Here is a 54,881-nt window from a genome sequence, read left to right as displayed (position 1 = left end):
CCACCATTCGCCACGCGCAGGCGGCTCCAGGGCAGTACCCGACCCACCATGTCACGGTCAAAGCCGGCTCGCAGCTGGCCAAACTGGTGGGCGAACACGCTTACGTTAACTCGCGCCACCACGAGGCGATCAAACAGGTAGCGCCCGGCCTCCAGATTGTTGCGACCGCCCCGGACGGTGTGGTCGAGGCGGTCGCCGATACCCGTGACAGCCAGATCATGGCCGTGCAGTGGCACCCGGAGAACCTGTGGCAGCAGGACGCCGCCCAACTGCGGCCTTTCGTCTTACTGGTGCAACGCGCCGCGGCAGCGAAAAACGCGCAGAATCCGGCCGTTCAGGCTAAAGTCAGCTAATATTTTCACGGCCAGTCGCCAGAACGGCTGGCTTTTTAAGTTGGCGCAGTTCCTTTCTTTGGGCAGTAAGCGTACAATGCCCGTGAAAAGACAAAGGAGATGGCATTCATGCACGAAATTCCCGAAACAATGGCGCAAGTTGCCGCACTCGTAGCAAAAAGTCAGCAAAATGGTGAGCCGATGAACGAGGATCAGGTGGTACAAGGCGGACTGCAAAACTGGATTCAGGAGCTCCTGGATGAGGGCATTGAAGGCGGCTACCTCACCGCCCGGCTGCGCAATACGGACTTGATCGTTCTGGACATCACGGGTAAGCAACTGCTGCAAACTGACGCTCTGAACGCCGCCAAACTAGTCCCCGCCTTCAAGCGAGACCCGCACATGACCCTGATGGCCGTGCAAACTGCGATGCGAAAAATCATCGATAGCGGTCAGCTATGACTGCCGATGAGGTAAAGCGTCAGAGCAAGCCATTGGTATTGGCTAATGGAAAACCGTCTGAATAGACCTGAGATTGTGAAAATTGACTTTTCATCTTGAAAATTCTATCATTCGGGGCCCCATGATAGGCACCGGCTGCAAGCCTGTGAAGCGGAGGTGTCGACATGGTTAGCAAGATGTACAAAGCTCCAATAGTGATGATTGGCGGACCAGCAAATTGGTTATGAATAAATATTTTGGCCAATTCTGAATTTTTTAGTTATCAAATCTGATAAGATGTGATACTCTAAAGAGGTCCAAAGGCAGAACCAACATTAGCTGCCAGAGGAATGGCAACACTCCCAAAAAGTTCCCCCAAACTTTTCCACCAGCAATGGTGGTTTTTTTAATTCGCTCACCAAGAAGAGCCAAAGTCAGACAAAATTGCCTAGCCGCGAAACATAAAACAACGCCTTAGCACACAACTGCCCCTGCACCGCGATTTTAAAACCAAATCGTGGTGCAGGGGCAGTTGCATTTTGGACTAAAACCGCTTTATGTCTCAGCCTCGTTTGAATTCCTGGTCGCAGCCAGCTTGCTGTGTCAACTCGCTCACCCGCCGCGCAATGTCGTCTCTCACGGTGCGAAAAACCTGAAGCACTTCATCGTCGGTGCCCGTGGCCGCGGCCGGATCCGGCAGTGGCCAATGCAGCCGTCGAACCGTTGCTGGCACTGCTGGGCAGCGATCACGCGCATCCCCGCATAATGTGACCACCAAATCAGATGACCGCAGATACTGCGGGTCGATCAGCTTCGAGTACTGCTCGCTGATGTCCACGCCGCGCTCGGCCATCACTTTGACCGCCAGCGGATTCAGCCCGTCGATTTGTAGACCGGCGCTGGCCACTCGCCACTGTTTGCCCATAATCTGCTTGGCAAATCCTTCGGCCATTTGACTGCGGCACGAGTTGCCCGTACACAGAAAGTAAATTTGCGGCATTACCCCACCACCTTTCGCACTCACCTTATTTCTATTATACCCGGCCTGCGACTGACCAACCATCTCTGCCCTGAATCAACCTCCACCGCTTGCTTGCCGTCTAGGTGAGACTTCGCCCAAACGGTGCGGGTTGCTGCTGTCTACCGATATGCTTTTTGCCAGCTGTCGTCTTTGTAAAAGAGGTTGCAAGCGCGCCGCCATTGAAGCATAATGATGTCCCATTTGTTCGGTCAATTAAAGGGGGATTCTTAATGACCAAAAAGGTAACTTTTCTCGCCCTGCTTCCAGAGACTCACGATGTGCTTGCCAACGACGATAATCTGGACGATTTTGTCAACTCTGTCTGGGACCTGTTCGATACTTCGACTTTTGAATTGGATGGCGAGATTATCCCTTCGCTGCGCGGCTTTTATGACGACACGACCGGGGAGTTGAAGATTTGGCTCTCCGAACGTGGCACCCTCAGCAACCACACCCCGGACGTCAACGCCTTTCTCCTGGCCGACGACACCTCACATGGCGTTCATTTCAAGCCCATCGAGGAAATGCTGGGAATCGAATTTAAAGTGTTGCGCGACGACTCAGTCGCGTAACAACGGCCGTCAATTTACTGTGACCTTCTCGAGTGATCAGAGAAGGCTTTTTTGATGCCTAACGCCAGAAAATTGACCCATCCTCACGGCGCTTGGTGCTATGCTATTAGCAACTAGGTTGGCACTTTGGATGGGGGAAATCGGCATGGGGCAGACTTTGGGTGAACTATTTCGGGCGTTTCGCACGCAGCGGCACATCTCGATGAAGCAGGCCGCCAATGGGCTTAACACAGCAACCATTTCGCGCTTTGAACGCGGCCAGGGTGATATCAGTCTCAAAATTGCCGGCCAGCTGATGTTTAACATCGGGATGGGTGTAGACGACCTCGGCGAAATGCTAGGCGCTCAGACCCAAGGCTTCCCCAATGGCCTTCAGGAGATCATCAAGGGCCAGCGGACGGCCTTGGCTACAAAGGTGGACACTTTTCTTCAGCAGCAAACCTGCGCCGAACCATTAGCCGCGCTGATCCGCCAGATTCAGCCATTTTTGCGCCTGCCTGAGACTGAAGACCGACACCTGCCCCTGACGTTGGAACAGACCCTGGCGGATCGTCTCGCCTACCCGAGCAAGTGGAGCAATTTCGAACTTTATCTCATTTCGAGCGCAGTGCCCTTTGCCAGTCATGAACTGACGACGTTGTTATGGCAGCGGCTAACCGCCTTAACGGGCCAAACGCTAGGCTATCAGCGGCAGGCCCTGTGGCGCCTAGCCCTAGTGGCACTGCTGCACAACGACAAGCCATTGTACGCGCAGATTGCCGCCGACATGCAGCGCATCAGCCCAATCCCGGCACTGCAGATTCATTTCAATAGCGTGATGCCGCAGTTTTTGGCCATAAGCGCGATTGCCGAACACCGCGACCCCGCCCCGATTCTTGGCGCACTACGCCGAGTCGGCGCAACGCAGCTGGCAGCTTTTCTTGACCACTCAGTACAAACAGCTGGCGCTAAACATGCTTGGCACAACCAGGTAATCGAGGACCATTACGATTCCGCACTGGCCATTGACCCAGATGCGAAGTTAATGTTCGGCCCCACCCTGGCACGACTTCGCAAGCAGCGGGGGCTGACCGTCAAAGACGTGATTGGGGACTGGTCCGCAGCAGCGCAATCCCGGTTTGAAAATGGCAAGACGACGCTAGGCTTTCACAGCACGCTGACGTTGATGCAGCGACTTCTTGTGCCAACCAGCCAAATGCAAGCGGCAACCGACGCGACCAGCACCTTCCGCCGTTATCGCCTGAAGGCCTACACCATGGCCAGCAACTTCCAGCAAGCCCATTACACGCGAGATGACTTGGTCAACCTGCTTGAGGAGTTCCGCCGAACCACGCCCAACTTTCCCGAGGGCCTGCGTGTCATGTACCAAGCCGGGTTGACCACCGCGTTCCATTGGGCCGCACCAGGCGCGCTGCCTGACCACGATCCGCTGTACGCGGATGCGACGCCAAGCGAGCAGAAGGCGATAGTCGATTACTTCCGCTCCCTGACCACACTCAGTTCGCAGGACATGGAGCTGCTCAACTTGAACATCAACCGCATCGATCAAACCTACTACGACGAGCTGGTTACGGTGGTGTTAGCCCGCATTAAGCCGCAAAGTAACGTGGCGGCCCAGCTCTTCGATAACTGTGATAACTTCATATACGGCGCCGTGTACTTTCACGTCGACAGCGTGATCCCCAAGCTCACCGCTGCCTTTACGCATGAATCTTGGCTACTGTCCTGGTGGCCCATCTGCGAGGTCACCGAGCTGCAGACGCTCGCCCAAGTCTATCAGCACGACACCGAAGCCACCCGGCAGGCGGCGGCGCAACTGATCGCCGATACCCGCACCCTCTGTCCATTTGATAATACGGCGAATTATTCTGAGCACTGGCTGACGGCTTACCGCGGCCAGTGCCGTCAGCAGTAGCGAGTTAACAATCGGGTCAAAAATAGCGCGCCATCAAAACAGATGCGCGCTATTTTGCTCAGCTTGGATTGGCGTCAAGCAACAGCTTAAACACCGGAGCCAAACGGACCACCCGCTCCTGCAGGTCAGCCCACAGCTCATCGGGCTCCGCAAACAGCGGATCGGCCCGCAGATAGGTCTTCCCCACCAAAAATTCTCCGGCCTGCGTAGTCAGATACCGTTTGCTGACCCGGTCAAAATTCGACAGGGTCAACGGCAGCACGGCCTTTTTGGTGTGGTCGGCCCCAATTTCCATGTCGGTTGGCAGCAACACCATCTGCGGCCGCAGCGAGTCAAACGGCACGCGAACCGGCACCTTTTTGGCTTCCTGCAGCAAGGCCAGCCAGAGGAACAGACGGTCATCCCACAAGCCCAGCTCAAGGTGCGGCGTCATTTTGTAGCCGCGCTGGCTGGTTGAAAGCGCCAGCCAGGTGTCCGGCGGCGGATTCTTGTGGCGCCGCAAATGTTTGGCTACGTGCAGCGTCAGCTTCGGCAGCCCTGCCTCCTCGAGCAATTCGGCCAACTGATTGCCAGCAGTTTCGAACTTCGGATCGATCACGCGCCGAATTAAGTCCAACCGGCCTTCCAGTGTCGGCTCATCAAAAACAGTAAAATCCTGATCGGTGAACATGGCACGCCCCCTTCTGCTATACTGAATGTACATGCGCTGCAAGCGCCACCAAGGAGGAATTGACCATGGCTGACGATGATCTGCAACAACACCTTAATAGTAGCATTTATGGGCCGCCTCAGACTAACCCAGATGAGCGGCGCCACTATTTAGGGTCCCTGCGCGAGCGGGTCGCCATCCGGGTCTTCAACCAGGACGTCGAAGCGCCAACCGCGCTTTCGGCAGTGACTGCCGCCTTGGCCAAAACAGCCGGCGAGTCGGGATACAAACTGCTGATCAACGGCAAGCTCGATCCTGAAATGACGGCGCCTTACATGCAAGCAGCCAGTACCAAGAACGTCCAATTCACGCTGGTCAACGACGGCACAGCCACCCTCGCGCCTACGGGGGCTGGAATTTTGCTGGTGGCCCGCAGCGCCATCAACATTCAGGACATCGACCTGCCCAAAACAGAATCCAAGTCACAAGACACACCACAACCGAAACAGAAACCCGGCTTTTTCGGCCGGCTGTTCAAGTGACCTCAAAAGTACCGTCACGACCTCACCCTTGGCTGGATGAGGCCGTTTTTGGCTGCTTCAAGAAGTTGCACTGTGCTTCGATTAACTTTAAAATACGGTGAACAATTCGGGAGGTCGCTATGGAAAAATTAAAAAACCGACTTGATGCCTTTTCGGATGGCATCATGGCCGTCATTATTACCATCATGGTACTGGACATCTCCCCTATCTTGCACGATAGCTGGCCAAACTATCTCAGTATGGGTAAACACATCGGAATCTATCTGATCACCTTCGTGTTTGTCTTCAACATGTGGTATCAGCACAGCACCGCCTTCGCGGAAATCGACACCATGACCTACCGCATTCTGATTTGGGAAGTGGCGTTTCTGGCCGTGCTGTCCCTGATGCCCGTGTTCACCTCAATGATGGCGGAAAACACCACACGCATAACCGTCATCTTATACGGCATCATGCAGGCCATCATCAATCTGGTATTTCGAGAGTTGGCCAAATCGATTATTCACCTTCAGTACACGACCAAAGCCGACATGCAGCAGGTCTATCGAAAAATTTACGGCAACGCCAACCACTGGCTGGACGGCTTGTCGATCGTCGCGATTGTGACCGGGTACTTTTTCCCGCATGCCACTCTGGTCTTTTACCTGGCCTACCCGATCCTCAGCTTCTTGATCAACGCTGACGCACGGCAACAGATGTATGACGCAACCGCGCTGCCCGCTGACGAGCAAGAAGACTTAGCCAAGCTGCCTGCTTCTGACTATGTCGACTGGCGTAAAACTGCTCGCCGAATCTGGCACGAGCAGTCCACCTCAAACGAGTCAGCCGACCGCGGCCAAACCCCAACATCAGCGGCCCCTTCACCTGAAAGCAAAACACCGGACGCGACCTCACCACTGCCACCTTGGGCTGCTTGGCTTGATCAAATCCCGGAAGGCCAGCGTAAGCGCCGGCTTCACGACCGGCTTGACGACGCTTCGCCGGAGCAAAAAGCCCAGATGGCTGCCTGGTTTGACCAGCACCGCCAAGTCCTGCAACGGCGCAAGCAGCAAGGGCCAAACGAGCACCGTTAACGCGGTGCTTTTTTGCACACCCGGTTTGGCATCCCCACCCGAGCCTGCTAGACTAAAGCAATAGAAAGAAGGATGGATATGCAACAGCCACTCGCTTACCGCATGCGGCCGCGTAATTTGGATGAGGTCGTCGGCCAGCAGCACCTGGTGGGCGAAGGCCAGATCATCCGCCGCATGGTCGTGGCCAAACGCCTCAGCTCCATGATTTTGTATGGTCCGCCCGGCACGGGCAAGACCAGCATCGCCAGCGCGATTGCCGGCACTACCAAGTACGCCTTTCGCATGCTGAACGCAGCCACCGACACCAAAAAAGATCTCCAGATTGTCGCCGAAGAAGCGAAAATGAGCGGGACGGTCATCCTGCTGCTCGACGAGATTCACCGCCTCGACAAAACGAAGCAGGACTTTCTGCTCCCGCTCCTGGAGTCTGGGCGGATTGTGATGATTGGCGCCACCACCGAGAATCCCTACATGAGCATCCAGCCTGCCATCCGCAGCCGCACCCAGATTTTTCAGGTGCATCCGCTGACCCCGGAAGACATTGGCACCGCCGTCGACCGGGCGTTGGCAGACGACGAACGCGGCTTGGGCAAGTATCCGGTCGTACTTGATGACAAGGCCCGCGACTACTTGACCACGGCAACCAACGGCGACTTGCGCTCAGCCCTGAATGCACTGGAGCTGGCGACCCTGTCAACCCCCGAAAAGGCGGGCAAGATCCGCCTCACAACTGAGGTCATGCACCAGTCCCTGCAGCAGCGTGCCTTAGACGGCGACGCTGACGGCGACGCGCACTACGACCTGATCTCGGCTTTTCAAAAATCAATCCGCGGCTCGGACGTCGATGCCGCCCTGCACTACCTGGCCCGCCTCATCGTCATTGGTGATTTGCCCAGCATTTTAAGGCGGCTGCTGGTGATTGCCTACGAGGATATTGGGCTGGCCAATCCGCAGACGGTCAGTCGCACGCTGACGGCGATTCAGGCCGCCGAGCGCCTCGGACTGCCTGAAGGCCGCATCCCGCTGGCCAATGCGGTGATTGACCTGTGTTTGGCGCCCAAATCCAACTCGGCGATCAGCGCGATCGACGCGGCTATCGCAGACGTCAATGCGGGCAAGGCGGGGGCAATCCCCGACGATCTGCGCGATGCCCACTACAAAGGCGCCAAGGCGCTCGGCCACGGTGTCGGCTACAAGCTGCCCCACAACTACCCAGGCGGCTGGGTGAAACAGACCTACATGCCGGCTAACCTCAAAAACACCCATTACTACCAGCCGAAAACCACCGGCAAGTACGAGCAGGCCTTAAGTCAGCAACTCGCACGCCTGCAGGCACTGGCGCGTGGCAAGAAGGCGTGACCGCAAGCGCTCACAACCGTGCTGCAGCGCATTTTACAGCGCTTTCCTTAGGCTAGATTCTTGCAAGTTTTGGCTGTCAGTGATAGAGTAAAAGCATGGAAGTACCTAAGGTGTTCGCGGTCCCCATCTATTAGTTGACCGAACAGTCTCAATACCTTGGGACCAGAAGTGGCAGGTGCCGTGCTGTTCTCTCACTGAATGGCTAACGCACTTGTCGTCCGGGCCCACTTGCCTAATCGCGGGTTTCAACAATTCGGGTACTCGACGGCACCATTTAGCCTTTCACAAAAGTCTCCGGACTTTGGCCGACGCAAATGTCGGTCTTTTTTTTCGTACCAAGGGGCGATGAACTGGCGGTTTGAGCGGAATCAGTGGCCTTGCTTCGGCCATTGCCGGGACATCACTGGCGCGACTCTAAGCGTGGATCGGCTGGTTCAAGCATCGAAAGCGACAAGTTGGCACGCGTGCAGCTAGCCGCCCTGCAGTGCTCGCCTGGCGCCCTGTGAGGCCAGGCTGTGAAAAGTCAACGCGCGGCCCCCGGTCAGATATGCTAGGATAGTACCATCAACAAGCAGAGGAGTAACGTCATGTTCAGAATCATCTTCATCATCTTTGCCGTGATCTTATTCACCCTCGCCTATTACATCCGGACCCATCAGCGCCGAGGTTTTCTAGGCATCCCCAAGCTGGCTGAAGCCGCCCAGCGCGAACTGGGTCGATTTGCGGTGCTGTTTGTCATCGCCGGGGTGTTGGCCGTGGCGGCGGCAATTTTCCTCACCGGCTGGCTGGAAGCCCTGGCCCTGATCATCGGCGCGCTGGCGGCAGGAATTTTGGGCTTGCGCGTACCACATTATTTGGCCGACTAGCCCAGCGCTTTGCCGGCGTGTGAAATCGTTTCACTTTGCCCCAGCATTCGGCTACAATGAAGTTAGAGGTGATGGGCATGTTACAACAATACAAGCACGTTCTAGTGGCGATCGATGGCTCCTATGAATCCGAGCTCGCCTTTCAAAAGGCGGTCGCTGTGACCAAACGCAATGGTGGCGAATTGTTCCTGATCCATATCGTGGATACCAGAGCCTTCAACAACGTCTCAAGCTTTGATTCTGCCATGGTCCAGCAAGTCGCAGACACGGCCAAGGAAACCATGGAGGGCTACATTGAGCAGGCGCACAAAGCGGGCCTCGACAAAGTCTCCTACTCCATCGAGTACGGCGCCCCGAAAACAATCATTGCGCGGGATATTCCAAAGCAGAAAAATATCGATTTGATCATGATTGGCGCCACCGGGCTGAATGCGGTGGAGCGCCTGCTGATCGGCAGTGTCACTGAGTACGTGACAAGAAACGCAAAGTGCGACGTACTCGTCGTGCGGACGGATCTGAACAATCAACCGGCGCTGTCTTCCACGAAGCGGCCAAAGGATAAACCAGCAAATTAGATAAAGGAACAGCGCCCAGCGATTCAATCGCCGGGCGCTGTTTTCGTCTGTCTTTGATCGGACTTAAGCCGAAACCGCCGGATCAAGGTCACCCAAACTGGCGATGAGTTCGCTTTGATGGGTCACCCGCGCCAAGGCCAGCGCGATTGCCTGCGACTGGGCAGCCTGCGCATCGGCCTGCCTAGTTTGGACGCGCGCCTGCAGCATGTAAAACTCCGCCAGCAAGAACAAACTGTCGTTGCGAACGGCCAGTCCGATCCCGAGCTGGGTGTTTTTCAGGGCGGCCGCGTCTTCGCCCAGCTCATAATAAATGCGACTGATGTGCCAATACACAGTGAGTTCTACATCCAAATACCGCTTTTCATTTAGCGGCCCGTCCTTCAGACGCGCGACGGCTTGATCCAGGTAAACTCGCGCCCGCTCGGCGCTGCCCTGTTCGGCATAGGCCAGGGCCAGACCCAAAGTCGCCATGATTCCTGGCACGTCACCGGCTGCCGCCCCGGTCCCATTAAGGACGCGACCAAAGTAATACACCGCTTCGTCCAGATTATGACTGACGAACAATTCGATCATGCCCGCAAAGTAAAAATAGTTGCGCTGATCCTCGGCGCGGGTCACCCGTTTCTCATTGACCTTCTTTAATAGCGCCGCCGCCCCCTGGTAATCCCCGCGGCGAATTGTTTTCGAAACGGCACTGAGGGCCTGCTGAATGCGATCTTGATTTTCTACCACGACGTCGTCAAGCGTGATGCCCAGCCGGTTGACCAACCGGATCAGGATGTTCATGCTGGGTACCTTGTTGCGTTTCTCAATCAGGCTAATGGTGGCCTGCGTGCAAATACCTTCCGCTAGCTCGGCCTGACTCAGTCCGCGCAACTTGCGGATATGCCGGACGTTCTCCCCTTTGATACGTAATGCCGGCTGCAGCTTACTCATGTTTCCACTCCTTTGCTTGTTCCAGCGAGCAGCCCGTGCCGCTCCCCTGCAATGCCTTGATTATACTTGAAATTATGTTTTTTGACTACTTTTTACTGTTAGTGACCATTCAATTTATCTAATGTAACGAATGTAATGATTATAACAGTGTGAACATCTTCTCAATCGCTTAAATATATTTATTAAAAAACCTGTCGGGAATCCCGACAGGCCAGAGTTTTGCTTGCGTTCAGATGAATGAGAAAATCGTAACTATCATTAAATTAATCAATAAGCGTCAATGATTTTTTGCAGATAATCGACCACCACTTTGGGCAGATCAGCCCGCATCAGAAGGGCTTCAAGCAGCCGGGACCGATTGTACCAGCGCGTCCAAAAGGCCAAATCCTCCTGCGGTTTCAAGTTGCGCAGGCGCTGCTGCCAGGCGGTGAGGCACATCACCAAGGCATCCGCATAAAACTGGTTTTTGGTGGCCAAGTTCACCAGATAGGACGACACCCGCTGATCCTCGCCAAACACCAGCGAGTCGGCCACGGTTTGCCAGCCCTCAACCACCGTTGCCATCAACAGCAGTTTGTCGCCGCGGGTGAGGCTGGGCACCTGGCTAAGCTCATCTGCCAAGTTGCCGATATGCGTATACGCATGAGCCCAGCCCTTCTCTGCAACGTACCCGCGACCATCTTTTTCCAGGGTAATGTAGGCGCAGAGGTTGACCAACAAGTTTTCAAACTGCCGCGGCGTCAGCAGGTGATACCGGTTCAGATCGGCGTACACCAGACCGGACAGCAGCATGACTGCGAAACTGCGCAGGAACACGGCATCATTTTGCGGTTCGGTGATGTGAGCAAACAGGATGTCCTTGCGCTGCAATGTCGTGAACAGCCAGGCCACCTGCTTTTCCGTGAACGCGTCGGCTTGAAATAAGTCGGACAACAGAAAAAACACGCCTTTGTCGCGCACTGCTGGCGAAGTCGAGGCGAGGTGGCCGATCAGGTACCGCAGCTCGCTATCGCTGACCTGCATGGCCTTTTCGGCTTTCAGCCGCTCCTCGATCTCACCGATTTTGGCCAAGGCGGCCGCGTCGTCGTTGGGTAGCGTCACCGGTGTTGGGGCGGCAGGTTCAACGGCGGTGATGATTTGCCGCAGATCATTCGGCAAACTGCGAAACACCTTACCTTGATGCAACTGCCTGCGCAGGTCTCTAATTTTCTTAATGGTTGTTTCTACTTGCGAATCCACGAATCGCCCTCCTTAAAGTAGGATCGGCCGGCCAATTTTGTTTTTCGGGTCGGCCAGCACCCAGCCGAAATCATCGGCACTCGGGTCTTTTTTCACGCGCATGCCCGGCTGCGCCATGATCGTGAACGGGATGTCATGGGCCAGGGCCTGCTTCATGTAGTAAGCCACCATATCCTGCGGCATGCGGCCGTTGAGATACACCCGGTACTGCGGATAGCGCGTCAGCACCTCATCCAGCAGGCTTGCAATGTGTTCATCGTGCAGCTGGCGAATGGTCACCGCCATGGCGACCCGTTCACGAAAATTACCCAAAAACGCCCGCTTTTCGTCCGGCTTGATGGTCGAAAGGCCCAGTGCTTTGGCTTTGATGAAGTCGTTTAAGTCTTCGCTCATGGCGCCGCCTCCTGCGGTCATTATACCATTGCGACCTGCTTGCGAAACCCTTCGCCAGCCGATGACGCACCGCGCGGCCAAGAAAAAAGGCCGACCGCAGTCAGCCTGATTGGTGCGCGAGCCGGTCAGAATCACCCGACTGAGCCATCCATTTCCATCGAAATCAACCGGTTCAGCTCCACGGCGTACTCCATTGGCAGTTCCTTGGTGAACGGCTCCACAAAGCCCATAATGATCATTTCAGTGGCCTTGGCCTCGGGAATGCCGCGACTTTCTAGGTAATACAACTGCTCCTCAGAGACCTTGGACACTTTTGCCTCGTGCTCCATCGCGACATTGGAATTTTTGATCTCCGTAAACGGAATTGTGTCCGATGTCGACTTTTCGTCCATTAGGATCGTGTCACACTCCACATGGCAAAACGAGTTGTCTGCCTTTTTGGTGAAGCGCACGGTCCCACGGTAATCCACCGCGCCGCCGTCCTTGGCGATGGACTTGGACACAATATTTGAGGACGTGTTTGGCGCGTTGTGGATCATACGTGCCCCGTTATCCTGGTCGACCCCGGCGCCAGCCACGGCGATGGACAGCATCGTCCCCCGCGCGCCTTCGCCGTCCAGGTAAACCGATGGATACTTCATCGTGGTCTTGCTGCCGAGGTTGCCGTCGACCCACTCCATGGTCGCATTTTTCATCGCCTGCGCCCGCTTGGTTTCAAGTGAGAAAACGTTCTTGGACCAGTTCTGAATCGTCGTGTAGCGGCAGTACGCGTCGTCTTGAACAAACACCTCGACCACCGCCGCGTGCAGCGAATCGCTAGAGTAGTTCGGCGCGGTGCAGCCCTCCACGTAATTGATGTGCGCGCCTGGTTCCACAATAATCAACGTGCGTTCGAACTGGCCGGAATTTTCCGCGTTGATCCGGAAGTACGCCTGAATCGGCACGTCGGTTTGCACGCCTTTAGGTACGTAAATAAACGAGCCGCCTGACCATACCGCGCCGTTCAGTGCCGCAAACTTGTTGTCAGACGGGTGAACCAGCGTGCCGAAATATTGGTGCACCAAGTCCGGGTACTGCTTCAACGCCGAGTCCATGTCCATGAAAATGATGCCAAGCTTATCAAACTCTTTTTTGATGTTGTGGTAGACGACTTCTGACTCGTACTGCGCCGAGGCGCCGGCGAGGTACTTGCGCTCAGCCTGAGGCACGCCCAGCCGATCGAAGGTGCGTTTAATGTCATCCGGGACGTCAGCCCAATCGCGGTAGGTCTTGTCGGTCGCCTTTTGGAAGTACAGCATTTTGTCCAGATCAAGATCCGACAGATCAGGACCGTAATCGGGGAATGGCAGCTTCTTGTAGGTCTTATACGCCGCCAGCCGGTAATCCAGCATCCACTGCGGCTCACCTTTTTCCGCGGAGATCTCCCGCACTTTCTGCTCGGTCAGCCCGCGGCCGGTCGAGTAAACCAGCTTGATGTCGTCCTTGAAGTCACCGGGGTTCTCATCGTCGAGAAAATCGACCTGTGACGCCACGGCTTCATTATTCTTGGTGTTTTTAGTTTCAGTCATGTTGTTCACCTTCCGTTAGGGCTTGAGCAGCCGCCTTCCACGCCAGCGTGGCGCACTTGATGCGCGCCGGGAACTGATGGACGCCCTTGAGAATCGAGGCCGACCCCAGCACTTTTTCATCCGGCACGCTGCCGTTGATCACCAGGTCGGAAAAAGTCTCGACCATGGTCTCGACTTCGGCAGGCGTTTTGCCGATGATTTGATCGGTCATCAGGCTGCCGGAGGCCTGAGAAATGGTGCAGCCAGAACCGGAAAACGCCGCGTCTGCGACCTTGCCATCCTTGAGCTCCAGCTGAAGTTTCAGCACATCCCCGCAGCTCGGATTACGCAGGGTCACCTGACTGGTCGGGTTGACCAACACGCCATGGTGCCGCGGGTGGTTGGCTTCGTCCAAAATCACCTGACGATATAGTTGATCCAGCTTAGTCAGACTCATGGAAAAACCGCCTCCCCTCGTCAACCGCCGCAATCAGCGCCTCGACGTCTTGAGGCGTATTATACACCCCAAAACTGGCACGCACCGTTGCCGGCACGCCCAGCCGCGCCATCAGCGGCTGGGCGCAGTGATGCCCCGCCCGCACCGCGATGTTGGCTTCATCGAGCACGGTTGCCAGGTCATGCGGGTGCACCGCGGCTAAATTAAAGGACACGATGCCAATGCTCTGGTCATCCCCGTACAGCGTGATGCCGGGAACCTTAGCCAGGCCGGCCCGCAGCTGCTGGACCAGCGCGTGGTCATGGGCTGACACGTTTGCCATGTTCAGGTGCGAGATGTAATCCAGTGCCGCTTTCAGGCCGAAGACGCCGGCGATGTTCGGCGTGCCGGCCTCAAACTTGAGCGGCACTGCCGCCCAAGTCGAAACCGCATCCTGCACCTCGTCGATCATCTCGCCGCCAAACTGCACCGGCGGCATGGCCGCCAGCAGGTCCGCGCGCCCATACAGCACGCCAATCCCTGTGGGCCCGTACATCTTATGCCCGGAAAACGCGTAAAAATCCGCGCCGAGCGCCTGCACGTCCACCTTCATATGGGCAACCGCCTGCGCGCCATCAACGACCATGTAGCCGCCGCGGGCGTGGACGAGGTCAGCCAGCGGGCGAATGGCGACTGCCCCGCCGGCCACGTTGGTCACCTGCGCCAGTGCCAGGATTTTGGTGCGCGGCGTTAGCAGCTGTTCAATCGCGGCGGAATCCGTGTTGCCCGCTTTGGTCACTGGGGCCACCACAAATTTGGCCCCGGTGCGCTTGGCCAGCTGCTGCCAAGGAATAAAGTTGCTGTGGTGTTCGGCGCCGGACACCAGAATCTCGTCACCTTCGTGCACCGCCAGCGGGCCAAAACTTGAAGCGACCAGGTTCAACCCGTCCGTCGTGCTGCGGGTGAAAACAATTTGGTCAGCCGCGGGCGCGTTAATGAAGCGGGCCGCCTGCGCCCGCACCGCTTCGTAGCTTTCCGTGGTGTTGTAGGCTAGCTTGTAGAGGCCGCGGTGGACGTTGGCATTATCGTCGGTATAATACGCGGCAAGCGCGTCGATGACCGACTGCGGTTTTTGTGAAGTTGCCGCCGAGTCTAGATAGGTCAACTCCGGATGCTGCTTGAAAAATGGAAATTCATCACTCATCTGTGTTCACCAAGGTTTCATCGATCTGCCTGAACAGATCGGCTTTCAGATCCTTATCCGTGATTTCCAGCAGTCCAGCCTCCAGAAAGCCGCGAATCACCAGCCGCTGGGCCAGCGCCTCCGGCAAGCCGCGACTCATCAGGTAATACATCTGCGCCTTGTCCACGCGCGTCACGGACGCGGCGTGGCCAGCGGTCACATCGTTTTCATCGATCAACAAGATCGGGTCTGCATCGCCGCGCGAATCCTTACCCAGCATCAGCACCCGATTTTCCTGTTGATTATCGCTGCCGCGCGCGCCTTTGATGATGTGCCCGATGCCGTTAAAAATCAGGTGGGCCTTGCCGACAATCACGCCGCGCTGGTTGATGTGCCCCTTACTTTTACGGCCATAATTGGTCATGGCCGTGGTGTAGCCAACGTGCTGCCGCCCGCTGGCCAGGACCCCGACGTTGACGGTGGCCGAAGCACCAGTCCCGCGCAAGTTAACGTTGATCAAAGTCGCCCCTGAATTTTGGGCAAAGCCGGCCAACGTCCAGTTCAGCGTTGCGCGGTCTGCAAGTTCCGCAGTCCGAGACGCCAGCACCATGTTGGCCTGAAACCCGTCATAGGTGAGCCAGTCGACCTGCGCATCTTCGCCGATGTCCACAAGGACGCCGACGCCAAGGTTGGTCCCGGCGCTCGCCCAGCGCTCTTGAAACGCCACATGGGCGAAAGCGCCAACGTGGATCAAAAGCAGCCCGCCGCCGTCTGTCGGCCCGGTCACCCGAAACGGCTCAGCGCTTGCATAGCCGGCAGGCACGGTAATCTCGGTGATTTGCTGCGGGCTGGCAGTTAGCCATTCGTCTAGCGAAATGCGACGCGGAAAACCGCTGGCCTCGGCCGGATGAGACACGGTAATCGCACTGGGGGCGGTCACGGTCATCGCGGCCACTGGCTGGCTGTCCTTTACTTCCTTCATGTAACGCGCAAGCGGGATCTTCGGGGTGTTCGCCAAAGGCAGCCGTTTAATCATTCCCGTCACCCGCCTTGAGGTGCTCGTAGCCGGTTTTCTCGAGCGTGTGGGCCAGCTCTGGACCGCCGGATTCGATAATGCGGCCATCCTTCATGACGTGCACCACGTCCGGCGTGATGTAATCCAGCAGGCGCTCGTAATGAGTGATGATCAAAGACGAAAAGTCATTACCGCGCATTGAGTTCACGCCATCGGCGACAATGCGCAGCGCATCAATGTCAAGACCTGAGTCGATTTCGTCCAGCAGCGCCCAGTGGGGGTGGATCATCATCAGCTGCAGGATCTCGTTGCGCTTTTTTTCACCGCCGGAAAACCCCTGGTTCAAGTAGCGATCCGCCATGTCCTCCGGCATTTTCAGCTGCGCCATGGTGTCATCGAGCTGATGCAGGAAATCCATGATTGGGATCTGGTCGTCATCGGGCCGGCGTGCGTTGATTGCCGCCCGAATGAACTCCGCGTTCGTCACCCCGTTGATCTCAGCGGGATACTGCATGCCCAAAAACAGGCCCAAGCGCGCACGCTCATCGACGGCCATGCCGATGATGCTTTGCCCGTCGATCAAAATGTCGCCCTGGCTGACCACATAGCGCGGATTGCCCATGATGGTTTCAGCCAGCGTCGACTTGCCGTTGCCGTTAGGTCCCATCAGCGCGTGGATCTCCCCGGCATTAATGGTCAGATTGACCCCTTTTAAAATCTCGGGATGTTCGGGTTCGGCCTTCACTTTAACGTGCAGATCTTTGATTTCTAGTGTGCTCAAGATAGCGCCTCCTGGACTTTGTTTACTTTCATTGTACGGCAGGAATTGACCCCCTGCAAACCGCTTTCATGCGAGATAATTGTGGTCGGCCGACTGTCTTGTCCCAAGGACTTCACCCAGAAGCAGCCTTCGAGAGCCAGCAAAACCGGCGTCTCAAGAGATGAGGCACCGGTTTAGATGAACCACTGGTGATTAATGTTGAAGGCGCCGCGCCAGCCAGTCGCCGACGAACTGAACGATGAAGACCAGAATCAGGATGAAAATCATCGCGACCCAGATCACATCGTTTTCGAAGCGCTGGTAGCCCACGGCGATGGCCAAATTCCCCAGGCCGCCGCCGCCGACCGCACCGGCCATCGCCGTCAGACCGATGATTGAGATAATGGTCAAAACGCCGACGCGCACCAGCTCACCCAGGCCTTCACGCAGATAGACGCGAAAGACAATTTGAAGCGGCGACAGGCCCATGGCCTCGGCTGCCTCGATGACCCCAGGGTCAACGGTGAGCAGCGCATTTTGCACCTGCCGGGCAAAAAATGGTGTCGTGCCCAGGACCAGCGGCACCAGTGCGGCGCGCGGCCCAATGCCGGTGCCGACAATGGCCCGAGTCACCGGATTCAGGACGGCCAGCAAAATGATGAACGGAATCGCCCGGAAGATGTTGACCAGCTTGTCGACGATCCAGTACACCGGGTGATTCTCGGTCAGCCCGTGTTCGTCTGTCAGCACCAAGATAATGCCGATGATGATGCCCAACGTGAAGGCAATGAGCGTCGTCCACCAGGTCATGTACAGTGTCTGACCGATGGCCTCGGTCACGCCGCCGTCACCGCTCCAGATCGGCACAACGTTCGGGAAGAATTTTTCAATCAAATTCATGCGGTGTCGCTCCTTTCTCAGCGGTGGCAGACAAATGCTGCACGGTCACGTCGCTTTGCTTCAGGTAGTCAAACGCCCGGTTCAAGTCATCCTCAGTCCCGGACAGGACCACCAGCAGATTGCCGAACGGCGTGCCCTGCAGGATTTGAATGTCGCCAAACAAAATGTTGGCGGTGACGTTGTACTCCTTGAACAGCGTGGCCACGAGCGGCTGGTCGGTTGAGGCCCCAACGTACGTCAGGCGCACCAGTTGATCTGGCGCCTGCAGGTTACGCACGGCGGGTTGATCGCGAACTGCCTCGATGGCCTCATCGATTTGAATCGTCGTGTCGATGAAGTCCTTGGTCAGCTGCTGCTGCGGGGCGGCGAAAATGTGAAGCAAATCGCCGCGTTCGATGATGCGGCCGTCGTCCATCACGGCGACCTTGTTGCAGACCTGCTTGACGGCTTCCATTTCATGGGTGATCAAAACAATCGTCAGCCCCAGCCGCTGGTTCAAACTGGCCAACAGCTGCAAAATCGAGCTGGTGGTCTTGGGATCCAAGGCGGAGGTCGCTTCATCAGAGATCAGGATCTCCGGATCAGAGGCCAGTGCCCGGGCGATGCCAACCCGCTGTTTTTGACCGCCGGATAACTCGGTGGGATAAGCGGTGGCGCGCTCACTCAGGCCGACCAGCGCAAGCAAATCAGTCACCTTCTTGCTGATCTCCTGCTTGGTGATTTTACGCAAAATCTCGTTGCCGTCTTTGTCCTTGTCCTTCACCAACGTGCCCTTGAGCGGAAAGGCGACGTTACCGGCAATGGTCAGCGAGTTCATCAGGTTAAAATGCTGGAAAATCATTCCAATGCGCCGCCGCTCGCTGCGCAGGTCTGAAGCATTCAGGCTCAGCATGTCCTGGCCCAGCACTGTGACCTGACCGCTAGTCGGCCGCTGAAGCAGGTTAATCGTCCGCACCAGCGTCGATTTACCGGCCCCGGAGTAACCGACGATCCCGTATATGTCGCCGCGCTCCACCGTCAGATCGACGTGATCGACCGCATGGACACTTTTGTTCTTCTCGCTGAAATTGACATCGACCTGCTTTAATGTGATCACCGGTTCTGCCATGACCAACCGCCTTTCTTTCTTAAAGACTAATACTTACCAGTCCAGGCCGGCAGCACCGCACCCTTATAAACCTTTTTAAGCTGTTTTTCGGTTTCCTTGCTCTGGTAAGCCTTCACGATCTTCTTGTAAGTCTTGTTGCTCTTATCCGCTTTGGACTTAGCAGCAATGATGTTGATCCAAGGATGCGACTTCTTGCCGATTTTTTCAACTGCGATCGCGTCTTTTGGCTTCAGATTGGCCGCGGCCGCAATGTCGTTGTTGACGACCGCCGCGTCGACATCGTTCAACGAACGGGCCGTTTGGGCGGCATCCAGTTCCGTGAACTTCAGGTCCAGCTTGTTTTCGGTGATGTCGCGAATCGTCGGCGTGGCCACGTTCTTGACCTTGATAATGCCGTTAGCCGCGAGCAGGTCGAGGGCTCGGCCTTCGTTGGACGCATCGTTTGGCAAGGAGACACTGTCGCCCTTCTTTAAGTCCTTCAGCGACTTGATCTTGTTGGAGTACGCGCGCATCGGGCCAATGTAGGTGTCACCGACCGAAACAATGTGGTTGTTGTGCTTCTCGTTCCAGGTCCCCAAAAATTCATAGTGCTGGAAGGAATTGAGCTGAATGTCGCCGTCTTCAAGCGCCTTGTTCGGCGTGTTGTAGTCGGTGAACTGCACCAGCTTGATGTTGACGTCCTGTTTCTTCAGCCGCTTTTGAATGTCCTTCCAGATGTCGACATCGGTGCTCATGATGCCAACCTTGACCGGCTTGCTGGCCGAACCCGTGCTAGCGTTGCTACTGCTGTTTCCACACGCCGCCAAAGCCAATACAGGCAGGGCCAATGCGGCCGTCAATGCCAATTGCTTAAACCACTTCATAACTATTCCCTCCAATTTTTGTCCTTGAACAAACAAAAACCGCTTCTAACCAAAGTTAGAAGCGGTTATCCCGCGGTACCATTCTAATTCACCAACGCCAAAAAGCGTCGGCCTCACTAACGGGCAATCACCCGCGTGCAAGATAATGGATGCCAGCCATTGACCCCTTGCCGAAGCTCAGCGTCACCGATCCGTGAGCCATTCTCGATCATCGCTGCTACCCCGCTCTCATCTACCCGGGTTTTCTGTGCAGTCCGCGACGGTCTCTCTCTCACATCGTTCGTTTGCTCAATTAAATTATCTCGAGTTTACCGAGTCTGTCAGACCCTGTCAAGTCCAATAGTTAAAAAAAGATGAGACCAGACCGCAAAACACGTCTGAGTCTCCCCAGCGTATTGGCTACTGCCGATTGAACTCCTCGCCTTCCTGACTGAACATGTAAGACTGGTGGTGATACCGCATGGACAGCAGCATCCCCACCGACAACATGTCGGCAAGCAGGAATGACCCCCCTTGAGAAATAAAGGGCAGCGGGATCCCGGTAATCGGCAGCAGGCCGACGTTCATGCCGATGTTTTCAAAGATATGAAACACGATCATCATGATGACCCCGGTGGCGATGTAGGCGTAGAACTCATTTTGCGTGTCGAATACCACCCGCAGCATCTGCCAGATCAGCAGGAAGTACAGCAGGATCACCAGCGCACAGCCGATGAAGCCAAACGCCTCACCGATGGTGGAAAACGCCATGTCGGATTCGCGCACCGGCACCGTGACGTGCAGGTTGTTGAACCCGCGGCCCGTCATTTCACCGGAGCCAATGGCTTTCATCGACTGCCACAGCTGGTAGGAATCGGTGGTTGCGGCGCCGCTCGGGTTCAGCCACGAGTCGATCCGCTTGAACTGATAAGCGGCAAAGCCGAGCTTGCCCAGCAGATCGCGCCCCCAGGTCTGCGTGACCAGCAAAATAGCCGCACTGCCTAGCGCCGCGGCCGCCGCGCCAATCGGCACAATGATCTTCCACGTGATGCCGGAGACCAGCACCACTCCGGCAAAAATTGCCAGGAACACCAGCATCGTCCCGAAGTCGTTTTGCAGTTCAAGCAAGATGATGATGGGCAAAGTCCACAGGAACATCTCCCCGATCAGCCGCCAGTCATTGGTGGTGCTGTGAGCAAACCTGACGTTGTGGTTGGTCACCACGCGGCCCAACATCAGAATGTAGGCCGGCTTCATCACCTCAGACGGCTGAAACGTGAACGAGCCAAACCCAAGCCAGCTTTTCGCGCCAGTGTGGACAAAAACGGCGCGATCATACGCGACCAGCACAACCACCAATAAAAAGATGCCCAGGCCGTACAAAATTGGGGCCACTCGCCATAGCTGCTCCGCGTCAAATTGCATGACGAAGAAAATGCCAATACCGCCGATCACATACCACAGCCCCTGCATGAAGAGTGCCCGGGTGGTGCTGCCGGCGTTGGGGTTGGTATCGTGGGAAACCGCCATGTAAATTGCCGCCATCCCGATCAACGCCAGCAGCATGACGGACAAAATAATGCCGTAGTCGATGCGGTCCTCACTGCGGCGCCGCGTCGAAACGTCTTTTGCCATAGAACTCTCCTAACTGGTCAAAACGCCACTTCCAGATGCGAAGTGGCGCGCGGCCTAACCTTGGTGCAAATGATATTCGGACAAGAGAAACGCGACCGCCGCATCCATGGTTTTCTGCCGGTGCGGCTTGGCATCGCCGGCCAGATAGGCATTAAAGTGCTTGCCGTCCTCCTCTGATTCGACGTAGCCGATCTCGTTTTTGCCCAGTGTCAGGACCGAAACCGTGTGCCCGTTGCGGGTCACGTCCTCCTGATTGACAGTAATTTTCTGTTCTTTTGGCATATGTTCTCCTTATCGGTGGAAGTCAAACTGCGCGCTTTCGGCCATGTTCTTTTGCGGATCCGGATTACGCCGCACGGTGAAAAAATCCGGCACCGGATCCAGGCCCCCTTTAACAAAGGGATTGCACCGCAAGATCCGCGCCAGACCCATGACCAGCCCCTTGAAGAAGCCGTGCTTGGCCAAGGCCTGAATCATGTACGTCGAGCAGGTCGGATAATACCGACAGCTGGGCGGCAGCAGCGGTGAGATAAAGCGCTGGTACCCTTTGACTAGCCACATCGCAACTTTGCGCAAGAATTCACCTTATTTCAAAAAATCCAGGATGTGCGTCCATGTTGACGGCACAAACACCTTGAATGGATTGCCGCCGTCGATTGCGTACCCGACCATGGCGCCTAGGATCAGCGCTGCGATCACTAACAATAAGCCGATCAGCAGCTTGCGCACCACGCGCATGGCATATTCTGAAGACATGACGTCCTCCCAATCAGTACTGCTTGTGGTGGGCGATATTATCCAACAGCACGCCGGTCCCAAGGGCTACGGCATCCAGCGGCTCTTCCGCCAGCAGCACCGGCACCCGCAGCTCGTGGGCAAACAGTTGGCTGATGCCCTTGAGCAGTGCACCACCACCGGTCAGCATCACACCACGGTCAATAATGTCGGCAGACAGCTCAGGCGGCGTCTTCTCCAAGACTTCCTTGGCCGCGGCCACGATTTGCATCATCGTGTCGTGCAAGGCTTCTTCGACCTCGACGGCCGTGACTTCGACTTCGCGTGGCAGGCCAGTCGCAATGTCGCGGCCGCGCACCTCCATGGTCTGCTTCGGGTCGGCTTCGTACACCGCCCCGATTTGAATTTTCAGCTGCTCAGCCGTGTGCTCACCGATCAACAGCTTGTGCTTGTTCTTCACGTAGGACACGATTGACGCATCCATCTTGTCACCGGCCAGGCGCAACGAGCGGCTGGTGACCACTTCACCCATCGAAAGCACCGCCACATCCGAAGTGCCGCCGCCAATGTCGATGACCATGTTGCCCTGCGGCTGGAAAATGTCCAGGCCCGCGCCAACAGCGGCCACCTTGGGCTCAAACTCCAGGTAAACCTTACCGCCGCCCGATTTTTCTGCGGCCTCAATGATCGCCTTTTGCTCGATCGAGGTGATATTGGTCGGTGCGCAGATCAGGATGTTGGGCTTGGACATGAAGCCCTTAACGTTGAGCTTATTAATGAAGTACTCCAGCATTGCTTCGGTGATGTCAAAGTCGGCGATCACGCCGTCTTTCAGCGGCCGGATCGACTTAATGTTGCCAGGCGTGCGCCCAACCATTTTGTAAGCCTCGGTGCCGACGGCGAGGACTTTGCCGGTGGACGTATCGATCGCCACGACGGAAGGCTCGTTCAGCACGATGCCCTTCCCTTTCACGTTGATCAGGACGTTGGCCGTCCCCAGGTCGATCCCAATATCTTTAGCCATGAATTTCTCTCCTCAATTGATTACTAACGATTGATTATACCACAGGGCCAGGCCCACCGCTCACAGCAAGTAAGTGAGGCTGTGCGCAGCGGTGAGCAGCGACAGGAAGAACTCACTGACGTTGTAGCCGATCGCGATGGCTAAAAACACCATCAGCAGCTTGTCGAAGCGTAAGGCAAAGAGCAGCCTGAAGGTGATCATGATGAACACAAAGTGCGACACCAGCGTCACGGCGCCAGTGATTCCTAAATCTGTCATAGCAGCCTCCTTATGCCCTTTAAATTATACCGGCTTTTGCACAAGGCGGCGAGGTCCTTAACTGCAAATTAACAGTTTTACGCACTGCTGCCAATGGGTGAGGCGGACGCATCAAAAAAGCACCGTCGAAACGGTGCTTGAATGCCCTACTTGCCGAAGCGTCCTTGGCGAACGTTGATCCGGTTAATTGCGCGCTGCAAGGCGACTTGCGCCCGCTGGAGTTCGTCTTGGTCACGTTTGGCCTTGGCTTCCTCGATGCGGCGCTCGGCGCGCTTGCGTGCGGCTTCGGCCCGGGTCAGGTCGATGTCGCGCGCACGTTCGGCGGAATCGGCGACAATCGAACAGGTGTTGTCCGACATCTCCATGAACCCGCCGTTAACGGCGATCATGTCTTCGTGACCGGGATTATCAACGCGGCGAACGCGTACTTCCCCAATCATCAAAGGCGCGACCACGGGTTCGTGGTTGGCCATGATGCCCATGTCACCGGTCGTGGTTTTGACCACGACCAGCGTGGCATGGTGATCATAGACCAGCCCGTCTGGGGTCACGATGTTGACCGTCAGAACTTTGTCTGCCACGGTGATCGCTCCCTTCTGTTAGTTTGCAGCGGCTTGGGCCGGTGCAGCGTCTTCAGAAGAAGCGTCATCTGCCGGTGCAAACCCCATCTTCTTCGCCTTCTCAACGACTTCTTCGATTTTGCCGACGGAACGGAACGCATCTTCTGGATACTGATCCATCTTGCCGTCCAAAATCATCTTGAAGCCCTTGACCGTCTCTTCAACTGGGACATAGGCTCCTGGCATCCCGGTAAACCGTTCCGCCACGCTGAAGTTCTGGGACAAGAAGAATTGAATGCGGCGAGCCCGTGCAACTGTCACCTTTTCGTCGTCGGACAGTTCATCCATCCCAAGAATTGAGATGATATCCTGGAGTTCGCGGTAACGTTGCAGGATCTGCTGCACGTGGGTCGCCACTTCATAGTGCTCTTCGCCGACAATCTCCGGGGTCAACGCGCTGGAAGAAGATTCCAGCGGGTCAACAGCGGGGTAAATGCCCTGCTCAGTCAGGCTGCGTTCCAGGTTGGTGGTGGCATCCAAGTGAGCAAAGGTCGTCGCCGGCGCCGGGTCGGTGTAGTCATCGGCAGGCACGTAAACGGCCTGGATCGAGGTGACTGAGCCCTTCTTGGTGGACGTGATCCGCTCTTGAAGCTGGCCCATTTCAGTCGCCAGCGTTGGCTGATAGCCAACGGCTGAAGGAATCCGGCCAAGCAGCGCGGACACTTCAGAGCCGGCCTGCGTGAAGCGGAAGATGTTGTCGATAAACAGCAACACATCTTGGCCTTCAACGTCGCGGAAGTACTCCGCAATGGTCAACCCAGTCAGCGCCACGCGCATCCGGGCACCAGGCGGCTCGTTCATCTGACCAAACACCATGGCGGTATTCTTCAGAACACCTGATTCCTTCATTTCGAAGTACAGGTCGTTCCCTTCACGGGTCCGTTCGCCGACCCCGGTGAAGACTGAAATGCCGCCGTGTTCTTCGGCGATGTTGTGAATCAGTTCCTGGATCAAAACGGTTTTGCCGACCCCGGCACCCCCGAACAACCCGACTTTCCCCCCACGCAGGTAGGGTTCAAGCAGGTCGATAACTTTGATCCCGGTTTCGAGGATCTCTGAGCTGGTGCTCAGGTCTTCGAACTTAGGCGCATCTTTGTGGATGCTGTCGCGCCGGTGATCGGGTCCAAAAGCTGGACCGTCGTCGATCGGATCACCTAAAACGTTGAACACACGTCCCAATGTATCTTTCCCAACGGGAACGGAGATGGAACCGCCGGTATCTTTGGCTTCCATGCCCCGCGTGAGCCCGTCAGTGGAGTCCATCGCGATGGTGCGCAGCACGCCGTCGCCGAGTTCCAGGGTCACTTCGAGCACCAGTGCTCGGTTGCCATCCCCTTTATCGACGGTCAGCGCGTTGTTAATTTCAGGCAGATCCTTGTCGAGTGGAAACTCGACATCGACAACAGGGCCGATCACTTGCACGATTTTACCAGTAGAATTACTCAATGAAATCGTCCTCCCTGTTGATTACTACTCAAGTGCGTTGGCCCCGCCAACAATTTCGGTAATTTCCGTCGTGATCGCGGCCTGCCGAGCCCGGTTATAGGTCGTCGACATCTTATCGATCAAATCATTGGCATTATCGGTCGCACTCTTCATTGCCGTTGTGGAAGCGGCGTGTTCCGCGGTCTTCGCGTCCATAATCGCGCCGAAGATCAGACTTTCCGCGTACTGAGGCAGGATCGCCTCGAGCACGGCGTCTGGATCCGGCTCGGTCAGGTACTCGATCGGGTGATCTTCGACTTCACTTGCGTCAAGATCAGAGATCGGCAGCATTTTTTCGGCCCGGAATGCAGAGGTCAGTGAGTTGACGTGGTGGTTGTAGCACACGTACAGCTCATCAAACACTTTGTTGTCGAACATGGTCACGGCAGTCTTGACGATTTCCCGCACCTCGTTAAAGGTGGGAATATCGGACACGCCCCGGTACTCGTAGGCCAGGTTGATGCCGCGCTTCTTGAAGAAGTCGGCCCCAACGCCGCCCACCGCCATGATGACGTAATCCGAATCGTCCTGGTGGTCCTGCTGGATCATCTGCATCATGGCCTTGAGGACGTTGCTGTTATAGCCGCCGACCAGACCCCGGTCACTGGTGATGACCAGGTAGCCGGTTTTCTTGACCGGCCGCTGCTGCAGCAGTGAGGCGACCTGAAGCTGTTTCTTATCGACAGTGCCGGAGGTGATCTCCGCCATCTGCTGCCGTTCCAGCTCCAAGAGTTGGGCAGCCGCCAGGTGAGTGACGATCTGCCGGACGCGATCAGCGTAAATCTGATACGCCCCCGCCCGCCGCTCGATCTGAGTCAGCTTGGCGCCGGACACCATTTGCATGGCGTGCGTGATCTGACCCGTCTTTTTCGTCGAGGTGATCTGACGCTTGATGTCCATCAATGATTCAGCCATGCCGCACCTCCTTATTTCTTGGTGCTGCTGGTGAACCCATCAGCAAAGCCTTTGATGAGTGCATCAAGTTTGTCAGTATCTGGCAGATTGCCAGTGTCTTTGATGGTCTTCAGCAGATCCGCGCCGTTGGAATCGGCATAATCAAACAGCTCCTGCTGGAACTGCGAGATATCGTCGATCGCAATGGCATCAAGGTAACCATGCGTCAGGGCGTACAAGATCAGCACCTGATACTGGACTGGCAGCGGCTTGTGCACCGGCTGCTTCAGGACTTCAACGGTCCGCCGGCCGCGATTCAACTTGGCCTGCGTGGCCGCATCCAAGTCAGAACCGAACTGGGTGAAGGCTTCCAGCTCACGGAAGGACGCAAGGTCCAAACGCAAGGTCCCGGCAACCTTCTTCATCGCCTTGATCTGCGCATCGCCGCCGACTCGGGACACCGACGCCCCAGCGTCAACCGCCGGGCGAGTACCTGAGTAGAACAGATCGCTTTGCAGGAAGATCTGACCATCGGTGATCGAAATCACGTTGGTCGGGATGTAAGCCGAAATGTCGCCGGCCTGCGTTTCAATGATCGGCAAAGCCGTCATCGACCCGCCGCCCAACTTATCGGAAAGCTTGGCCGCGCGTTCAAGCAGGCGTGAGTGGGTGTAGAAAATATCCCCAGGGTAGGCTTCACGACCTGGTGCACGCCGCAGCAGCAAGGACAGTTCACGGTAGGCGTTGGCCTGTTTTGACAGGTCATCGTACACAATGAGCACGTGCTTGCCGTTGTACATGAACTCCTCGCCCATGGCCGCGCCGGCATAGGGTGCAATGTAAAGCATTGGGGCAGGCTCAGACGGGCCCGCGGTCAGAACGATGGTGTAATCCATCGCCCCGTACTGCTTCAAGGTCTCGACCTGCGCACGCACCGTCGACTCTTTTTGGCCGATGGCGACGTAGACACAGATCATGTCCTGATCCTTCTGATTGATGATCGTGTCGATCGCAATTGAGGTTTTCCCAGTCTTGCGATCGCCAATGATCAATTCACGCTGGCCGCGGCCGATCGGGACCAAGGCGTCAACCGCCTTGAGCCCAGTCTGCAGGGGCTGCGTAACCGACTGACGCTGCATGACGCCAGGAGCCTTCACTTCAATGGGACGGGTGTGTTCGGTTTGAATCGGACCGTTGCCGTCGACGGGCTGCCCTAAGGCATTGACCACGCGGCCGATCATGTTCTCACCGACTGGGACTTCCATGATGCGACCGGTCCGCTTGACCGTGTCGCCTTCACGAATACCATCAAAATCCCCCAAAATAATGATACCAACATCATTATTTTCAAGGTTTTGCGCCATCCCGTATGAGCCGTTGCTGAACTGAAGCAATTCACTGGCCATGGCGTTCTTCAACCCCGTGGCACGTGCGATCCCATCACCCACGTAGGTAACGGTCCCAACTTCATCCACGTTCAGATCATCTTTATAATTTTCAAGTTGCTGCTTGATCAGAGAACTAATTTCCTCTGTCTTGGTGCTCATCCGGTTCACCTCTATTCGCTAATTGGTGAGCAGTTGCTGCCGCAATTTCGAAAGCCGGGTTTTCACGGTCCCGTCGATCACTAAATCGCTCGACTGGACCTTGACGCCGCCGATCACCGAGGGATCCACGACAGTCGTGATGCCCACGGTTTTGGCTTTCAGTTGCTTTGCAAGTGCTTGATTCATTGCCTGAGCTTGCGCCTCAGTCAGCGGCACGGCAGTGGTCACTGTCGCGTCCACATGCCCGGTCGCCTCATCGAAACGGTCCGAGAAGTCCTGAATCACTGCCGGCAGACCTAAAATACGGCCGTTTGCCATCAGGATTTGGACCAAGTGCTTGACGAGGTCGCCCGCGTCTTGCGTGAGCAGCCCCATCAACGTGGTCTTATCCGTTTGCGTGAGGTTATTGCTGGCCAAAGCCGGCATTAACTCAGGCGTTGCTTCGATCACAGCGTTGACTTGTGCCAGCTGCGCGGAAACGGCACTCAGAGCCTGTTGGTCCTGAGCGGCTTCGAACAGGGCTTTGCCGTAGCGCGGCGCCGCATCACGATCAGTGACTGCCATTGGCGTCACCTAATTCGTTGATGTACTGGTCGATCAAGTTCTGCTGTGTGCTGGGATCGAGCTCTTTGGCAATCAGCTTTTCAGCGATTGCCAAGGACAGGTCGGCGACGTCGTTTTTGGCAGCGGCCAGGGCATCGGCACGTTGCTGCTCGATGTCCTTGTTCGCGTTGGCCTTTAAGGTTGCGACTTCGCTTTGGGCCTGTTCAACGAGTGTGGCACGCTGTTTTTCGCCATTTTCCTTAGCGGTATTGACGATGTTGACAGCGTCTTCCTTTGAGCTCTTCAGCTCGGCTTCGCGCTGGTCCGCCATTTTCTGCGCCTCTTGGCGTTTGTTATCGGCGTAATCCAGGTCGGAGTCGATCTTGTCTTGACGCTCGGCCATGATCTTCGTGACCGGGTTCCAGGCAAAAATCCCAACGAGCACCAATAAAACAGCGAAGGCGGCGAGAAGAAAGAGCGTATCACCAAAAGTAGCCATTCAAGCCACTCCCTTCTTTATAATTGGTGCTGATTACTTCAGGACAAGCATGAAAGCAACAACGATCGACATGATCGGAACGGCTTCAATTAAGCCGACACCGATAAACATGGTGGAACGAAGGGTACCAGAAGCTTCTGGCTGACGTGCCATCCCTTCCAGAGCCTTGGAGATAACTTGACCGTTACCGTATGAAGCAGCCAGTGCGGCGAGCCCCGCGGCGATAGATGCAGCGATGTATTGCATGATATTTCCTCCTATTAATCAGATATAACCTTTTCCGAAATGTAAACTGTGGACAAGGTGACAAAAATATACGCTTGAATCGTACCAATGAAGACTGAGAACCCTTGCCAAATGACTTCAACTGCAAAGCCCCCAATAAAGGACACTCCGCCGAGTAAGCCGTGGCCAGAAAAGGCCAGCTCTCTAATCAACAGAAGTAACACTTCACCGGCATAAATGTTCCCATAAAGTCGCAGTGCCAAGGTGACAAAGTTCGTGATGTTCTCGATCAGGTTGATCGGCAGCAAGAATGACACCGGCGAAACATACTCTTTCATGTACCCCTTGAAGCCGTTGAACACGACCCCGAAGAAGTGGGAAAGCACCAAGACGACCATCGCCAAACTCATGGTGATGATGGGATCGGCAGTCGCCGACCGGAACCATGTCTTGCCGCCCACATCGACCTGAAAGAACAGGCCGAGCTGGTTGTTCACAAACACGAACAAGAACATGGTGAAGGCGAATAACCCGAAGCGCTTGCCTTCCTTACCAGGCATCGCCGACTTGACGATACCGTTGGTGAAATCGATCAGGTACTCCAGGGCGTTCTGCCTACCGTTGGGCCGAATTGTCGGCTTGCGGGCCAGCCAGAATACCAGGAAGAAAATGATCACACAGGAAACCAAAATTGCCAGGTCATTCGCCAAGTTAAAGCGCAGCCCCATGAAACTCACTATGGGATAGCTTTCGTTCACAGAATTCACCTCCTTACAACTCGCAAAAAGACGTATGTATAACTGCATGCGGATTAGGCGGGCCTAATATGTGGAATTGCCGGATACTCATCCTTCAAAACACACAGATTACTCTATCACCTTTACCCCCAAAAAACAAAACACACACGACACTTTTCACAACTTTTCACACCCGTTTTTCATAATTTTTTTCAAACGGAAAGCGCCGCCATGTCTCAAGTCTGCCAGATTTTCCAATCTGTCGCTCAAGCCCGCTCGTGCCACTTGGTAAACTTTTCAGGCTGGCCGCCGGTTTCTTCCAACCGCCCCATCAAAAAGGCGACCCGCAATGCTGGCCGCCTTTAGAAAAACTTATTTTGTTCCGAACAACCGGTCACCGGCATCACCGAGCCCCGGTACGATGTAGCCGTCTTCGTTCAGATGATCATCCAGCGCCGCCGCGTAGATGTCAACGTCTGGGTTGGCTTCCTGAACGGCTTTGACCCCTTCAGGCGCCGCCACCAGGACAACCAAGCGAATGCTTTGCGCGCCACGCTTCTTCAAGGCTTCAATCGCCATGTTGGCGGAACCGCCAGTGGCCAGCATCGGATCGACAATGATCATGTCACGCTGGTCAATGCCATCTGGCATCTTGACGAAGTACTCGTGCGGCTTCAGGGTCTTCTCATCGCGGTACATCCCAACGTGCCCAACTTTGGCGGCAGGGATCAGACGCAAAACGCCGTCGACCATGCCCAGTCCAGCGCGCAGGATCGGCACAACGACCAGCTTCTTGCCGGCCAGTTCCTTTTGGGTGGTCTTGCCCATCGGGGTTTCAATTTCAACGTCCTTCAGCGGTAAGTCACGCGTGATCTCGTAAACCATCAATTCAGCGATTTCGTTTGCGATCTCTCGGAACTCCTTGGTCCCCGCGTTCTTATCGCGGATCAAGGTCAGCTTGTGTTGAATCAACGGGTGATTCAAAACAGTAAATTTGCCCATGCAGAAAGGCCCTCCTTTTGATGTGGCGCATGCGGCCTTTGCCTAAAAAAATCACGACTCGGGGAGTCGTGATTACAGCGGGTTCCGCTTGCTTTCCGGCTTTCGCCGTAACCTTTCCTATGATAAAGGATGACGACCGGTCAGCGCAAGGGTAGATTGCCGAATCTGGTCAAGTTTTTCCTGATCATCCCGATTGGCAAGGGCCTTAGAGATGAGGTGCGCCACTTCAAGGCAATCCTCCTCGTTAAACCCGCGCGTGGTGATCGCCGCGGTACCAACCCGCAGGCCGGACGTCTTGAAGGGGCCGTTTTGCTCGCCAGGCACCTGATTCTTATTTGCGGTGATCATGACCGTATCCAGCAGATCCTGAACCTCGCGGCCGGTCATCCCGTACCCGGTGACATCCAGCAGCACCATATGGTTGTCGGAGCCGCCAGAGATCATTTTCAGGCGGGAATCTTCAGCAAATCCCCTGCACATCGCCTGCATGTTTTTAACAATTTGGGCGGCGTAATTCTTGAAGTCGGGCTGCAGGGCTTCGCCTAAAGCGACCGCCTTGGCGGCAATCACATGGTCGAGCGGTCCGCCCTGGATCCCCGGGAAGACCGCGGAGTTGATGGCCTTGCCGTACGCTGCCTTGGCAAGAATCATCCCGCCGCGCGGCCCGCGCAGCGTCTTGTGCGTGGTCGTGGTCACCACATCCGCGTAAGGCACCGGATTCATGTGCGCCCCACCGGCCACCAGGCCCGCGATGTGTGCCATATCGACCATCAAAAAGGCCCCAACGTGATCGGCGATATCGCGGAACTTGGCAAAATCGATTGCCCGGCTGTAGGCACTGGCACCAGCCACAATCAGGCGCGGCTGCACGGCTTCAGCCTGCTCAAGAATCTTGTCATAGTTCAGCCGACCAGTTTCCGGATCGAGGCCATAGTGATAAAAGTGATAGGTCTGGCCCGAGAAGCTGACCGGGCTGCCGTGCGTCAGGTGCCCGCCATCGGTCAGATCCATGGCCAGCACCTTATCGCCATCCTTGAGAAAGGCGCGGTACACGGCCATGTTCGCGCCGGAGCCGGAATGCGGCTGCACGTTGGCATACTCGGCACCGAACAGCTGCTTGGCGCGATCGATGGCCAGCTGCTCGATCTCATCGATGTACTGATTGCCGCCATAGTAGCGGTGCTTGGGGTACCCTTCGGAATATTTGTTGGTCAACACGCTGCCCTGCGCGGCGCGGACCGCGGGACTGACAATGTTTTCCGAGGCGATCAACTCAATGTTTTGCTGCTGGCGGCGTTCCTCGTTTTCAATCGCGCCGAAAACGGCTGGGTCATACTGTTTGAAATCCATGTGGCGGCTCCTCCTTATGGCGACTGCGGCGATTGGTCAAGACCAGTATACCAACCCCTAGAAGCGGCGTAAACATTCGGGACTCAACCCTTAATCCGATTTTTTTGAAATTTTCATGGTCCCTTCACTCAAAATTTCCGAACAAAAAAGCCGCACGTAGCGGCTGAAGACTCAGGCTGGCTGATCCGGATCAAAATGGTCGTTGCCCGCCGACTTGTTCAAGCGGTTCATGTACGCCGTACCCAGGCCCTCCTGACCAAACGCCTCGGCCAGGATGACCGTGACCGTCGGGTGCAGGTCAAACCACCGCAAACCGGCAAACAGGTTGTGCGTCGCCGAGGTGACATCCCGCCCCAAACTGTACGTCGGCACGGCAGAAGGGACATCCGTCAGCAGGTCGTCGGTGGCCAGAACGCCAAACGGCTGTCCTTGACGCTGTGCCCACTTGAGCGCTGCGGGAAAATCGGCAGGATGGTCCACAATCACGACCTGGGCGCTCGGTGCGTAATGCTTGTACTTCATCCCTGGCGCCTTTGGGGTCTCTTGGGCGCCGACCTTGTGGTGGTCGGACTGCACCTCACCGATTACCGGCGCCAGCAGCTCCGGAGTGATTTTCCCCGGACGCAGGATTGCCGGCGGGGTCACGGTCATGTCAATCACGGTCGACTCAACGCCCACGGTGGTCGGCCCATCGTCTAGGATCCCGGCGATTGCGCCGTCAAAATCGTGCAGGACATGTTCAGGGCGGGTCCCACTGGGCTTACCAGAGATGTTCGCTGACGGGCCAACGATTGGCCGGCCGGCAAGCGTGATCATCTGGCGCGTCAACGGGTTGGCTGGCATGCGAAACGCGGCCGTCTGCAAACCGCCGGTGACGACCATCGACAACTTGCCTGGCAAAATATTTAAGATGATGGTCAGCGGCCCTGGCCAAAACTCATCCATCAACTTTTTGGCCGCTGGCGTGATGGTCGCAAACTGCGCCACCATTTCAGGCCCGGCTACCGTGACAATCAAGGGGTTGTCCGCCGGGCGGTGCTTGGCCTGAAAGACTTTCTCCACCGCCTTGGGATCGGTCGCATCAGCGCCAAGCCCGTACACCGTTTCGGTGGGAAACGCGACTACTTCGCCGGCCTTAATTAACGCTGCCGCCTGCGCCACTTCATCTTTTTCAAATACTTTGGTTTCCATCGTTGTGCTCCTTTAAACCCAATTAGAATTGAAGCTTCACCATCCGCGGCTGCCCTGCCATGTCGTGTTTAAACGTCGCCTGCACATGCGGCAGCCGCTCGCTAAACAGCTGTGCAAGTGCGGGCTGCTGACGATAGCCGAACTCAAGGTAAGCGGCACCCCCTGGCGTCACGTGTGCCTCGATCTGCTCGGCAAACCGCTGAAACAGTGCCAGCCCATCATCATCGGCGAATAACGCCAAGGCCGGCTCGTACTTCAGCGTGCTTTGATCCATCACTGGCGTCTCCGCCCGACTAATGTATGGCAGATTGCTGATCACGAAATCAAACCGCTGAGGCAAGGATAAAAATAAATCACTTTGAACAAACTGCACGCGCCGAGCCAGCCTGGCCGCATTTTCATTGGCCACCGCAAGCGCAGCGGCGGAAACGTCGCTAAGCGTCATCGCGGTGTGCGGCAGCTGCTTGGCCAGCGTGAGGCCGATAGCTCCGGAACCGGTACCCAAATCCAGCCCAGTGCGAGCCGTCCTCTGGTCCGCAGCCGCCCACGCGACCAACTCTTCCGTCTCAAACCGCGGAATTAACACTGCCGGCGTCACCTTGAACAGATCGCCGTAAAACGGTGCCACCCCAACAATGTACTGCGCTGGCTCGTTGCGCCCCAGCCGCGCGACATCTTGTTCAAACTGGGCAAGGGCTGGGGCTGGCAGCTCATCCCGGTCGTGAAGCCGCAACTGACTGGGGGTAAAATCAGCTCGCATTTCTAGCACATACCGCGCCCCATCCGGGTCAACGCCTTTGGCTGAAAGCACAGAAGACGCCCACCTGAGCGCCTCCCCGTATGTTTTACTCATCGATTTGTTCCATCTTGTTGGTCTGATCTTGAACGATCAGTGCGTCGATGATCTCATCGAGTTCGCCGTTCATGATCCGGTCCAGCTTGTTGAGCGTGAGACCAATGCGATGATCCGTCACCCGGTTTTGCGGGTAATTGTAGGTGCGGATGCGTTCGGAACGGTCCCCGGAGCCGATAGCGGTCTTGCGCTTTTCAGCGTACTCGCTTTCGTTTTGGCTTTCGTAGTAGTCGTAAACCCGTGAGCGCAGGATCTGCATCGCTTTGACGCGGTTTTGCTGCTGGCTGCGCTGGTCCTGCATGGTCACGACAATCCCGGTCGGCAAATGCGTCATCCGCACGGCTGAGCTGGTTTTGTTGATATGCTGACCACCGGCACCACTGGAGCGGTAGACGTCGGTGCGGATATCCTTGGGGTCGATTTCCAGATCGACCTCATCATACTCGGGCATGACCCCGACCGTCGCCGTCGACGTGTGGACCCGGCCAGCGCTTTCGGTCACGGGCACGCGCTGCACGCGGTGCGCCCCGTTTTCGTACTTCAGCTTAGAATACACGTTTTGCCCCTGAATCAGGACGGACACTTCTTTGTAGCCGCCAACTTCCGTGGGGTTTTCGTCGATGATCTCGGTGGTCCAGCCCTGGCGCTCGGCGTACTTCATGTACATGGACAACAAATCGCCCGCAAACAGGCTGGCTTCATCGCCGCCGGCCGCGCCGCGAATTTCCATGATGATGTTCTTATCGTCATTAGGGTCCTTCGGCAGCATCAGCGTCTTGATTTCTTGTTCAAGCTGCTCCAACTGAGGGTTAAGGTCATTCAGATCCTCTTTGGCCAGCTCGGTGAGGTCCTCATCCTTGCTTTCCCGCAGCACTTCCTCGCTTTCGCTGATGTCCTGCTTCACTTGTTTGTATTTCTTGTAGGCGGCCACCACGTCGCGCATCCCGCCTTCCTCTTTGGAAAGCTCAAGGTAGCGCTTGGTGTCATTGATAACCGCCGGGTCGGAAAGCAGTTCTTCCAGCTCCTCATAGCGGCCAATCAGCCCGTCTAACTGGGTAAAAATCTTATCCATAAAATTCCTCCATTAAAATGACCACGACGCCTGGTCTAGGCTTTCAGCTTTTCCGGCGGGAAGTAGTAGTGGTGCCGGCAAACCGGAAAATAAGCCTCATTACCGCCGATCATGATCTGCTCGCCTTCGTACACCGGCTTGCCGGCATGCACCCGCAGGTTCATAGTCGCCTTTTTGGCGCAGAACCAGCAGATGGTTTTCATTTCCTCGATTTTATCCGCGTAGGTCAGCAGATACTTTGACCCCTCGAACAGTTCGTTGCGAAAATCATTCTTCAGCCCAAATGCCATCACTGGAATGTGCAGCTCGTCAACGACTCGTGCGCACTCAAAGACGTGGTGCTTCTTCAGAAACTGCGCCTCGTCGATCAGCACACAGTAAGCATGCGGATCGAGCTTGGACACGAGGTCGAAAATGTTCGTGTCATCGTCGATGGCCTTGGCCGGCCGCTCCAACCCGATGCGGCTGGAGATAATGCCGACGCCTGAGCGGTCGTCCACCGCAGAGGTCAAGATGATGACGTTCTTGTGCTGCTCCTCGTAGTTATGCGCGACTTTTAAGATCTCAATGCTTTTGCCTGAGTTCATCGCACCATAGCGGAAAAACAATTGTGCCATAAGGGCCTCCCTAGGCAGGAAAACACCCTGCCGCTTAAAATTCACCTTATCCAGTATAACGGAATCTTTACCATAATAACATGGTCCCAGGCAGAATCGCGGGGCGGCTATGCTATGATAGTAGCTGCAAAACTAAAAGAGAGAGGCCTTCGACATGCCATCTTTAAAAAGCCAATTCGCGATCGCGGCCGGGCGCCTGAGCTACTGGTACCTGCACAAGTTCCGCCACGGCGGCTCTGCCTACCCGGGCAAGCTCGCGACCAAAATCGACCCGGACGTGCTCGCCAGTTTGGGCCAGGACCGCGACACCATCATCGTCACCGGCACTAACGGGAAAACCCTGACCACCGCGCTGATCGTCAAAGTGCTTGCCCAGCAGTACGACGACATTTTGACCAATCCCACCGGCTCAAACATGCTGCAAGGGATCATTGGCGCCTACTTTGCCCACAAAGAAAAGCCTAACGCCAAGCACAAAATTGCCGTCCTCGAAGTCGACGAGGCCAACGTGGCACCGGTCGCCCGCTACCTGCACCCGAAGGCCTTCGTCATGACCAACATCTTCCGCGATCAGATGGACCGCTACGGTGAGTTTTACACCACCTACGCCAAGATTCTGCGCGGCGTGAAAGCCAACCCCAAGGCGCTGGTCATCGCCAACGGGGACGCGCCTATTTTTTCCTCACGGGAGCTGGAAAATCCGCTGCGCTACTACGGCTTTGCGCTCGCAGAAGACGCCGAAAAGGACATCAAGGCCCCGGCCAATACCGACGGCGTGCTCTGCCCGGTGTGTGAGCACATTTTGCACTACCATGGCATCACCTACTCGAACCTGGGCAGCTTCTTCTGCCCGAACTGCGGCTTCAAGCGGCCAGTGCTGAATCACCAAGTCACCGCGGTCACCGAGCAGACCCCGACGGCCTCAAAGTTTGAAATCGACGGCCACCCCTACCGCTTGTCGGTTGGCGGGACCTACAACATTTACAACGCCCTAGCCGCCTATGCAGTGGGCGCGGAGTTCGGCATCACCCCTGAGCAGATCGCCAAGGCCTTCAGCTACGACGAAAAAGTCTTCGGCCGCCAGGAACAGATCAAGATTGGCCAAAAGAACGTCACCTTGATCTTGGTTAAAAATCCGGTCGGACTCAACGAAGTCCTGAGCATGATCCAGCGGCAAAATCAGCCGTTTGCCTTCGCCATGCTGCTCAATGCCAATTACGCAGACGGCACGGACACCTCCTGGATCTGGGATGGCAACTTGGAGCAGCTGGTTCAAAGCGGTCTGGCCACCTCTTACATGGTCGGCGGCGAGCGCTACAAGGACATCGCCTTCCGCATGCAGGTGGCAGGCGTTGACCCGGCGGTCTTGACCACCAAGCCCAACTTGGATGACGTCATCGCCTACCTGAAAAACGTCCAGGAAGACCAAATCTACCTGCTCGCCACCTACACGGCGGTCTTGCAGATGCGAGAAAAATTCAGCCAGGCCGGCTTGATCAAAGCAGGCTTCTAACTGTTAACACTCAAAAGCCCCGCTGCCAGCGTGCTTCCGAAACTCGGAACGCACTGACAGCGAGGCTTTTTAGGCGACAATTATTCTTCTTCGCCCGGGGTGGAAGTGATCATCATCATCTTGCCGGTAAAGGTCCAAGACTTGATCTGGTTGGGAATGATGAAGTGGGTGCCCTTCTTGATCGGGTAGGACTGACCATCCGCTTCGATCGTCCCTTCGCCGTCCAGCACGGAAACCAGGGTGTAAGGCGCCGTTGGGGTCTGGGTCAGCTTGCCATCCAAGTCGATCTTGTAAACGGAGAAGAACTTGGAGATTGGTGCGGTGACAAACGTGGTGATTGTCGCGTCATCCTTCTGCTCACTGGTGATGTTGAGCTTCGGATCCTGGCTCGGTACGGTGGTGGTGTCAATGCTCTGCTGCAAGTGCAGTTCGCGCTTCTTGCCATCCTTGCCCACGCGGTCGTAATCGTACAGACGGTAGGTGGTGTCTGAGCTCTGCTGCGTCTCCAGCACCATGATGCCCTTGTTCAGCGCGTGAATGGTGCCGCTTGGAACGTAGACAAAGTCGCCGGTTTTGACTGGCACCTTGCGCAAAAGTTTGTCCCACTCGCCCTTGTGGATCATGTCGGCGAGCTCTTCGCGGGTCTTGGCGTGGTGGCCGTAAATCAGGTACGAGCCTGGTTCGGCAGAAATGACGTACCAGCATTCCGTCTTGCCGAGCTCACCTGGGCGCTCGTGCGCGGCAGCGTAGGCGTCATCCGGGTGGACTTGGACCGACAGGCTGTCGTTGGCATCCAGGATCTTCGTCAGCAGCGGGAAGACCTTGGCCTTTTGATGGCCAAAGTAGTCCTGGTCTTCTTTCCACGCGACGTCGAGGGTCTTACCCTTCAGCGGGCCGTTAGCGATCACGTCAGGGCCGTTCGGATGCGCTGAAATGGCCCACAGCTCGCCGATCTTGCCGTCTGGGATCTTGTAGCCAAACTCGGTTTCAAGCTTGCGCCCGCCCCAGATCTTTTCGTGAAATACGGGTTCTAGAAAAATTGGTTCCGTCAATGAAATTTCCTCCCCATTACATTTCTATCAATGCATTTATCGAATCCAGTTTAACACAGCGGCCAGTGTCATGAATGCGCCGCCATGAAATTCGCAACTAATTCGTCGCGCAGGGTCAAAAACGCCAAGTTGGGCTGTGGGTGCACCCGGTTGGCCAACACAATCAGCGCCTCTTTTAGCTGCGGCTGAATCAGCCAGAACGTGCCGGTGTACCCGGTGTGGTACAGCCAAAGCCGATGGCCGGCGTCCTCACGCAGGTCCCAGCCCAAACTGCGGCCAAGGTGATTGGTAGTCTCGTCTTGCAAGATGGTCGCAAACGCGCGCGGCCAGGCGGCACTTTGACGCTGGCCAAGCGCAAATTCGCTGAACCGGATCAAGTCATCCAGGCTGGCAAACAGGCCCGCTGAACCGCTGTGCTCGCGGAGAATCGCGGCTTTGGGATCGTGCACGAGGCCTTGGCGCAAGCCGGCCTCAGGAGAATAAGTCGTCGGCACGCAGCGGCTGGGTTCGGGGCTGAAGGTCGCACCTGTCAGCCCCAGTGGGGTCAGCACGCGCTGCTGAATCAGCGGCTGGATCGGCGCCTGGTAAATATTTTCCAGCGCCCAGCCGACTAAAAGCAAGTTCACATCACGATAAACGACCTCTCGATCGCATTCGGTCGTCACCTTCAGTTGCGAGATCAGCGCCTGGCGCAGGGCCTTGGGCGCAAGCTCATCGCGGTGCGGGATGTAACCTTCTAGCCCCGAGGTGTGCGTGAGCGCCTGCCGGAAGGTCGTCGGCTGGTGAAATTCGGGCAGATACCGCCGGATTGGGTCATCAACGGCGACTCGTCCTTCGTCTACCGCCTGCAAAAAGACTGTCGTGGTGCCAATCACCTTGGTCAAAGACGCCAGGTCATAGAGTGCGCCCGACTTCAGCGGGGTGGGAGCCGGGACCCAGGTGGCCTCGCCTGCCACCATCAAAGTCTGAACGCCGCTATGCAGCCATGCGGCGCTCACCCCTGGAGCGGTTTGCTCTTCAATAATTGCCGATACTGCCTTCATTACATCCATCAGTCCGCCTCCAATACGCCCTAGTATACCGCGCCTAACAAAAAGCCGACCAGTGTTGGTCGACTGTCGTCACGCGATTGAAAACCAGAGCGTCAGGTGATTCGGGCCATCAATCATCAGGTAATCATTGACGGCATCGTACTTGAAATCCGTCCACCCGCGTGTTTGAAGGTTGAGCTTAAGCAGATTCATCATGCTGTGATTAGGAATGATCACACTGACATAATGGGCCCCGACAGCCTTGGCCGGCCTTGGTCCAATCGCGCGTTTGATGACCTCAATGCCAAAATGCATGGTGTTGTCGCCAATCGTCAGATAAGCCCAGCTGGCCGTTTTCTGTTGCAAGATAAACCCCAGCGTGTGTTGGACATGATCGACCGTTTCATCCAGCACCGGCGTTTCCACCACCAGCCGCCCGATGAACGTCGGCGGCGGCAAAATTGGGGCGCGCGCAGGCGGCTTTGGCAAACGGGGCGAGGGCATGGGCTTGCCCGCCGCGTCTGTAAAATTGTACCCGTGCCCAACCACCAGGCGCGGCCCTTCATCGTACTCAAGAATGACCCCGGTCCCTTCCGGATCAGTCAACCGCACGCCGCGGCTAAAGCCCGTTTTAAACCACCCGCTGACCGGCACGCCCTGGGCCTTAAGCCACGCCACTTGCTTGAGCACCACCGGCAGCGTCGGCACAGACAGCGCAAAGGCACTGAGGCCCGCAGTCGGCTTACTCGCCATGGTGCCGCCGTCTTCCAGCAGTAACAGCACCCGATGATTGGCCTGAAGCCCCAGCAGCACCTGGTGGCGGCCGTCCTGCAAGATCTCCAGGCCCAACATTTTCACGTACCACGTCCGCATCACGCTCAGATCGTGCACTCGCAGCGCCACAAAGCCAATACGCGACGAGGGATTCAGCATCATCTGTGTCATCTGCTCACCTCCTGCCGATTTGGTTTATAGCATAAGCGAGTTTGCCAAAAAGGGCACGGATTTTGACTCGCAGCAAAAAAACTCCCACCAAGCGAACAAGCCGCTTGGTGGGAGTTATTCGTCCCTCTTTTAAATTGTGGTACTGCCACTGAACTGACTGTTATACAGGTCAGCATAGAAGCCATTTTTCGCCATCAAGGTGTCGTGGTTACCAGTCTCAACAATCGAGCCGTGGTTCATCACGATAATGTTGTCGGCATCGCGAATCGTCGACAGCCGGTGGGCGACCACGAAGCTGGTGCGGCCCTTCAGCAGGCGACTCATCGCGTGCTGAATGTGCACTTCGGTCCGTGTATCAACCGAACTGGTGGCTTCATCAAGGATCAGGATCTCAGGATCGGCGACAAACGCCCGGGCAATGGTCAATAGCTGCCGCTGCCCTTGCGAAATGTTGGACGCGGATTCGTTCAAAACCGTGTCGTAGCCCTTCGGCAGCTGGCGAACAAAGCTGTCCACATGGGCCGCCTTGGCCGCATTGAGAATCTCTTCGTCAGTCGCGTCTTCGCGGCCGTACTTCAGGTTGTCCCAAATGGTGCCGGTGAAGAGCCAGGTGTCCTGCAGGACCATCGCGTAGTGCTTGCGGACATCCTCGCGCGTCATGTCACGAATGTCTGTGCCCCACATTCGAATGGAACCACCGCTGACATCGTAGAAGCGCTCGAGCATGTTGATGACCGTGGTCTTACCGGCCCCAGTCGGCCCAACAATGGCAATCATCTGGCCCGGTTCAACGGTCAAGTTGTAATCCTTCATCAGAATTGGGCTGTTTTGGTAGCCAAACTTGACGTGATCCATGACCAGCGGGTGCTTGTCGCCTTCGATTGGCGTCACGCCAGACTCAATGTCTTCCATCTCGGGCTCGTCGATGACCTCAAAGACACGCTCAGCCGAAGCAATCGTGTTTTGAATGGTGTTGGCCAAGTTGGCCAGCTGCGAAATTGGCTGGGAGAACTGCTGGGTGTACTGCAGGAAAGCCTGCACGTTCCCCAGGGTGACTGTTCCGTTAGAAACCGAGATGCCACCGAAGATCGCCACAAACACGTACCCGAGGTTATTCAGGAACGTCATTAGCGGCATGATAATCCCAGAGACAAACTGCGCTTTCCAGGCCGAATCATAAAACGCCTGATTTTCCACTTCGAAGGCCTTCATCGCGTCTTCTTCGCGGTTGAACGACTTCACGATGACTTGGCCGGCGTAATTTTCTTCGACATAGTTGTTGAGCAGCCCAAGGGCCTTCTGCTGGCCGGCAAAATACTTCTGCGAACGCGGCGCAACAATGCCCACGATGACCAGACTCAGCGGGATCGTGACGAGCGCGATCAGCGTCAGCTTCCAGGAAATCGTCAGCATCATCCACAAGGTCCCAATGAACGTGAAGGTACTGGTGACCAGCTGAGTCAGACTCTGCTGCAGCGTCGAGGCAATGTTATCCATGTCGTTGATGGCACGGGACATGATATCCCCATTGCTGTGCGTGTCGTAGTAGTTGATCGGCAGCCGCTGCATCTTGGCCTTGAGCTCCTTGCGCAGGTCGTAAACCGTGCGCTGAGAAATGCGGGTCATGATGAACTGCTGCATGAACGAGAACAGTGCCGACGCCAGGTACATGAAGATCACAAGGATCATGATGTCCTTGATCTTGTCAAAATTGATTGGGAACTGGCTCATCGGGATGCCCGCTTTTTGCTGCGCGACCCCTTTCATGTAACCCTTAAAGATTTCCGTGGTCGCTTCCCCTAAAATCTTCGGCGTGCGGATCTGGAAAATCGTGGAGGCGATGGCAAAGAGCATGACCACCACAATCCCAATCAAGCGGGATTTCATATAACCAAACAGGCGGAAGGTGGTGCCCCAGAAATTCTTCGGCTTTTCGACCACGCCGCCGCGAGCGCCTGGTCCATGACCGCCGCCTGCTGGCCTGGTTGAAGTTGTGCGATTCGTTTCAGCCATTATTTTTCATCCCCTTCGCGAATTTGTGAGTTAACAATTTCCCGGTAAGTCTCGTTGTTGGCCTTCAGCTCGGCGTGCTTGCCGCGGCCAACCATCTGGCCGTTGTCCAGCACGACGATCGTGTCGGCATCGGCAACCGTCGACACCCGCTGACCGACAATGACCACAACGCGCTGCGAAATCTTTTCGTCGTCCTTGAGCGCCTGCCGCAGCTCGGCGTCCGTCTTGAAGTCCAGCGCAGAAAACGAATCATCGAAGACGTAAACGGCCGCGTCTTTGATCAGCGCTCGCGCAATCGCTAGACGCTGCTTTTGGCCACCAGAGAAGTTATCCCCGCCCTGTTCGACTTTGTAGTCCAACCCTTCCGGATTGGCCGCAATGAAGTCTTTAGCCTGGGCCACTTCCAGCGCGTGCCAGATTTCGTCGTCCGTCGCGTCATCGTTGCCGTACTGCATGTTGGAACGGACCGTCCCGGAAAAGAGGTTGGCCTTTTGCGGCACAAACGCAATTTTGCGGTGCAGTTCGGCCAGATCCACGTCCTTGACGTTCATTCCGTTCACTTTGACTGCCCCTTCTTCCACGTCATAGAACCGCGGAATCAGGTTAACCAAAGTACTTTTACCAGAACCGGTACCGCCAATAATGGCTAGCGTCTGGCCGGCCTTCATATCGAAATCGACGCCTTGCAGCGCTGGCTCCTCGGCCTCGTGATAACGAAACTGCACATGGTCAAACTGAAGCTCGGGAGTGGTCTCCGCAAAAGGTGTTGGGTTGGCCGGCGACTTGACCGTCGTCGTTTGGTCCAGCACTTCATTGATCCGGACCGCCGAAGCCTGCGCCCGGGGAATGAAGACGAAGATCATCGACAGCATCATGAAGCTCATCAGGATCTGCATCGCGTAGGTAATGAACGCGATCAGGTTCCCAGTTTGCATCGCTTGGGCCGCGATCAGATGGCCGCCCCACCAGTCGATGGCAATGTTGGTCCCGGACATGATCAGCGTCATGACCGGCATCATCATCGCCATGATGGAAAAGACCTTCACGGCGTTGTTGGTGTAATCCTGGTTGACCCCTTCAAACCGGTCCTGTTCGAATTGGTCCTGCCGAAACGCCCGGATAACCCGGACCCCGGTCAGGCCTTCGCGAAAGACCAAGTTGATGTTATCGGTTTTTTGCTGCATGCCGCGGAACAGCGGCACGGCAAACTTCATCACAATCCCGATGAAAATCGCCATGATTGGCAGCACCACCAGAAAAATCAACGTCAGGGTGTGGTTCTTCTGGTAAGCCAGGAAACTCGCGCCGATCAGCATGATTGGTGCCATGATCATCATGCGCAAGATCATGACCCAAACGTTTTGAATCTGCGTCACGTCGTTGGTGGTTCGGGTGATCAGACTGCTGGTCCCAATTTGGTCCATTTCATCATGGGAGTAGTTGATGACCTTGCGATAAACGTCAGAGCGAATGCGCTGGCCCAATTTCTGGGACACGCGCGCCGCCAGAAAGACGTTGCAGATGGCGGCTAAGGCACTGATGACCGCAAAGGCGATCATTTTGAACCCTTCCTGCCAGATGTAGTTAATGTTGCCGGTGGCGACCCCGTTATTGACGATGTCGGCAGTCAAGTTAGGCAGGTAGAGGCTGGTGATGACCTGAATGATCATGAACACCACCGCCCCGGTGATCTGCGCGGCTGACACCCGGCCTTTGGCTAATTTAATCATGTACTTCCTCCTCTGCTATCGCGACGCCGTACTGGAGCCAGTTCAGCATCTTTGCCATTCGCGCCTTCAGAGCGGTCGTGGTCACGTTCTCACCGTTTTTGCGGCGGCTGTAATAATAACCGATTGATTGCATAAAGACCCACATCACCTGCCGAAACAGCATCGCGACGTCCTCGTCGGATTTGACCTTCAGCTTGCTACGATCAAGGTGTTCCAGTGTGTAGTCAAGAAACACTTTTTTATGCGGCTGCGCGGGTGCCGTCTTTTTGGGCATCGAGCTAAAATGTGCCGCGTTATGGAAGTCCATATACAAAAAGACGTTGGCATAAAACTCGCGGTGCGGCCCCTTCAGCAGCTTCTCGACGGCTTTGTCAAAGAAATCTGCCGCCATGCCAAACAAATCCCCGTCATGGGCTTGCATGACCTGCTTGTACAGGTCTTCAGTCTGCGTGCGGGTCCGGTCCAGCAAATAAAAAAAGATGTCGCTTTTATCTTCAAAATACTGGTAAAAACTGCCGCGCGGAATGCCGGCGTCCTTAATGATATTCGAGATGCTCGCGTCTTGGAACGACGCGCGGGAGAACTCATCATAGGCCGCCTTGATCAGCCGTTTGCGTTTCGGTTCCGCCAGCCGGAAAAATGTTGGTTTTGGCATACGGACTCCTTTCTCAAAAATGACATTATGTCATGTGACAACTTGTCATTATACGCGCTCCCGGTCAAAAAACAACCGTGATTTGACTCGTTTTCAGAAAATGTTGGCAAAAAAACGCTCCGCGGTCGCAGCACGAGCGATCGCGGAGCGGAGCAGAGGTTAAGCATGATCTGCGGGCACTGCTGTCGGCCCGGCAAGCGCCAGAATCTGCTTTGGGGCGGTCAGGTTAACACCGCGCACCACCCACTGGTCGCCGGTCACATCAACCCGCGTGACAGACGTGTTTTTGAGCAGCGTCACCGGCAGCTGGTCTGGGGCCAGCTCGTAGACCAACGCGCTCAAACTAACGCCGTGGGCCACGATCAACACATTGGCATCAGGCTGATTGGCGGCGACGATTTCGGCGAAGGCTTGACGAACGCGGGCAATCAGCTCATCCAGCGTTTCCGCTTGGCCAGTGTCATCCATGGCGTGAAAGTTGCGCACCAGCGTGCGAAATTGTGGGGCATCCAGCCACATTTTGGCAAAGGCGCGCACGCCAAAGCGCTTCGTCGTTTTGCGCATCAATTTCATGTTGCTCATGCCTTCGTTGCCACCGAAGTAGTATTCGCGCAGCCCGGCCTTTTCCTGAAGCACCGGCGCGTCCGCATGCTCAGCCAGGATAGCCTTGGCCGTCTCAATGGCGCGTCTGCGATCAGAGCTGTACGCCGCATCAAAGTGAATCGGCTTGAGCAGGTCACCCAGGGCCGCGGCGGCCTCCTCGCCTCTGGCAGTCAGCTTCGCATCAGTCACCCCTTGCAGCTTCTGGGCCCGGTTCATCTCGGTTTCACCGTGTCGCACCAGGTACAAATGAACGGTCATCTAAAGGCCCCCTTTCTATACTTTCCACTAGTTCCATGTTATCATATTCGGCAGTAATTCCACTCAGGCTGAAGACGGAGGTAGCTGGTTTGGACCTGGCAACGCAAGTACTCGCATACATTAAAACGCATCCGCAGCAAACCACCATCATTCGCCGCGGCTACCAAAACACGATTGGCTTCCGGCTCAAAGACACTCTGATTTTTCCCGACCTGCACGAATGGTTCCCGGAAAATCGACTGAATGCCTTCCCGCTGGCAAGTGAGTTCCTGTCGCATCACCGCCGCTTGGTGCATTGGCTGGCCGAAGTGATCGATCCGGACGAGCCGCCTGAGCCCAAGGCCATCTGGCTGACTTTCAGCCATGTGACTGCCGCCAAATTCCTGTACGTTGAGGTCTCCTTTGAATAAGCAAATCGCGGCGCTGCGCACGCGCGCCGTACAGGCGGCCATTATGGCAATGCTGCTTTGGGCCATGCGCATCTTACTCAATTGGCCGTGGTTGCTGTTCGTGGTTCTGGCTGCCATTGTGTATGGGCTCTTCTGTTTCGGCTACGCGATTTTCCTGTGGACCATTCGGAAAAAATAAGATTCAGGCCACTGGGTCTGAATCTTATTTTTTTGCCTTCTTTTTGCGCCCTAAGAAGACGTAATCGGCAAGTGAAATCAGCAGCGCGACCACAATCAAGATCTTGGTCCAAGTGGGGCCGAGCGACCCTCGCATGAGCCACACCACAATCAACAGCACTAAGGCGATGATTTGGTCGATAAACTGCTGCACGTAATGGTTCGGGTCTTGTTGATTGGCCATGACCAGCCTCCTCATTTTATCTTCAGTATTTTAGCACGGATGAACGCCCGTTGTCTGCCGCTGGCGGTATACTACAAGCAAACGGGAGGCGATTTGAATGAACATGGCGATCACACACGACCAGTTTCAGCTGATCAAAGCTGGCACCAAAACCATCGAGGTGCGGTTAAACGATGCCAAACGCCGCCAGCTGCGGCCGGGCAACCACATTACATTCACCGATTTGACCACGGGGGCAGAGCTGCGCGTGCAGGTGTCCGCCATTGATCACTTCGCCAGCTTCACGGCGCTTTACACGGCTTTTCCCGGGCCTCAGGTCGGCGCGGCCGTCAATGATTCAGTGGCCAAGATGACACAGGACACGTATCAGCACTATAACCCAGCGCAGGAACGGGCCACCGGTGTGCTGGCCATCCATATCAGTCTAAACTGAGCCGCCGGCCAAACTCGGGTCGGCAAGTTCAGGCCTTGAAATTGCCCGGCCGATACTTGGTGCCCTTGACCAGTTTGAAGTCGGACTTCAACCCGTTGGTGATGTACACCTTATTGTTATTGGTGACAAAAATTGCTTCAATGTCTTGATGGCGCTTCTTGTTCATATAGGCGAGCCCACCATTCAGTCCCTTGTCAAACGCGGCGTTGGACAGCGCGTCGCCATCAACGCTTTGCTTGGACACAATGGTGACCGAGGCGAGATTATTGTCATAAGGATACCCGGTTTTGGCGTTAAACAGGTAGATGTACTTATGGCCATGCGACATGAGGTACTGCTCGTATGTCCCGGCGGTCACCACTGACATGTTGGCCGCGTGAATCGTGCCCAGCGGGGTGCCGCGACTGGCCTTGGGGTCTTGAATCCCCACGGTCCACTTGCGGCCCGGGGCCTTAGGCGAGTGTCCCATGACGATGACGTTGCCACCCAGGTCAATAATGGCCGTGGTGACACCGTCTTTTTTCAGCGTCCGCCGCACTTCATCTGCGACCCAGCCCTTGGCGATCCCGCCAAAATCCAGGCGCATCCCTTTTTTCGTCAGATAAACCGTCCGCTGCTTGGCGTTGAACTGAACGTCTCGCCAGTTGACCAGGGGCAGTGCCGCGGTGATTTCCGCGGGCTTGGGAACTCGGGCGCCAGGCAGACCAATTTTCCAAAGATTGGTCACCGCCCCGATGGCCATGTCGAAGCTGCCGTTGGAATTCTCGGAAAAATACTGGGCCTTTTTCAGCAGCGGCCAAAAATCCTTGGGCACCCGCACCGGTTTGATCCCGGCGTTGGCATTGATCTTGTCCAATACCGAGCCACTGCGGGTCAAAGTGGCCTCACTGTCGATATGACGGATTGTTTTCAGCCCGTCCTTGACCGCTCCTTGCTTGCCGCTGTCGTACACCGTGACCTTGCAGATGGTGCCCAGCGAAAACTCACTGTCCGTGTACGGATTGTTGGGCCGCAGCTTGGGCGCGGCCTGCTTCTGACCGCAGCCGGTCAGCAGCAGGCCTGCCACCCCTGCGGCCAATAACGCCGCGCAACGTTTGATTTTGATCATGCTGATCCCTTCTCACTCACAAGTCTAACCGCCGGCATCCCCGTCCTCGCCAGCATTAAAAAAGCCGGACAACGTTGTCCGGCGGGATTGGGTAGATAGGGAACAGAACTACCTTCACATGGTGCTCATTGGCTGTTGATTTGCCGGCATTCTTGCTTGTGCAATTTCTTCCGCCACTCTATTTCCACTCTATAAGTTGACGTAACGAGCAAACTTAGACGCAATTTTTGACTTAGATTCATCGGTGACCGACGTGTAAATGTCCATGGTGGTTGCAAGACGCTTGTGTCCAAGTTGAGCCTGAACTTCCTTAGCCTCGATATTGCCCGCATGCGCCAAAGTGGCGTATGTGTGTCTGAAACCATGAACGGTTATCCGTTTCAGCGGATTGTCGGGGTGTTTCTTGTTGTGAGCCTTGACGATCCAGTCTAGCCATTTTTGCGGATACGTTAGCTGCAATAGATCATTGGCATCTGACGTAAAAATCAACTGATCCGCGCCCACTGGCCTCATACCTACAGCAAACAGTTCTTGCCGCTGTTCCCACTGGCGGCGCTGTAGAATGCTGATTGTCTTAGGGTCAACACTCACATTCCTGTTGCTGGCGTACGTCTTTGGTGAGTTAACCATTAGCCTATATCCGTCGCCTTCTGTGACGGTTTTATTGACTGTGATCGTACCAGCCGAGAAATCAATATCAGACCACCGTAATGCCAGAGCTTCGCCCCGGCGCATACCAGTAAATGCAAGCAGCCTAAACAGCGTATATGCCTTTGGGTTGTTGAATTCAGTGGCTGCTTCAAAGAACGTCTTCAATTCGTCTAACGCGTAGTAATTATCCTTCATCGTGGTTGCTGGCTTCTCTCGATCTACCGGCACAATGACTTTTACAGTTGGATTGCTGTATGCAATATCCATTCTGATCGCGTACTTGAATATGCGTGACACCATGCCTAAGAACTGACGGTACTTCGCAAAGCCAGCAGCGAACCACTCATTGATTGCTGTCTGACAGTCTAACGGGGTTATCTTTGAAAGTATCTTATCCCCGAACCGAGGCAAGATATGGAGCCTGAAATTATCCCGCGTTTTGACCCATGTCGATTCCCTGACCGTATTTTTATATTGTTCAAACCACGAATCATACACCTCCTGAAATGTTAACCGGTTTGATTCACTGAATCCGTGCCGCCGTTGGTTTTCTTCAAACCGCGCGGCTTTTATTTTTGCTTCAGATTTGGTGGCAAACCCCTGACGAGTAACCTTGTGTCGCTCGCCTGTCTTCGGATCTGATGCGGTGTATGCCTGAAATTTCCAAGCAGTTCCGCCAGATTTCAACTTGTAACGTGTAATTGATGCCATTTGCTTTCTCCTATCCGTCACGCTGGGCAGGCGGTGTTAGATTGGAGATTGGCGCCCCTAATTGGGGCATAAAGACGAGGTTAGCGCAATTTTTCGTTGGCCCCTAAGACGCCGCTCAACGCGATGCCTCAAAAACTATTTTAGAAACTGTTGAATCCAGTCCGTTAGATCAACATTCACAATTGAGATGCTATGATCGCTACTTAATTTATTGGTTACATGTTTATCCGGTGGAAAGAAACTATTACCGCTGACAAGAGAGAGATTTACAGGTTTACCGCCATCTTTTGACCAAGTTACTATCGCAGTGCTTCGCTGATCAATTCCGCTCAAATTACGATGGTGGTTCCCCAGAATAATAAGCGCTGTGGACAATATATTAGATGTGAGTCGTTCGCTTTCTTCATCAGTGCAGTCTCTTATGAAGTCCATAAACTTGTTTGAGTTGTCAACTAGACCGCGTAATTTTGGGTCGAGTTCATCCGCTGTAAATGCCGGAAAGACATACCCCATTATATTCCCCTTTGGTGTTTTGGTGAGGCTAATAGAAAGAGTTGCTCCAAAATAGGATGCGTCTTCCTTGTTTTCTTCAGACATATCACAAAGCTGCGCATATATTCCAATAGATAAGTCGTTCACGTCATCAGAGATGCTCTCGTTCATGCCACGAACGGTTTCAATCGAAGTAAATGCTACAATCGCGCGAGTATCATCTTTGATGATTACATTTTCAACTTTTGTATTTAGTGCCTTTATGATTGCATCCAATGTGGCAAGTTGAATTCCCTTACTATCGTTGTTTGCAATCTGAGATAGGGTTTTTCGCGAAATGCCTGTTTTTTCAGATAGCGCAGAGATTGACATGTGAGCATCAGACATAAGTTGACTGAGATTAAATTTAAGCATCATTTGCCCTCCTTAGGTACTATCATAACCACATTCAAAAAAATGACAATGATGAGTTGCAATTTTCTTAAACAGGTGTATCCTAAAGGTGTCAGATATTTAGATTTGGCAACTATGAGTTTCATCGAGGTGAGAAAAATGGCAACAAGAGCGGAGATCATTTTACCTGATGACTTCGATACGATACTGGATCATAAAATTCGGTTGGCAGTTGTTGAGGCAGTGGGCCGAATGAAGACGGAAGCGGATAAACCAGAGCGATATAAGCTTGGCGAGGCAGCTCAAGCAGCAAATATTTCCCGAAACACGCTGTCTAAGTGGATTAGAGAAGGTTTACCCGTTTCAATCGTAGGTAGTACCAAGCGCATCAAGCGAGTGGACTTAGAAAAGTTCATGGAAGGAAAAACTATTTAACTGCGCTGGGCAGGCGGGCATGTAAGCAACTTATGACAGGCGCATAGCGTCAGAAAGGCACAACATCATGAAGCTATTCAGTAAAGAAGAGATGGCACTAGACCGCGAACTCGGAGATTTGATGGATGACATTAACCTCAACATTCTAGCCATTACAGAAGACAGCAATGTCACGGTTGGCGGTAAGTATGTCCCCAACAGCGAGCTGGCAATCACGGCTGCAAAAGAGCTGCTGCGGGTATCGGAGATCCTAAAGCTGTATGAAAACGAGGAGGCCGCTGATGATTAATATCATTGTGTGGCTACTAAGCCACCCGCTCACCGTCCCAGCACTCTGCATGGCGTTCCTGATCGGGGCCGTCTGCGGCGCTTATTTTCAATTCTCGGAGGACGATCGTCATGCCAAAAATGGTTAGCACAAGGTTCGGATTTCAGTGGCGAGACTACGTGCAAGCCGATGCCGAGTGTGATCGGTACTGGCAAGCGCAAAAAGCCGAAAAGCGCTCACTGATTGAAGCCACAAAAAAATCGCCAAGAGTGGCAGCTCAAGGCGAGAAAAAGACAAGCGGAAAGATCTATATTCCTTTCTAGCTTGCCTCTAGTTAGATGCTTTTGTCAAGAAAAATGGAGGCAATTTATGATGGATATTAATGATCTGGGAGAAGTTAACGCAATTCTAACAGACGCAAGCAACATTGGCTTAGCACTATATGACAAAATTCAGGCTCTGTATGATTTATCAAGTCGCGGTATTAACAAGAAAGATGAAGGAATCGTGCTCTTCGAAGTGACGCGTTCAAGTGGTACGTATGAAGCTTTGCTTAGCTGCATGATGGATAAGATCATCGACAGCCGTCGGTTGCTAGAAGCTGGTATGAAGCAAGGTGGTGATCCCGATGCCGACAATGCTTGAGATGGCCCTCTCATACCAGCAACACGGCTTTGCCGTCTATCCCCTAGCACCAGGCACCAGAACACCGCTCAAAGGCTCACACGGGTATAAGGACGCTACCACGGACCCTAAGCAAGCCGAGGCATGGTGGGGTGAACACCCTGACTACAATATCGGCCTAGGACTTGACGGCATGCTGGTATTCGACATTGACATGGGACACAAGAGTGCCGCTGATGGCAATGAATCGCTGGCAAAACTAAGCGCTGATGGGCGCGCTGGCCAGATACCGTCTACCTATATTGAAACTACCCCAAACGGTGGACTTCATATGTTCTTCACCTATCCCAAGGAATTGAAGCTAACCAGTCGGGCCGATCTGTTCTCCAAGTCTGGAGAGAAAACCGGTCTCGATTACACGGCGCTGGGCGTGCCCGTCTATCCCAGCATGCGAGACAGCGGCATGTATAAACCACTAAAAGGCCACAAGCTGACCACGGTTGCCCCTGCTCCGCAGTGGCTGCTAGACGAGATTAACCGATATAGAGGACCCGTTGTCGGATCATACCGCACTGATCCGGATTCATGGTTTGGCAACTTCATCAATCGACTTGTAGATGGTTCAGACGAAGGAAACCGAAATCAGTGGTTGGCCAGCATTGCCGGTTCAGTCTTTCGGTCGGGTGCTGATCCAGATAACTGTGCGGATCTAATTCAAACTATCAACCAGCGCTATGTTCGCCCTCCCTTGCCTAATGGCGAGCTAGTTAAGATCATCAAGTCAATCAGCAAGCGCGAAATTGCGCGCCGCAGTTAGGGGGTGAAGCATACGGACAGCTTAAAGGAAGAACTAAACAAGTCGCCAGAGTTTACCCGGCTCAAGGCGATCTCTAAAAGCTCATTAGAACCATTTGACGTGAACAAGTATCCAGAGCCTCAAGATAAGACCGAGAAAGGTATTCGGGCATATAACAAACAGCTTGCTGCCAAGTTACCGAACTGGTTAAGAGTTTGGTTTCAAGCCGAGCAGCGCGATGAAGACGATCCCCAAAACGTAACCATTCATCGGAATATCAAGGTGGACTTTCTCACCTACGGCTACCACTTCATGGATAAAACACGAGTAGAGAGTTTTCCCGGGTTGAGTGAAGGCGCGATATATGAGCCCAGTAAAGGGACGTGGCGCACATTTGGCAAGGGTGAGTTCACTAAGACCACCGAGAGCAGAACCACCAAAGAGATGCTCAAATGGGGACTGTATCGTGAGAGTGATATTACAGGCGCCAGACGATTCTTGCAACGCATCAGCTACAACGAGGACTATGGTAAGCGATCACCATTTGATGAGAACCCACATCCAGAACTAGTTGCGTTCGCCAATGGCACATACAGCATACTGACCAATAAGATGCAGGAAAGTAGCGCTGACAATTACATGCTGAACGCCCATGAGTACGCGGTAGATCCAGATAGGGACGATTGTCCAGAGACTGAACGACTGCTTGCAGCTATGATGGGCGATGCCGCCGTCACCTTTGAAGAATTCATCGGTTATATGTTCTACCGGTCATATCACCCATTCCAAGAGTTCTTATGGCTATATGGGACTGGTGGCGAAGGTAAAAGCACTCTCATTCGTCGTATTACCAACCTTATCGGGAAAGACAACGTATCAGCATCAAAGCCGGCAGACCTCGCCAATGGAGAACGTCGTTTTGAAACGGCCAATCTATACGGCAAAGAAGCAAACATCGTGGCCGACGTTGGCACAGACTACCTCAAGAGTACAGCCGCGATCAAGTCCCTAACTGGTGGCGACTATATACCGGCCGAGTTCAAAGGCATTCAGAACTTTAAGTTTATGAACTATGCCAAGCTACTATTCAGCGCTAACGAGATGCCAGCATTCAGCGACCACAGCACCGGGTTCGCTGATCGTGTCATCGTTATCAAGATGATCAACGGCGACACCCGGCACACACACTGGTGGGATCAGTTCGACGACACCAAAATGGACGAAGAAACACCACGTTTTGCCATGAAGTGCATGCACATGTTTGCCAAGGCGCTTAAAAGCGGTGGCCTGACAAAACCTGATTCGGTAGTAAACGCAAGCCAAGAGTGGCTGGACGCAAACGACCACTTCAAAGAGTTCCTAGACCAGTATGCCGAGATCAACCTAGAAGATGATCGTGGCGAGGCCTCTACAGTGGTTACTGCCGAATACAAGCGCTTTTGCCAAGACAACAACTATATGGACAGAACGACGACACAAGCCATAACCAAGAAGCTCGATGCCTACGGAGTGAAAAAGGTAAGCAGCCGCAGAGGGTTTGACAATGACACCGGTAGTACACGACGATACATCGGTTTGCGTCTAACGGGATCACTGCTAAATCCAAGATTCAACTGAAAACAAAATGAATGCCGATATTTTCTGCACTTTGGTGACAACCTTACTCGCTCAAGGGATTAGCGCGAATATTTTTGGTGACGGGTGTCACCGAACTTCGGTGACAATCGTTCAATCCTTACGCGCTCAACGAATACAGAAAAACAAGTTCGGTGACAGTTACTATCAATCCTGTGTCACCAAAACTTCGGTGACACGTTACCGAAAATATTTGAAGTTCGGTGACAGTAGAACGTTGATATATAGGCGTTTATAAGTGCTTGTCACCGAAGTACCGAAAATTCTGCGATTTTACCAAATTATTTTGCCCGTCTGTTAGAGACAGTCGGAACACGAAAGGAAGAAAAATTATGGACACAGTATGGGAAGTATTTCATGGTCAGAGCTTGAAGCAGTTAGTTGACGATGCACATCAGGACATGCCAACGCCATATCACGCAACACATGTTAGTGTTCAGTACCTCAACAATGAAAGGGTGGTTACGGTATTGGGCGAACTCGACAAGGAGGAATAGCATGAAGAACTATTCAATTGCCCGCCTGAACAAGGTGGCTGAAATCGGTAAGACAGTCAACCACAAGACTAGCGCAGGTATTAACATCTCTACATTCGAGCCGACTGGCACCCTGTTCTATGGATCATATAACCGCACCGTTACACAGACCTACCAGATCACTGGCACAGACTTAGAGGACACCATCGCCATCGTGGTACGTCACACTGACGCGCTAGACGACAGCATGATGATAAA

The 54,881-nt window shown here is 55.0% G+C and carries 66 protein-coding genes (1 of these 66 running past the window's edge); 22 read left to right on the top strand and 44 right to left on the bottom strand.

Annotated features, from left to right (window positions below; all coding sequences use genetic code 11):
* Positions 1 to 353, top strand: partial view of a gamma-glutamyl-gamma-aminobutyrate hydrolase family protein gene (locus tag JUF21_RS05750; protein WP_203623107.1) — the 3' portion only. It extends 427 nt beyond the left edge of the window; only the last 353 of its 780 coding nucleotides appear in the window; its start codon lies off the left edge, out of view; the stop codon is at positions 351 to 353.
* A gap of 108 nt (positions 354 to 461) precedes the next feature.
* Positions 462 to 794, top strand: a complete 333-nt coding sequence (locus JUF21_RS05745) for a hypothetical protein (protein ID WP_125757406.1) — start codon at positions 462 to 464, stop codon at positions 792 to 794.
* 541 nt (positions 795 to 1,335) lie between these two features.
* Here JUF21_RS05745 and arsC read toward each other — a convergent pair.
* Entirely contained in the window at positions 1,336 to 1,773 is a 438-nt protein-coding gene (gene arsC / locus JUF21_RS05740; protein WP_203663433.1) for an arsenate reductase (thioredoxin), read from the bottom strand.
* Between the two features lie 251 nt (positions 1,774 to 2,024).
* Between arsC and JUF21_RS05735 the strand changes: the two genes are divergently transcribed.
* Positions 2,025 to 2,366 carry a hypothetical protein gene (locus JUF21_RS05735; protein ID WP_125757410.1) on the top strand — a complete coding sequence of 114 codons (342 nt, stop codon included), beginning with the start codon at positions 2,025 to 2,027 and terminating at the stop codon, positions 2,364 to 2,366.
* 145 nt (positions 2,367 to 2,511) lie between these two features.
* Entirely contained in the window at positions 2,512 to 4,281 is a 1,770-nt protein-coding gene (locus JUF21_RS05730) for a helix-turn-helix domain-containing protein (RefSeq protein ID WP_203663425.1), read from the top strand.
* A 58-nt stretch (positions 4,282 to 4,339) separates the two neighbouring features.
* Here the strand turns inward: JUF21_RS05730 and JUF21_RS05725 are convergent, their stop codons facing one another.
* A complete protein-coding gene (locus tag JUF21_RS05725) occupies positions 4,340 to 4,951 on the bottom strand; it encodes a DUF1054 family protein (RefSeq protein ID WP_203623110.1) in 612 nt (203 codons plus the stop codon).
* A 65-nt stretch (positions 4,952 to 5,016) separates the two neighbouring features.
* Here JUF21_RS05725 and JUF21_RS05720 point away from each other — a divergent pair, with 65 nt between their 5' ends.
* The 5 genes from JUF21_RS05720 to JUF21_RS05700 all read left to right on the top strand — a co-directional run bounded on the left by JUF21_RS05720 (position 5,017) and on the right by JUF21_RS05700 (position 9,345).
* Complete coding sequence (locus JUF21_RS05720) at positions 5,017 to 5,472, top strand: YueI family protein (RefSeq protein ID WP_203623111.1); 456 nt, start codon at positions 5,017 to 5,019, stop codon at positions 5,470 to 5,472.
* Between the two features lie 119 nt (positions 5,473 to 5,591).
* Positions 5,592 to 6,545 carry a TMEM175 family protein gene (locus JUF21_RS05715; RefSeq protein WP_203623112.1) on the top strand — a complete coding sequence of 318 codons (954 nt, stop codon included), beginning with the start codon at positions 5,592 to 5,594 and terminating at the stop codon, positions 6,543 to 6,545.
* Between the two features lie 78 nt (positions 6,546 to 6,623).
* Positions 6,624 to 7,904, top strand: coding sequence for a replication-associated recombination protein A (locus JUF21_RS05710; protein WP_203663424.1), 1,281 nt, complete (start codon positions 6,624 to 6,626; stop codon positions 7,902 to 7,904).
* Positions 7,905 to 8,491: 587 nt separating this feature from the next.
* Positions 8,492 to 8,770: a hypothetical protein gene (locus JUF21_RS05705; protein ID WP_125756779.1), complete on the top strand. Its 279-nt coding sequence runs from the start codon at positions 8,492 to 8,494 to the stop codon at positions 8,768 to 8,770.
* A gap of 77 nt (positions 8,771 to 8,847) precedes the next feature.
* The gene (locus JUF21_RS05700) at positions 8,848 to 9,345 is read left to right on the top strand and encodes a universal stress protein (RefSeq protein WP_203623114.1); all 498 of its coding nucleotides are present in this window, start codon (positions 8,848 to 8,850) and stop codon (positions 9,343 to 9,345) included.
* Between the two features lie 63 nt (positions 9,346 to 9,408).
* Here JUF21_RS05700 and JUF21_RS05695 read toward each other — a convergent pair whose 3' ends face one another.
* From JUF21_RS05695 to JUF21_RS05545, 31 genes are all read right to left on the bottom strand, one after another.
* A complete protein-coding gene (locus tag JUF21_RS05695; RefSeq protein ID WP_203623115.1) occupies positions 9,409 to 10,281 on the bottom strand; it encodes a helix-turn-helix transcriptional regulator in 873 nt (290 codons plus the stop codon).
* 267 nt (positions 10,282 to 10,548) lie between these two features.
* A complete protein-coding gene (locus JUF21_RS05690) occupies positions 10,549 to 11,520 on the bottom strand; it encodes a DUF2785 domain-containing protein (protein WP_203623116.1) in 972 nt (323 codons plus the stop codon).
* Between the two features lie 12 nt (positions 11,521 to 11,532).
* A complete protein-coding gene (locus tag JUF21_RS05685; protein WP_203623117.1) occupies positions 11,533 to 11,913 on the bottom strand; it encodes a DUF1694 domain-containing protein in 381 nt (126 codons plus the stop codon).
* 131 nt (positions 11,914 to 12,044) lie between these two features.
* Positions 12,045 to 13,481, bottom strand: a complete 1,437-nt coding sequence (gene sufB / locus JUF21_RS05680) for a Fe-S cluster assembly protein SufB (RefSeq protein WP_203663422.1) — start codon at positions 13,479 to 13,481, stop codon at positions 12,045 to 12,047.
* A complete protein-coding gene (gene sufU, locus JUF21_RS05675; protein ID WP_203623119.1) occupies positions 13,474 to 13,917 on the bottom strand; it encodes a Fe-S cluster assembly sulfur transfer protein SufU in 444 nt (147 codons plus the stop codon). The genes sufB and sufU overlap by 8 nt, the downstream gene beginning before the upstream one ends.
* Positions 13,904 to 15,100, bottom strand: a complete 1,197-nt coding sequence (locus JUF21_RS05670) for an aminotransferase class V-fold PLP-dependent enzyme (RefSeq protein ID WP_203623120.1) — start codon at positions 15,098 to 15,100, stop codon at positions 13,904 to 13,906. The genes sufU and JUF21_RS05670 overlap by 14 nt, the downstream gene beginning before the upstream one ends.
* Positions 15,093 to 16,115 carry a SufD family Fe-S cluster assembly protein gene (locus tag JUF21_RS05665; protein WP_203623121.1) on the bottom strand — a complete coding sequence of 341 codons (1,023 nt, stop codon included), beginning with the start codon at positions 16,113 to 16,115 and terminating at the stop codon, positions 15,093 to 15,095. Before JUF21_RS05665 ends, JUF21_RS05670 begins: the two co-directional genes overlap by 8 nt.
* Positions 16,108 to 16,875, bottom strand: a complete 768-nt coding sequence (gene sufC, locus JUF21_RS05660) for a Fe-S cluster assembly ATPase SufC (protein ID WP_125756761.1) — start codon at positions 16,873 to 16,875, stop codon at positions 16,108 to 16,110. The genes JUF21_RS05665 and sufC overlap by 8 nt, the downstream gene beginning before the upstream one ends.
* A gap of 192 nt (positions 16,876 to 17,067) precedes the next feature.
* Positions 17,068 to 17,754 (bottom strand): methionine ABC transporter permease, encoded by a 687-nt coding sequence (locus JUF21_RS05655; RefSeq protein WP_203623123.1) that lies wholly within the window; start codon positions 17,752 to 17,754, stop codon positions 17,068 to 17,070.
* Positions 17,741 to 18,862: a methionine ABC transporter ATP-binding protein gene (locus JUF21_RS05650; RefSeq protein WP_125756757.1), complete on the bottom strand. Its 1,122-nt coding sequence runs from the start codon at positions 18,860 to 18,862 to the stop codon at positions 17,741 to 17,743. The genes JUF21_RS05655 and JUF21_RS05650 overlap by 14 nt, the downstream gene beginning before the upstream one ends.
* 26 nt (positions 18,863 to 18,888) lie before the next feature.
* Positions 18,889 to 19,725, bottom strand: coding sequence for a MetQ/NlpA family ABC transporter substrate-binding protein (locus JUF21_RS05645; protein WP_203623124.1), 837 nt, complete (start codon positions 19,723 to 19,725; stop codon positions 18,889 to 18,891).
* A 399-nt stretch (positions 19,726 to 20,124) separates the two neighbouring features.
* Positions 20,125 to 21,339 carry an FtsW/RodA/SpoVE family cell cycle protein gene (locus JUF21_RS05640; RefSeq protein WP_203663420.1) on the bottom strand — a complete coding sequence of 405 codons (1,215 nt, stop codon included), beginning with the start codon at positions 21,337 to 21,339 and terminating at the stop codon, positions 20,125 to 20,127.
* Positions 21,340 to 21,393: 54 nt separating this feature from the next.
* Positions 21,394 to 21,621: a DUF2969 family protein gene (locus JUF21_RS05635; protein ID WP_125756751.1), complete on the bottom strand. Its 228-nt coding sequence runs from the start codon at positions 21,619 to 21,621 to the stop codon at positions 21,394 to 21,396.
* A gap of 9 nt (positions 21,622 to 21,630) precedes the next feature.
* Positions 21,631 to 21,900 (bottom strand): membrane protein insertion efficiency factor YidD, encoded by a 270-nt coding sequence (gene yidD, locus JUF21_RS05630; RefSeq protein ID WP_374706439.1) that lies wholly within the window; start codon positions 21,898 to 21,900, stop codon positions 21,631 to 21,633.
* Between the two features lie 24 nt (positions 21,901 to 21,924).
* Positions 21,925 to 22,095, bottom strand: coding sequence for a DNA-directed RNA polymerase subunit beta (locus tag JUF21_RS05625; RefSeq protein WP_125756747.1), 171 nt, complete (start codon positions 22,093 to 22,095; stop codon positions 21,925 to 21,927).
* 13 nt (positions 22,096 to 22,108) lie between these two features.
* Positions 22,109 to 23,098 carry a rod shape-determining protein gene (locus JUF21_RS05620; RefSeq protein WP_125756745.1) on the bottom strand — a complete coding sequence of 330 codons (990 nt, stop codon included), beginning with the start codon at positions 23,096 to 23,098 and terminating at the stop codon, positions 22,109 to 22,111.
* Positions 23,099 to 23,158: 60 nt separating this feature from the next.
* The gene (locus JUF21_RS05615; protein ID WP_203663418.1) at positions 23,159 to 23,356 is read right to left on the bottom strand and encodes a DUF1146 family protein; all 198 of its coding nucleotides are present in this window, start codon (positions 23,354 to 23,356) and stop codon (positions 23,159 to 23,161) included.
* Between the two features lie 146 nt (positions 23,357 to 23,502).
* Positions 23,503 to 23,943, bottom strand: a complete 441-nt coding sequence (locus JUF21_RS05610) for a F0F1 ATP synthase subunit epsilon (protein ID WP_374706438.1) — start codon at positions 23,941 to 23,943, stop codon at positions 23,503 to 23,505.
* 12 nt (positions 23,944 to 23,955) lie between these two features.
* On the bottom strand, positions 23,956 to 25,422 hold the full coding sequence (atpD, locus tag JUF21_RS05605) for a F0F1 ATP synthase subunit beta (RefSeq protein ID WP_125756741.1): 1,467 nt from the start codon (positions 25,420 to 25,422) through the stop codon (positions 23,956 to 23,958).
* A 24-nt stretch (positions 25,423 to 25,446) separates the two neighbouring features.
* The gene (locus tag JUF21_RS05600; protein WP_125756739.1) at positions 25,447 to 26,376 is read right to left on the bottom strand and encodes a F0F1 ATP synthase subunit gamma; all 930 of its coding nucleotides are present in this window, start codon (positions 26,374 to 26,376) and stop codon (positions 25,447 to 25,449) included.
* A gap of 11 nt (positions 26,377 to 26,387) precedes the next feature.
* Complete coding sequence (atpA, locus tag JUF21_RS05595; RefSeq protein WP_125756737.1) at positions 26,388 to 27,902, bottom strand: F0F1 ATP synthase subunit alpha; 1,515 nt, start codon at positions 27,900 to 27,902, stop codon at positions 26,388 to 26,390.
* An 18-nt stretch (positions 27,903 to 27,920) separates the two neighbouring features.
* Positions 27,921 to 28,466, bottom strand: a complete 546-nt coding sequence (atpH, locus tag JUF21_RS05590; protein WP_125756735.1) for an ATP synthase F1 subunit delta — start codon at positions 28,464 to 28,466, stop codon at positions 27,921 to 27,923.
* Entirely contained in the window at positions 28,453 to 28,944 is a 492-nt protein-coding gene (atpF, locus tag JUF21_RS05585) for a F0F1 ATP synthase subunit B (RefSeq protein WP_125756733.1), read from the bottom strand. The genes atpH and atpF overlap by 14 nt, the downstream gene beginning before the upstream one ends.
* A 33-nt stretch (positions 28,945 to 28,977) precedes the next feature.
* Positions 28,978 to 29,190, bottom strand: coding sequence for a F0F1 ATP synthase subunit C (atpE, locus tag JUF21_RS05580; RefSeq protein ID WP_125585618.1), 213 nt, complete (start codon positions 29,188 to 29,190; stop codon positions 28,978 to 28,980).
* Positions 29,191 to 29,204: 14 nt separating this feature from the next.
* Positions 29,205 to 29,927 carry a F0F1 ATP synthase subunit A gene (atpB, locus tag JUF21_RS05575; protein WP_125756731.1) on the bottom strand — a complete coding sequence of 241 codons (723 nt, stop codon included), beginning with the start codon at positions 29,925 to 29,927 and terminating at the stop codon, positions 29,205 to 29,207.
* A gap of 351 nt (positions 29,928 to 30,278) precedes the next feature.
* The gene (upp, locus tag JUF21_RS05570) at positions 30,279 to 30,908 is read right to left on the bottom strand and encodes a uracil phosphoribosyltransferase (protein WP_125756729.1); all 630 of its coding nucleotides are present in this window, start codon (positions 30,906 to 30,908) and stop codon (positions 30,279 to 30,281) included.
* Between the two features lie 117 nt (positions 30,909 to 31,025).
* The gene (glyA, locus tag JUF21_RS05565; protein ID WP_125756727.1) at positions 31,026 to 32,258 is read right to left on the bottom strand and encodes a serine hydroxymethyltransferase; all 1,233 of its coding nucleotides are present in this window, start codon (positions 32,256 to 32,258) and stop codon (positions 31,026 to 31,028) included.
* Positions 32,259 to 32,429: 171 nt separating this feature from the next.
* On the bottom strand, positions 32,430 to 33,449 hold the full coding sequence (locus JUF21_RS05560; RefSeq protein ID WP_203663416.1) for an L-threonylcarbamoyladenylate synthase: 1,020 nt from the start codon (positions 33,447 to 33,449) through the stop codon (positions 32,430 to 32,432).
* 22 nt (positions 33,450 to 33,471) lie between these two features.
* Positions 33,472 to 34,302, bottom strand: a complete 831-nt coding sequence (gene prmC, locus JUF21_RS05555) for a peptide chain release factor N(5)-glutamine methyltransferase (protein ID WP_203663407.1) — start codon at positions 34,300 to 34,302, stop codon at positions 33,472 to 33,474.
* Complete coding sequence (prfA, locus tag JUF21_RS05550; protein ID WP_203623130.1) at positions 34,295 to 35,374, bottom strand: peptide chain release factor 1; 1,080 nt, start codon at positions 35,372 to 35,374, stop codon at positions 34,295 to 34,297. Before prfA ends, prmC begins: the two co-directional genes overlap by 8 nt.
* Positions 35,375 to 35,409: 35 nt before the next feature.
* The gene (locus tag JUF21_RS05545) at positions 35,410 to 35,991 is read right to left on the bottom strand and encodes a thymidine kinase (protein WP_125756719.1); all 582 of its coding nucleotides are present in this window, start codon (positions 35,989 to 35,991) and stop codon (positions 35,410 to 35,412) included.
* Positions 35,992 to 36,145: 154 nt separating this feature from the next.
* On the opposite strand from JUF21_RS05545, the gene JUF21_RS05540 reads away from it, so the two are divergent.
* Positions 36,146 to 37,504 (top strand): Mur ligase family protein, encoded by a 1,359-nt coding sequence (locus JUF21_RS05540; RefSeq protein ID WP_203623131.1) that lies wholly within the window; start codon positions 36,146 to 36,148, stop codon positions 37,502 to 37,504.
* A gap of 80 nt (positions 37,505 to 37,584) precedes the next feature.
* Here JUF21_RS05540 and manA read toward each other — a convergent pair whose 3' ends face one another.
* From manA to JUF21_RS05505, 7 genes are all read right to left on the bottom strand, one after another.
* Positions 37,585 to 38,556: a mannose-6-phosphate isomerase, class I gene (gene manA, locus JUF21_RS05535; protein WP_203623132.1), complete on the bottom strand. Its 972-nt coding sequence runs from the start codon at positions 38,554 to 38,556 to the stop codon at positions 37,585 to 37,587.
* 68 nt (positions 38,557 to 38,624) lie between these two features.
* Positions 38,625 to 39,608, bottom strand: a complete 984-nt coding sequence (locus JUF21_RS05530) for a serine hydrolase (protein ID WP_203623133.1) — start codon at positions 39,606 to 39,608, stop codon at positions 38,625 to 38,627.
* 69 nt (positions 39,609 to 39,677) lie between these two features.
* Positions 39,678 to 40,532 carry a VOC family protein gene (locus JUF21_RS05525; RefSeq protein WP_203663398.1) on the bottom strand — a complete coding sequence of 285 codons (855 nt, stop codon included), beginning with the start codon at positions 40,530 to 40,532 and terminating at the stop codon, positions 39,678 to 39,680.
* Between the two features lie 129 nt (positions 40,533 to 40,661).
* Positions 40,662 to 42,545, bottom strand: a complete 1,884-nt coding sequence (locus JUF21_RS05520) for an ABC transporter ATP-binding protein (protein WP_125756709.1) — start codon at positions 42,543 to 42,545, stop codon at positions 40,662 to 40,664.
* Positions 42,545 to 44,275, bottom strand: coding sequence for an ABC transporter ATP-binding protein (locus JUF21_RS05515; protein WP_203623135.1), 1,731 nt, complete (start codon positions 44,273 to 44,275; stop codon positions 42,545 to 42,547). The genes JUF21_RS05520 and JUF21_RS05515 overlap by 1 nt, the downstream gene beginning before the upstream one ends.
* Positions 44,268 to 44,930 carry a TetR/AcrR family transcriptional regulator gene (locus tag JUF21_RS05510; RefSeq protein WP_203623136.1) on the bottom strand — a complete coding sequence of 221 codons (663 nt, stop codon included), beginning with the start codon at positions 44,928 to 44,930 and terminating at the stop codon, positions 44,268 to 44,270. The genes JUF21_RS05515 and JUF21_RS05510 overlap by 8 nt, the downstream gene beginning before the upstream one ends.
* A 159-nt stretch (positions 44,931 to 45,089) precedes the next feature.
* The gene (locus tag JUF21_RS05505; protein ID WP_203623137.1) at positions 45,090 to 45,791 is read right to left on the bottom strand and encodes a histidine phosphatase family protein; all 702 of its coding nucleotides are present in this window, start codon (positions 45,789 to 45,791) and stop codon (positions 45,090 to 45,092) included.
* An 89-nt stretch (positions 45,792 to 45,880) separates the two neighbouring features.
* Here JUF21_RS05505 and JUF21_RS05500 point away from each other — a divergent pair, with 89 nt between their 5' ends.
* On the top strand, positions 45,881 to 46,201 hold the full coding sequence (locus tag JUF21_RS05500) for a hypothetical protein (protein ID WP_203663396.1): 321 nt from the start codon (positions 45,881 to 45,883) through the stop codon (positions 46,199 to 46,201).
* Complete coding sequence (locus tag JUF21_RS05495; RefSeq protein ID WP_203623139.1) at positions 46,194 to 46,379, top strand: hypothetical protein; 186 nt, start codon at positions 46,194 to 46,196, stop codon at positions 46,377 to 46,379. Before JUF21_RS05500 ends, JUF21_RS05495 begins: the two co-directional genes overlap by 8 nt.
* 24 nt (positions 46,380 to 46,403) lie before the next feature.
* Here JUF21_RS05495 and JUF21_RS05490 read toward each other — a convergent pair whose 3' ends face one another.
* Positions 46,404 to 46,601 (bottom strand): hypothetical protein, encoded by a 198-nt coding sequence (locus tag JUF21_RS05490; RefSeq protein WP_125756697.1) that lies wholly within the window; start codon positions 46,599 to 46,601, stop codon positions 46,404 to 46,406.
* A gap of 97 nt (positions 46,602 to 46,698) precedes the next feature.
* Here JUF21_RS05490 and JUF21_RS05485 point away from each other — a divergent pair, with 97 nt between their 5' ends.
* On the top strand, positions 46,699 to 47,034 hold the full coding sequence (locus JUF21_RS05485; protein WP_203663394.1) for an ASCH domain-containing protein: 336 nt from the start codon (positions 46,699 to 46,701) through the stop codon (positions 47,032 to 47,034).
* A gap of 28 nt (positions 47,035 to 47,062) precedes the next feature.
* Here the strand turns inward: JUF21_RS05485 and JUF21_RS05480 are convergent, their stop codons facing one another.
* The 3 genes from JUF21_RS05480 to JUF21_RS05470 all read right to left on the bottom strand — a co-directional run bounded on the left by JUF21_RS05480 (position 47,063) and on the right by JUF21_RS05470 (position 50,410).
* Positions 47,063 to 48,133, bottom strand: coding sequence for an FAD:protein FMN transferase (locus tag JUF21_RS05480; RefSeq protein WP_374706437.1), 1,071 nt, complete (start codon positions 48,131 to 48,133; stop codon positions 47,063 to 47,065).
* Between the two features lie 198 nt (positions 48,134 to 48,331).
* Positions 48,332 to 49,504 (bottom strand): site-specific integrase, encoded by a 1,173-nt coding sequence (locus tag JUF21_RS05475; RefSeq protein ID WP_203663392.1) that lies wholly within the window; start codon positions 49,502 to 49,504, stop codon positions 48,332 to 48,334.
* 135 nt (positions 49,505 to 49,639) lie between these two features.
* The gene (locus JUF21_RS05470; RefSeq protein ID WP_203663390.1) at positions 49,640 to 50,410 is read right to left on the bottom strand and encodes a helix-turn-helix transcriptional regulator; all 771 of its coding nucleotides are present in this window, start codon (positions 50,408 to 50,410) and stop codon (positions 49,640 to 49,642) included.
* Positions 50,411 to 50,548: 138 nt separating this feature from the next.
* On the opposite strand from JUF21_RS05470, the gene JUF21_RS05465 reads away from it, so the two are divergent.
* The 9 genes from JUF21_RS05465 to JUF21_RS05430 all read left to right on the top strand — a co-directional run.
* On the top strand, positions 50,549 to 50,824 hold the full coding sequence (locus JUF21_RS05465) for a helix-turn-helix domain-containing protein (protein WP_203663388.1): 276 nt from the start codon (positions 50,549 to 50,551) through the stop codon (positions 50,822 to 50,824).
* Positions 50,825 to 50,891: 67 nt separating this feature from the next.
* Complete coding sequence (locus tag JUF21_RS05460) at positions 50,892 to 51,113, top strand: hypothetical protein (RefSeq protein WP_054662750.1); 222 nt, start codon at positions 50,892 to 50,894, stop codon at positions 51,111 to 51,113.
* On the top strand, positions 51,106 to 51,240 hold the full coding sequence (locus JUF21_RS12020; protein WP_255559894.1) for a hypothetical protein: 135 nt from the start codon (positions 51,106 to 51,108) through the stop codon (positions 51,238 to 51,240). Before JUF21_RS05460 ends, JUF21_RS12020 begins: the two co-directional genes overlap by 8 nt.
* A complete protein-coding gene (locus JUF21_RS05455; RefSeq protein WP_203663386.1) occupies positions 51,224 to 51,415 on the top strand; it encodes a hypothetical protein in 192 nt (63 codons plus the stop codon). The genes JUF21_RS12020 and JUF21_RS05455 overlap by 17 nt, the downstream gene beginning before the upstream one ends.
* A 46-nt stretch (positions 51,416 to 51,461) precedes the next feature.
* Positions 51,462 to 51,737: a hypothetical protein gene (locus JUF21_RS05450; RefSeq protein ID WP_203663384.1), complete on the top strand. Its 276-nt coding sequence runs from the start codon at positions 51,462 to 51,464 to the stop codon at positions 51,735 to 51,737.
* Positions 51,721 to 52,533 (top strand): bifunctional DNA primase/polymerase, encoded by an 813-nt coding sequence (locus JUF21_RS05445; protein WP_203663383.1) that lies wholly within the window; start codon positions 51,721 to 51,723, stop codon positions 52,531 to 52,533. Before JUF21_RS05450 ends, JUF21_RS05445 begins: the two co-directional genes overlap by 17 nt.
* Before the next feature lie 3 nt (positions 52,534 to 52,536).
* Complete coding sequence (locus JUF21_RS05440; protein ID WP_203663381.1) at positions 52,537 to 54,129, top strand: phage/plasmid primase, P4 family; 1,593 nt, start codon at positions 52,537 to 52,539, stop codon at positions 54,127 to 54,129.
* Positions 54,130 to 54,479: 350 nt separating this feature from the next.
* Positions 54,480 to 54,644, top strand: a complete 165-nt coding sequence (locus JUF21_RS05435; protein WP_203663375.1) for a hypothetical protein — start codon at positions 54,480 to 54,482, stop codon at positions 54,642 to 54,644.
* A gap of 1 nt (position 54,645) precedes the next feature.
* Positions 54,646 to 54,881, top strand: a 236-nt coding sequence (locus JUF21_RS05430; protein WP_203663373.1) for a phage head closure protein, incomplete at its 3' end; no start/stop codon positions are given.

The organism is Lacticaseibacillus sp. 53-4 (assembly GCF_016861805.1).
Lineage (GTDB): Bacteria > Bacillota > Bacilli > Lactobacillales > Lactobacillaceae > Lacticaseibacillus.
The sequence above is the reverse complement of the archived record's forward strand: the minus strand, read 5'-3'. Positions and strand labels throughout refer to the sequence as shown.

Excerpts from the sequence above, each read along its gene's own strand:
- JUF21_RS05745 (WP_125757406.1), top strand. The coding sequence starts at position 462 with ATGCACGAAATTCCCGAAACAATGGCGCAAGTTGCCGCACTCGTAGCA.
- arsC (WP_203663433.1), bottom strand. The coding sequence starts at position 1,773 with ATGCCGCAAATTTACTTTCTGTGTACGGGCAACTCGTGCCGCAGTCAA.
- JUF21_RS05735 (WP_125757410.1), top strand. The coding sequence starts at position 2,025 with ATGACCAAAAAGGTAACTTTTCTCGCCCTGCTTCCAGAGACTCACGAT.
- JUF21_RS05730 (WP_203663425.1), top strand. The coding sequence starts at position 2,512 with ATGGGGCAGACTTTGGGTGAACTATTTCGGGCGTTTCGCACGCAGCGG.
- JUF21_RS05725 (WP_203623110.1), bottom strand. The coding sequence starts at position 4,951 with ATGTTCACCGATCAGGATTTTACTGTTTTTGATGAGCCGACACTGGAA.
- JUF21_RS05720 (WP_203623111.1), top strand. The coding sequence starts at position 5,017 with ATGGCTGACGATGATCTGCAACAACACCTTAATAGTAGCATTTATGGG.
- JUF21_RS05715 (WP_203623112.1), top strand. The coding sequence starts at position 5,592 with ATGGAAAAATTAAAAAACCGACTTGATGCCTTTTCGGATGGCATCATG.
- JUF21_RS05710 (WP_203663424.1), top strand. The coding sequence starts at position 6,624 with ATGCAACAGCCACTCGCTTACCGCATGCGGCCGCGTAATTTGGATGAG.
- JUF21_RS05705 (WP_125756779.1), top strand. The coding sequence starts at position 8,492 with ATGTTCAGAATCATCTTCATCATCTTTGCCGTGATCTTATTCACCCTC.
- JUF21_RS05700 (WP_203623114.1), top strand. The coding sequence starts at position 8,848 with ATGTTACAACAATACAAGCACGTTCTAGTGGCGATCGATGGCTCCTAT.
- JUF21_RS05695 (WP_203623115.1), bottom strand. The coding sequence starts at position 10,281 with ATGAGTAAGCTGCAGCCGGCATTACGTATCAAAGGGGAGAACGTCCGG.
- JUF21_RS05685 (WP_203623117.1), bottom strand. The coding sequence starts at position 11,913 with ATGAGCGAAGACTTAAACGACTTCATCAAAGCCAAAGCACTGGGCCTT.
- sufB (WP_203663422.1), bottom strand. The coding sequence starts at position 13,481 with ATGACTGAAACTAAAAACACCAAGAATAATGAAGCCGTGGCGTCACAG.
- sufU (WP_203623119.1), bottom strand. The coding sequence starts at position 13,917 with ATGAGTCTGACTAAGCTGGATCAACTATATCGTCAGGTGATTTTGGAC.
- JUF21_RS05670 (WP_203623120.1), bottom strand. The coding sequence starts at position 15,100 with ATGAGTGATGAATTTCCATTTTTCAAGCAGCATCCGGAGTTGACCTAT.
- JUF21_RS05665 (WP_203623121.1), bottom strand. The coding sequence starts at position 16,115 with ATGATTAAACGGCTGCCTTTGGCGAACACCCCGAAGATCCCGCTTGCG.
- JUF21_RS05655 (WP_203623123.1), bottom strand. The coding sequence starts at position 17,754 with ATGAATTTGATTGAAAAATTCTTCCCGAACGTTGTGCCGATCTGGAGC.
- JUF21_RS05650 (WP_125756757.1), bottom strand. The coding sequence starts at position 18,862 with ATGGCAGAACCGGTGATCACATTAAAGCAGGTCGATGTCAATTTCAGC.
- JUF21_RS05645 (WP_203623124.1), bottom strand. The coding sequence starts at position 19,725 with ATGAAGTGGTTTAAGCAATTGGCATTGACGGCCGCATTGGCCCTGCCT.
- JUF21_RS05640 (WP_203663420.1), bottom strand. The coding sequence starts at position 21,339 with ATGGCAAAAGACGTTTCGACGCGGCGCCGCAGTGAGGACCGCATCGAC.
- JUF21_RS05635 (WP_125756751.1), bottom strand. The coding sequence starts at position 21,621 with ATGCCAAAAGAACAGAAAATTACTGTCAATCAGGAGGACGTGACCCGC.
- yidD (WP_374706439.1), bottom strand. The coding sequence starts at position 21,900 with ATGTGGCTAGTCAAAGGGTACCAGCGCTTTATCTCACCGCTGCTGCCG.
- JUF21_RS05625 (WP_125756747.1), bottom strand. The coding sequence starts at position 22,095 with ATGTCTTCAGAATATGCCATGCGCGTGGTGCGCAAGCTGCTGATCGGC.
- JUF21_RS05620 (WP_125756745.1), bottom strand. The coding sequence starts at position 23,098 with ATGGCTAAAGATATTGGGATCGACCTGGGGACGGCCAACGTCCTGATC.
- JUF21_RS05615 (WP_203663418.1), bottom strand. The coding sequence starts at position 23,356 with ATGACAGATTTAGGAATCACTGGCGCCGTGACGCTGGTGTCGCACTTT.
- JUF21_RS05600 (WP_125756739.1), bottom strand. The coding sequence starts at position 26,376 with ATGGCTGAATCATTGATGGACATCAAGCGTCAGATCACCTCGACGAAA.
- atpA (WP_125756737.1), bottom strand. The coding sequence starts at position 27,902 with ATGAGCACCAAGACAGAGGAAATTAGTTCTCTGATCAAGCAGCAACTT.
- atpH (WP_125756735.1), bottom strand. The coding sequence starts at position 28,466 with ATGGCAGTCACTGATCGTGATGCGGCGCCGCGCTACGGCAAAGCCCTG.
- atpF (WP_125756733.1), bottom strand. The coding sequence starts at position 28,944 with ATGGCTACTTTTGGTGATACGCTCTTTCTTCTCGCCGCCTTCGCTGTT.
- atpE (WP_125585618.1), bottom strand. The coding sequence starts at position 29,190 with ATGCAATACATCGCTGCATCTATCGCCGCGGGGCTCGCCGCACTGGCT.
- upp (WP_125756729.1), bottom strand. The coding sequence starts at position 30,908 with ATGGGCAAATTTACTGTTTTGAATCACCCGTTGATTCAACACAAGCTG.
- glyA (WP_125756727.1), bottom strand. The coding sequence starts at position 32,258 with ATGGATTTCAAACAGTATGACCCAGCCGTTTTCGGCGCGATTGAAAAC.
- JUF21_RS05560 (WP_203663416.1), bottom strand. The coding sequence starts at position 33,449 with ATGGAAACCAAAGTATTTGAAAAAGATGAAGTGGCGCAGGCGGCAGCG.
- prmC (WP_203663407.1), bottom strand. The coding sequence starts at position 34,302 with ATGAGTAAAACATACGGGGAGGCGCTCAGGTGGGCGTCTTCTGTGCTT.
- prfA (WP_203623130.1), bottom strand. The coding sequence starts at position 35,374 with ATGGATAAGATTTTTACCCAGTTAGACGGGCTGATTGGCCGCTATGAG.
- JUF21_RS05545 (WP_125756719.1), bottom strand. The coding sequence starts at position 35,991 with ATGGCACAATTGTTTTTCCGCTATGGTGCGATGAACTCAGGCAAAAGC.
- JUF21_RS05540 (WP_203623131.1), top strand. The coding sequence starts at position 36,146 with ATGCCATCTTTAAAAAGCCAATTCGCGATCGCGGCCGGGCGCCTGAGC.
- JUF21_RS05530 (WP_203623133.1), bottom strand. The coding sequence starts at position 39,608 with ATGGATGTAATGAAGGCAGTATCGGCAATTATTGAAGAGCAAACCGCT.
- JUF21_RS05525 (WP_203663398.1), bottom strand. The coding sequence starts at position 40,532 with ATGACACAGATGATGCTGAATCCCTCGTCGCGTATTGGCTTTGTGGCG.
- JUF21_RS05520 (WP_125756709.1), bottom strand. The coding sequence starts at position 42,545 with ATGGCTGAAACGAATCGCACAACTTCAACCAGGCCAGCAGGCGGCGGT.
- JUF21_RS05515 (WP_203623135.1), bottom strand. The coding sequence starts at position 44,275 with ATGATTAAATTAGCCAAAGGCCGGGTGTCAGCCGCGCAGATCACCGGG.
- JUF21_RS05510 (WP_203623136.1), bottom strand. The coding sequence starts at position 44,930 with ATGCCAAAACCAACATTTTTCCGGCTGGCGGAACCGAAACGCAAACGG.
- JUF21_RS05505 (WP_203623137.1), bottom strand. The coding sequence starts at position 45,791 with ATGACCGTTCATTTGTACCTGGTGCGACACGGTGAAACCGAGATGAAC.
- JUF21_RS05490 (WP_125756697.1), bottom strand. The coding sequence starts at position 46,601 with ATGGCCAATCAACAAGACCCGAACCATTACGTGCAGCAGTTTATCGAC.
- JUF21_RS05485 (WP_203663394.1), top strand. The coding sequence starts at position 46,699 with ATGAACATGGCGATCACACACGACCAGTTTCAGCTGATCAAAGCTGGC.
- JUF21_RS05475 (WP_203663392.1), bottom strand. The coding sequence starts at position 49,504 with ATGGCATCAATTACACGTTACAAGTTGAAATCTGGCGGAACTGCTTGG.
- JUF21_RS05470 (WP_203663390.1), bottom strand. The coding sequence starts at position 50,410 with ATGCTTAAATTTAATCTCAGTCAACTTATGTCTGATGCTCACATGTCA.
- JUF21_RS05465 (WP_203663388.1), top strand. The coding sequence starts at position 50,549 with ATGGCAACAAGAGCGGAGATCATTTTACCTGATGACTTCGATACGATA.
- JUF21_RS05460 (WP_054662750.1), top strand. The coding sequence starts at position 50,892 with ATGAAGCTATTCAGTAAAGAAGAGATGGCACTAGACCGCGAACTCGGA.
- JUF21_RS12020 (WP_255559894.1), top strand. The coding sequence starts at position 51,106 with ATGATTAATATCATTGTGTGGCTACTAAGCCACCCGCTCACCGTCCCA.
- JUF21_RS05455 (WP_203663386.1), top strand. The coding sequence starts at position 51,224 with ATGCCAAAAATGGTTAGCACAAGGTTCGGATTTCAGTGGCGAGACTAC.
- JUF21_RS05450 (WP_203663384.1), top strand. The coding sequence starts at position 51,462 with ATGATGGATATTAATGATCTGGGAGAAGTTAACGCAATTCTAACAGAC.
- JUF21_RS05445 (WP_203663383.1), top strand. The coding sequence starts at position 51,721 with ATGCCGACAATGCTTGAGATGGCCCTCTCATACCAGCAACACGGCTTT.
- JUF21_RS05435 (WP_203663375.1), top strand. The coding sequence starts at position 54,480 with ATGGACACAGTATGGGAAGTATTTCATGGTCAGAGCTTGAAGCAGTTA.